Annotated in this window: 50 protein-coding genes (2 of these 50 only partly in view); 36 read left to right on the top strand and 14 right to left on the bottom strand. The window is 50.8% G+C overall.

Annotated features, from left to right (window positions below):
• The 6 genes from rbsK to HQN87_RS19755 form a co-directional block, all read left to right on the top strand.
• A protein-coding gene (rbsK, locus tag HQN87_RS19780) for a ribokinase (protein WP_173136877.1) crosses the window boundary here: on the top strand, positions 1-93 show its 3' portion. It extends 846 nt beyond the left edge of the window; 93 of the gene's 939 nt are visible here — the last part of the coding sequence; the start codon falls outside the window, past its left edge; it ends in the stop codon at positions 91-93.
• 495 nt (positions 94-588) lie between these two features.
• Positions 589-1,353, top strand: a complete 765-nt coding sequence (gene aroD / locus HQN87_RS19775; RefSeq protein WP_173136874.1) for a type I 3-dehydroquinate dehydratase — start codon at positions 589-591, stop codon at positions 1,351-1,353.
• A 114-nt stretch (positions 1,354-1,467) separates the two neighbouring features.
• Positions 1,468-2,160 (top strand): response regulator transcription factor, encoded by a 693-nt coding sequence (locus HQN87_RS19770; RefSeq protein WP_173136872.1) that lies wholly within the window; start codon positions 1,468-1,470, stop codon positions 2,158-2,160.
• A complete protein-coding gene (locus tag HQN87_RS19765; protein ID WP_173136870.1) occupies positions 2,157-3,521 on the top strand; it encodes a sensor histidine kinase in 1,365 nt (454 codons plus the stop codon). Before HQN87_RS19770 ends, HQN87_RS19765 begins: the two co-directional genes overlap by 4 nt.
• Positions 3,521-4,165, top strand: a complete 645-nt coding sequence (locus tag HQN87_RS19760; RefSeq protein ID WP_246553283.1) for a PepSY domain-containing protein — start codon at positions 3,521-3,523, stop codon at positions 4,163-4,165. The genes HQN87_RS19765 and HQN87_RS19760 overlap by 1 nt, the downstream gene beginning before the upstream one ends.
• A 175-nt stretch (positions 4,166-4,340) precedes the next feature.
• On the top strand, positions 4,341-4,907 hold the full coding sequence (locus HQN87_RS19755) for a PepSY domain-containing protein (protein WP_173136868.1): 567 nt from the start codon (positions 4,341-4,343) through the stop codon (positions 4,905-4,907).
• A gap of 150 nt (positions 4,908-5,057) precedes the next feature.
• On the opposite strand, the gene HQN87_RS19750 is transcribed toward HQN87_RS19755, so the two are convergent.
• From HQN87_RS19750 to HQN87_RS19740, 3 genes are all read right to left on the bottom strand, one after another.
• Positions 5,058-5,822, bottom strand: coding sequence for a MerR family transcriptional regulator (locus HQN87_RS19750; protein WP_173136866.1), 765 nt, complete (start codon positions 5,820-5,822; stop codon positions 5,058-5,060).
• A gap of 288 nt (positions 5,823-6,110) precedes the next feature.
• Positions 6,111-6,704, bottom strand: coding sequence for a chloramphenicol phosphotransferase CPT family protein (locus tag HQN87_RS19745; RefSeq protein WP_173136864.1), 594 nt, complete (start codon positions 6,702-6,704; stop codon positions 6,111-6,113).
• Positions 6,705-6,765: 61 nt separating this feature from the next.
• Complete coding sequence (locus tag HQN87_RS19740) at positions 6,766-7,518, bottom strand: 3'-5' exonuclease (protein WP_173136862.1); 753 nt, start codon at positions 7,516-7,518, stop codon at positions 6,766-6,768.
• Between the two features lie 259 nt (positions 7,519-7,777).
• On the opposite strand from HQN87_RS19740, the gene HQN87_RS19735 reads away from it, so the two are divergent.
• The 20 genes from HQN87_RS19735 to HQN87_RS19645 all read left to right on the top strand — a co-directional run bounded on the left by HQN87_RS19735 (position 7,778) and on the right by HQN87_RS19645 (position 27,654).
• Positions 7,778-8,197 (top strand): hypothetical protein, encoded by a 420-nt coding sequence (locus tag HQN87_RS19735; protein WP_173136860.1) that lies wholly within the window; start codon positions 7,778-7,780, stop codon positions 8,195-8,197.
• Between the two features lie 28 nt (positions 8,198-8,225).
• Positions 8,226-13,223, top strand: coding sequence for a DUF4132 domain-containing protein (locus HQN87_RS19730; protein WP_173136858.1), 4,998 nt, complete (start codon positions 8,226-8,228; stop codon positions 13,221-13,223).
• A gap of 411 nt (positions 13,224-13,634) precedes the next feature.
• On the top strand, positions 13,635-14,474 hold the full coding sequence (locus HQN87_RS19725) for a helix-turn-helix transcriptional regulator (protein WP_173136856.1): 840 nt from the start codon (positions 13,635-13,637) through the stop codon (positions 14,472-14,474).
• A 207-nt stretch (positions 14,475-14,681) separates the two neighbouring features.
• Positions 14,682-16,898 (top strand): hypothetical protein, encoded by a 2,217-nt coding sequence (locus tag HQN87_RS19720; protein WP_173136854.1) that lies wholly within the window; start codon positions 14,682-14,684, stop codon positions 16,896-16,898.
• Positions 16,885-18,207 carry an aminotransferase family protein gene (locus HQN87_RS19715; RefSeq protein ID WP_173136852.1) on the top strand — a complete coding sequence of 441 codons (1,323 nt, stop codon included), beginning with the start codon at positions 16,885-16,887 and terminating at the stop codon, positions 18,205-18,207. Before HQN87_RS19720 ends, HQN87_RS19715 begins: the two co-directional genes overlap by 14 nt.
• Before the next feature lie 36 nt (positions 18,208-18,243).
• Positions 18,244-18,384, top strand: a complete 141-nt coding sequence (locus HQN87_RS19710) for a daptide-type RiPP (protein ID WP_173136850.1) — start codon at positions 18,244-18,246, stop codon at positions 18,382-18,384.
• 57 nt (positions 18,385-18,441) lie between these two features.
• On the top strand, positions 18,442-18,567 hold the full coding sequence (locus HQN87_RS32780) for a daptide-type RiPP (RefSeq protein ID WP_301953197.1): 126 nt from the start codon (positions 18,442-18,444) through the stop codon (positions 18,565-18,567).
• Between the two features lie 24 nt (positions 18,568-18,591).
• The gene (locus HQN87_RS19705; RefSeq protein WP_173136848.1) at positions 18,592-18,729 is read left to right on the top strand and encodes a hypothetical protein; all 138 of its coding nucleotides are present in this window, start codon (positions 18,592-18,594) and stop codon (positions 18,727-18,729) included.
• A 27-nt stretch (positions 18,730-18,756) separates the two neighbouring features.
• On the top strand, positions 18,757-18,918 hold the full coding sequence (locus tag HQN87_RS19700) for a hypothetical protein (protein WP_173136846.1): 162 nt from the start codon (positions 18,757-18,759) through the stop codon (positions 18,916-18,918).
• Between the two features lie 81 nt (positions 18,919-18,999).
• Entirely contained in the window at positions 19,000-20,163 is a 1,164-nt protein-coding gene (locus HQN87_RS19695; RefSeq protein ID WP_173136844.1) for a metalloprotease, read from the top strand.
• A 38-nt stretch (positions 20,164-20,201) separates the two neighbouring features.
• A complete protein-coding gene (locus HQN87_RS19690) occupies positions 20,202-20,999 on the top strand; it encodes an SDR family NAD(P)-dependent oxidoreductase (protein ID WP_173136842.1) in 798 nt (265 codons plus the stop codon).
• A gap of 24 nt (positions 21,000-21,023) precedes the next feature.
• Positions 21,024-21,839, top strand: a complete 816-nt coding sequence (gene mpaM, locus HQN87_RS19685; protein WP_173136840.1) for a daptide-type RiPP biosynthesis methyltransferase — start codon at positions 21,024-21,026, stop codon at positions 21,837-21,839.
• Positions 21,840-21,863: 24 nt separating this feature from the next.
• The gene (locus HQN87_RS19680) at positions 21,864-22,439 is read left to right on the top strand and encodes a TOMM precursor leader peptide-binding protein (RefSeq protein ID WP_173136838.1); all 576 of its coding nucleotides are present in this window, start codon (positions 21,864-21,866) and stop codon (positions 22,437-22,439) included.
• Between the two features lie 110 nt (positions 22,440-22,549).
• The gene (locus tag HQN87_RS19675; protein WP_173136836.1) at positions 22,550-23,785 is read left to right on the top strand and encodes a YcaO-like family protein; all 1,236 of its coding nucleotides are present in this window, start codon (positions 22,550-22,552) and stop codon (positions 23,783-23,785) included.
• A 31-nt stretch (positions 23,786-23,816) separates the two neighbouring features.
• A complete protein-coding gene (locus HQN87_RS19670; protein ID WP_173136834.1) occupies positions 23,817-24,590 on the top strand; it encodes a nitroreductase family protein in 774 nt (257 codons plus the stop codon).
• A gap of 96 nt (positions 24,591-24,686) precedes the next feature.
• On the top strand, positions 24,687-24,932 hold the full coding sequence (locus HQN87_RS19665; RefSeq protein WP_173136832.1) for a helix-turn-helix transcriptional regulator: 246 nt from the start codon (positions 24,687-24,689) through the stop codon (positions 24,930-24,932).
• Positions 24,925-25,212 carry a hypothetical protein gene (locus tag HQN87_RS19660; RefSeq protein WP_173136831.1) on the top strand — a complete coding sequence of 96 codons (288 nt, stop codon included), beginning with the start codon at positions 24,925-24,927 and terminating at the stop codon, positions 25,210-25,212. Before HQN87_RS19665 ends, HQN87_RS19660 begins: the two co-directional genes overlap by 8 nt.
• A gap of 43 nt (positions 25,213-25,255) precedes the next feature.
• A complete protein-coding gene (locus tag HQN87_RS19655; protein WP_173136829.1) occupies positions 25,256-26,158 on the top strand; it encodes an ABC transporter ATP-binding protein in 903 nt (300 codons plus the stop codon).
• Positions 26,151-27,416: an ABC transporter permease gene (locus HQN87_RS19650; protein ID WP_173136827.1), complete on the top strand. Its 1,266-nt coding sequence runs from the start codon at positions 26,151-26,153 to the stop codon at positions 27,414-27,416. The genes HQN87_RS19655 and HQN87_RS19650 overlap by 8 nt, the downstream gene beginning before the upstream one ends.
• A 40-nt stretch (positions 27,417-27,456) precedes the next feature.
• Positions 27,457-27,654, top strand: a complete 198-nt coding sequence (locus HQN87_RS19645; RefSeq protein ID WP_173136825.1) for a DUF4177 domain-containing protein — start codon at positions 27,457-27,459, stop codon at positions 27,652-27,654.
• 259 nt (positions 27,655-27,913) lie between these two features.
• On the opposite strand, the gene HQN87_RS19640 is transcribed toward HQN87_RS19645, so the two are convergent.
• The 6 genes from HQN87_RS19640 to HQN87_RS19615 form a co-directional block, all read right to left on the bottom strand.
• On the bottom strand, positions 27,914-28,663 hold the full coding sequence (locus HQN87_RS19640; protein WP_254075566.1) for a spermidine synthase: 750 nt from the start codon (positions 28,661-28,663) through the stop codon (positions 27,914-27,916).
• A 14-nt stretch (positions 28,664-28,677) separates the two neighbouring features.
• Positions 28,678-30,174: a response regulator gene (locus HQN87_RS19635; protein WP_173136823.1), complete on the bottom strand. Its 1,497-nt coding sequence runs from the start codon at positions 30,172-30,174 to the stop codon at positions 28,678-28,680.
• 51 nt (positions 30,175-30,225) lie between these two features.
• Positions 30,226-32,037 (bottom strand): cache domain-containing sensor histidine kinase, encoded by a 1,812-nt coding sequence (locus tag HQN87_RS19630; RefSeq protein ID WP_173136821.1) that lies wholly within the window; start codon positions 32,035-32,037, stop codon positions 30,226-30,228.
• Between the two features lie 26 nt (positions 32,038-32,063).
• Positions 32,064-32,897, bottom strand: a complete 834-nt coding sequence (locus tag HQN87_RS19625; protein ID WP_173136820.1) for a carbohydrate ABC transporter permease — start codon at positions 32,895-32,897, stop codon at positions 32,064-32,066.
• Between the two features lie 2 nt (positions 32,898-32,899).
• Positions 32,900-33,793, bottom strand: a complete 894-nt coding sequence (locus HQN87_RS19620; RefSeq protein WP_173136819.1) for a carbohydrate ABC transporter permease — start codon at positions 33,791-33,793, stop codon at positions 32,900-32,902.
• 341 nt (positions 33,794-34,134) lie between these two features.
• Positions 34,135-35,487, bottom strand: a complete 1,353-nt coding sequence (locus HQN87_RS19615) for an ABC transporter substrate-binding protein (RefSeq protein WP_173136818.1) — start codon at positions 35,485-35,487, stop codon at positions 34,135-34,137.
• A 226-nt stretch (positions 35,488-35,713) separates the two neighbouring features.
• Here HQN87_RS19615 and HQN87_RS19610 point away from each other — a divergent pair, with 226 nt between their 5' ends.
• Positions 35,714-38,293, top strand: a complete 2,580-nt coding sequence (locus HQN87_RS19610) for a beta-mannosidase (RefSeq protein ID WP_173136817.1) — start codon at positions 35,714-35,716, stop codon at positions 38,291-38,293.
• 1,198 nt (positions 38,294-39,491) lie between these two features.
• Here HQN87_RS19610 and HQN87_RS19605 read toward each other — a convergent pair.
• Complete coding sequence (locus HQN87_RS19605; RefSeq protein ID WP_173136816.1) at positions 39,492-40,409, bottom strand: DsbA family protein; 918 nt, start codon at positions 40,407-40,409, stop codon at positions 39,492-39,494.
• 171 nt (positions 40,410-40,580) lie between these two features.
• On the opposite strand from HQN87_RS19605, the gene HQN87_RS19600 reads away from it, so the two are divergent.
• The 7 genes from HQN87_RS19600 to HQN87_RS19570 all read left to right on the top strand — a co-directional run bounded on the left by HQN87_RS19600 (position 40,581) and on the right by HQN87_RS19570 (position 48,818).
• Positions 40,581-40,925 carry a winged helix-turn-helix transcriptional regulator gene (locus HQN87_RS19600; RefSeq protein ID WP_173136815.1) on the top strand — a complete coding sequence of 115 codons (345 nt, stop codon included), beginning with the start codon at positions 40,581-40,583 and terminating at the stop codon, positions 40,923-40,925.
• Between the two features lie 110 nt (positions 40,926-41,035).
• A complete protein-coding gene (locus tag HQN87_RS19595; protein ID WP_173136814.1) occupies positions 41,036-41,530 on the top strand; it encodes a CYTH domain-containing protein in 495 nt (164 codons plus the stop codon).
• A 137-nt stretch (positions 41,531-41,667) separates the two neighbouring features.
• Positions 41,668-43,056 (top strand): threonine synthase, encoded by a 1,389-nt coding sequence (gene thrC, locus HQN87_RS19590; protein WP_173136813.1) that lies wholly within the window; start codon positions 41,668-41,670, stop codon positions 43,054-43,056.
• Between the two features lie 299 nt (positions 43,057-43,355).
• Entirely contained in the window at positions 43,356-44,342 is a 987-nt protein-coding gene (locus tag HQN87_RS19585) for a Gfo/Idh/MocA family protein (protein ID WP_173136811.1), read from the top strand.
• Positions 44,343-44,391: 49 nt separating this feature from the next.
• Positions 44,392-45,267 carry a radical SAM/SPASM domain-containing protein gene (locus tag HQN87_RS19580; RefSeq protein WP_173136809.1) on the top strand — a complete coding sequence of 292 codons (876 nt, stop codon included), beginning with the start codon at positions 44,392-44,394 and terminating at the stop codon, positions 45,265-45,267.
• 381 nt (positions 45,268-45,648) lie between these two features.
• The gene (locus HQN87_RS19575) at positions 45,649-46,587 is read left to right on the top strand and encodes an alpha/beta fold hydrolase (RefSeq protein WP_173136807.1); all 939 of its coding nucleotides are present in this window, start codon (positions 45,649-45,651) and stop codon (positions 46,585-46,587) included.
• A 140-nt stretch (positions 46,588-46,727) separates the two neighbouring features.
• Positions 46,728-48,818, top strand: a complete 2,091-nt coding sequence (locus HQN87_RS19570; RefSeq protein ID WP_173136805.1) for a class I SAM-dependent methyltransferase — start codon at positions 46,728-46,730, stop codon at positions 48,816-48,818.
• Positions 48,819-49,701: 883 nt separating this feature from the next.
• Here the strand turns inward: HQN87_RS19570 and HQN87_RS19565 are convergent.
• Both HQN87_RS19565 and HQN87_RS19560 read right to left on the bottom strand, forming a co-directional pair.
• A complete protein-coding gene (locus HQN87_RS19565; protein ID WP_173136803.1) occupies positions 49,702-50,052 on the bottom strand; it encodes a nuclear transport factor 2 family protein in 351 nt (116 codons plus the stop codon).
• 105 nt (positions 50,053-50,157) lie between these two features.
• The gene (locus HQN87_RS19560) at positions 50,158-51,075 is read right to left on the bottom strand and encodes an AraC family transcriptional regulator (RefSeq protein WP_173136801.1); all 918 of its coding nucleotides are present in this window, start codon (positions 51,073-51,075) and stop codon (positions 50,158-50,160) included.
• A gap of 127 nt (positions 51,076-51,202) precedes the next feature.
• Here HQN87_RS19560 and yicI point away from each other — a divergent pair, with 127 nt between their 5' ends.
• Together yicI and HQN87_RS19550 are read left to right on the top strand one after the other, a co-directional pair.
• Positions 51,203-53,524: an alpha-xylosidase gene (gene yicI, locus HQN87_RS19555; RefSeq protein ID WP_173136799.1), complete on the top strand. Its 2,322-nt coding sequence runs from the start codon at positions 51,203-51,205 to the stop codon at positions 53,522-53,524.
• Positions 53,525-53,627: 103 nt separating this feature from the next.
• Entirely contained in the window at positions 53,628-54,854 is a 1,227-nt protein-coding gene (locus HQN87_RS19550; RefSeq protein ID WP_173136797.1) for an SGNH/GDSL hydrolase family protein, read from the top strand.
• A gap of 348 nt (positions 54,855-55,202) precedes the next feature.
• Here the strand turns inward: HQN87_RS19550 and HQN87_RS19545 are convergent, their stop codons facing one another.
• Together HQN87_RS19545 and HQN87_RS19540 are read right to left on the bottom strand one after the other, a co-directional pair.
• Entirely contained in the window at positions 55,203-56,861 is a 1,659-nt protein-coding gene (locus tag HQN87_RS19545; RefSeq protein ID WP_173136795.1) for a response regulator transcription factor, read from the bottom strand.
• Positions 56,858-57,671: the end of a cache domain-containing sensor histidine kinase gene (locus HQN87_RS19540; RefSeq protein WP_173136793.1), read on the bottom strand. The gene runs 1,025 nt beyond the window's last position; 814 of the gene's 1,839 nt are visible here — the last part of the coding sequence; the start codon falls outside the window, past its right edge; its stop codon occupies positions 56,858-56,860. Before HQN87_RS19540 ends, HQN87_RS19545 begins: the two co-directional genes overlap by 4 nt.

The raw sequence follows: 57,671 nt of genomic DNA, 5'->3' as shown, positions 1-57,671 counted from the left end.
GGCAAGGCGGGAGCGATCTCGTCGCTGCCCCGGCTGGATGAGGTGGAGCAATTCCTGCAGCAGGCTGCTGATGCGGAGCGTGGCGAACAGTAGTTGCACAAAATACAGTTATAGTTTATACGGCGCGAATCCAGCATCAGCTATCCAATCCAACCAGCTCTCCTCTTAAGCTATCCCTGGTACCGGACGTAATAGCAAGTCTGCCTGATAGCTTTCCACAGAAAAGCTAGCTTCGGAAGCAGTGTCCGTCTGCGGATTTCCATAAATGTTGCACAATTTGCAGCTTTGATTCTGGATAGCCAAGTATTTAGAAGGATTGTTGTATAAACTACAAGAATATTCCGGCTAGCCTGCTTGAAAAAGGTGAGATCCTGCCTTTTGTACAACAATTTAGGATTTGGGCCGATAGGATGAGAGAAATGTTGTAGTATTAGCAGGATTTGTAGAAGAAGGACAAGTACAATCTATAGAGTTACCCTCAAATGGAACCCGCAGAGCTCTGCGGTAGGTCATTCTCCGCAGCTCTGCGGGTTGAGCGGCTAAATCTCAAATTCTCAGGCATGGCCTGATACATAAGGAGCTGAAACGATGAGCGGTACAGTAACCGTCAAGAATGTAACCCTGGGGGAGGGAATCCCCAAGATCTGCGTTCCGCTGGTCGGAACGACGTTATCCGGGCTTCGGGAAGAGGCGGAGGCGCTTAAGGCTCTGGCACCGGATGTGGTGGAGTGGCGGAGTGATTACTTCAACCAAGTGGAGGATCTTGGAGCGGTAACGGAGGCTCTACGGGAAATTGGGCAGCTACTGCCGGAGGTTCCGCTGATCTTCACGTTCCGCAGCGCCAGGGAAGGCGGGGAGAAGGAGATCTCCACGGAATATTATATCCGGCTCAACGAAGCTGCGATAGCGAGCGGACTGGTGGATATTGTGGATGTGGAGCTGTTCAATGAGGAAGCGGATGTCCGCAGACTGATTGCAGCGGCGCATGAGCAGGCGGTGTTCGTGATTGTCTCGAATCATGACTTCCAGGGGACGCCGCCTCTGGAAGAGATCGTAACCCGGCTGCGCCGGGCACAGGAGCTTGGCGGCGACCTGCCGAAGATTGCCGTGATGCCGCAGAAGGCGGGAGATGTGCTGACCCTACTGGCAGCAACGAACCTGATGCAGGAGCAGTACGCGGATCGTCCGATCATCACGATGTCGATGGCCGGTGAGGGCGTGATCAGCCGCCTGGCCGGAGAGATCTTCGGCTCGGCACTGACCTTCGGGGCGGCCCATAAGCCATCCGCTCCCGGTCAGGTAGCGGTTACCGAGCTGCGCAGGGTGCTGGAGCTGCTGCACCGCAGCTTATAACTTCTGCTGCGGTTGCCTGTGCATACGCAAATACGGATTCGAAGAGTAGGGTGTTCCTGAGCCAATTGAACAATGGCACATCACTTGCACCCAGGCAGAGAGGAAGGGATATTCATGACAGAATCCATTCTGGTTGTTGAGGATGAGGTGAGAATTGCCCGTCTGCTGCAGATTGAGCTGGAATGCGAGGGGTATCGTGTAGCCATTGCAGGCAGCGGCCACCAGGGGCTTGAGCTGTATCAGGAGCAGCAGCCGGATTTGCTGCTGCTGGATGTGATGCTGCCCGGATTCAGCGGAATAGAGCTGCTGCGGCGTATCCGGGCAGTGGATGCAGATACTCCCGTTCTGCTGCTGACTGCCAAAAGCTCGGTGGAGGATAAGGTATCAGGGCTTGATTTGGGGGCGAATGATTATATTACCAAGCCTTTTCAAATAGAGGAGCTGCTGGCCCGGGTCCGCGCTGCGCTGCGGCTGGCCTCAGGCCGGAAGACGGCGGAAGCAGCCTCGCTGCTGCGGGCGGATGATCTTGAACTGAACGAAGCTACGCGTGAGGTAGTCCGGGCGGGCAGACAGATTGAGCTGACGCCGCGGGAGTTCGATCTGCTGGTGTATCTGCTGAAGAATAAGCAGCAGGTGCTGAACCGGGAGCAGATTATGACAGCGGTCTGGGGTTATGATTATTACGGTGATACGAACATCGTGGACGTCTACATCCGCTATGTCCGCAAGAAGCTTACGCTGGATAATCAGGAAGAGCTGATTCATACCGTGCGGGGCATCGGCTATGTGCTGAAGGATTCTCCATGAAGCTGCGGAGCACCATACATCTCTACTCCAGTGTGCTGTTTGCTGTACTGCTTGTGATGATGAACCTGTTCATCTACCTGATGTTCAGCCGGTTGTCGATAGACAGTCAGCTGGAGCAGGCAGCTGCAGAGACGGCAAGGATTGCCGCGGATATGAGAAGGGCGGGAGAAGGGGTGGCAGCGCAGGAGCTGCTCCGGGCCTATGTGCCGATTGAAGGAATGCTCCGGCTGCTGTCTGCAGACGGAAGCGGTCCTGCCCCTGTTACCTCTGCCTCCGAACAGGAGATCAGCCGGCTGAAGCCGGTCTATTATACAGACAAGCAGATTAAGAGGATTCAGACGGGCGGACGCTCTTATGCATTCGTGAGCATTCCGGTCATCTGGACAGACGGGAACGTCAGGAATGTCCAGACAACCAAAAGTCTGGAGAGTACTATGAATACCCTGCGTGTACTGCGGCTTGTGCTTGCCGGGGCCACGGCTCTGGTGCTGCTGCCCTTGCTGTTATCCAGCCGCCTGCTGGCGGGGCTGATTATGCGCCCGATCGTCCACATGACGGCTACCATGCGGGAGATCCGCAATAGCGGGAAATTTCGCAGACTTACGCTGAAGGAGACCTCCAGGGATGAGCTGACGGAGATGGGACACACCTTCAATGAGATGATCGCGCTTCTGGAGAGCAACCATGTGAAGCAGGAGAAATTCGTATCGGATGCGTCACATGAGCTGCGTACCCCGCTGACGGTAATCGAGAGCTATGCCAGTCTGCTGAAGCGCAGAGGGCTGGACCATCCCGAGCTGTTCAATGAATCCGTTGAAGCTATCCATTCCGAAGCGGTTCGGATGAAGGAGCTGACCGAGCAGCTGCTGTTGCTGGCGAAGCATCATGAACACTCGGATCTTGAGTTGACCATGCTTGATCTCGAAGAGCTGGTCCGTGCCTCGGCCAAGGTCTTTCATAATGCCTACGGAAGAGAGATCATTGTTCAGTCCAAGGGCCCGGTTGAAGGATACAGCGATGGAGCGAAGCTGAGGCAGCTGCTGTTCATCTTCCTGGACAATGCCCGCAAATATAGCGATGAGGCAATCACTGTCAGCCTGGAAGCTTCCGGGCAGGAGCGGAGGATAGTCATTACCGACCAGGGCATCGGGATTCCTCCCGAGGAGCTGCCTAAGATCTTCGACCGCTTCTACAGAGTGGATGAGGCGAGGAGCCGCGCGGGCGGAGGTGCAGGCTTGGGGCTGTCGCTCGCTGCCGAGATCGCAGATGCTATTGGAGCGAAGTTATCCATAGATAGCGCTGTAGGCCGGGGAACCTCGGTGATGATCGAGGTTGCGGCTAAAGAGCAGGGGGGAGGTTAATGGATAAGGGACAAGTGAACAAGGAACGAGTGAATAAGCAACGAATGAACAAGAGCAGGGTAATCAAGGCTGCTATCGTCATAGTTATCCTTCTTGTGCTGGTCTGGGCGGCACTGCGAATATTCGGGAAGCAATCCGAACCGCTGTTGTCCAGAGAGCAGGCGGAGCAGGCAGTGCTGAACGAATATCCCGGAAAGGTGGGGAGCCTGGAGCTTCAAGCCGGACAATATATTGCGGAGCTTCAGACCGTGCAGGGGTGGTATAAGCTTAAGCTGGATGGAGCCACGGGTGAGATTATATCTATCGTGCTATTGAAGCATACCGTTGAACCGGTGGTCCAGCCAACGCCTTCAGTGTCCGGGGCCCTTCCGGGCGGAGCTGCTGCCTCGCCATCCCCTTCACCGCCCCCTACGCCGTCCCCGTCTGCGCAGCGCGTGGTCTCGGAGGATGAAGCTGTCCGGCTGGCTTTGCAGGAGGTGCCGGGGAAGCCGGATGATGTGGATACCGGCATCAACGAATCAGGTGCGTACTATCTGGTGGAGATTAAGACCTCAGACGGAAGGGAAGCTGTAGTCCAGGTGAACGCCATATCGGGCGGCATTATGTCAGTAACCTGGGAAGAGCCGGACGGGGGGAACTCCTGAGCTTTTTTGAGGTTTGGGGGCCTCGCAGAGTACCTGAATCAACAGTCGAAGCTACAGCTCCGCTTTGCGGGTTGCTTTTCTCATCAAATTCTAATGTTCCTCCCGCTGTCCTCTCATGTTCGGGCGTTATAGTTACTACATGAGCAGCACAGAATGAACTTAGGAGGCGTTATAGATGAACAAAAAGATATGGAGCAGTATGGCGGCGGCAGCATTGATTCTCGGAGGTGCTTACGGCATCGGTGAGGTTAGAGGCGGTACAGCAGAAGCGGCTGCAGCCGTGCAGAGTCAGAGCAAGACGCTGATTGGGATAAGCAAGGCTGAACAGATCGCTCTGAAGGCGGCACCGGGACAAGTTGAGAATATTGATCTTGAAAAGAAAGCCGGCAGCATGTATTACGACATCGAGATTCAGCAGACCAAGCAGGAAACAGAGGTCCGGGTCGATGCTTATACCGGTAAAGTGATCAGTGTGCGCAAGGATGCTGACGATGACCGTGACGATAATAACACGGCGGCTACGGCGCCAAGCGGTAAGATGATTACCGCAGCCAGAGCGGCTGAGGTGGCAGCAGCTTCAGTAAAGGGAACAGTAGCGGAAATTGACCTGGACCGGGACCATGGCGGCGCTGTGTATGAGGTAGAGATCCGCAACGGGCAGGTCTCGACAGAAGTGGGAGTCGATGCGTATACGGCGAAGATTGTGTACACGGATGTAGACTCTGAGGGCGATGACGACTGAGCAGTAGGCACTATAGAGAATTTAGCATATGTACAAGAGGCAGCCGTTGCAATCCGGCTGCCTCTTTATGGTGAGCAAGGTCCCCGCAATTCACCGGGCAACCGCCGAAGCGAAAGACCTGATTAGCGGGGACACGGGAGGTACCTTAACCTACTGCTTCGCTCCCGTATACACATGTACGGCATCCCGCAGGAACGCTGCCATTCCCGGACGGCGCTTGTCGTAATAAGCGGTGAAGCGCTCGTCATCGACATACATCTGAGCTACGCCTGCATGGGCTTCCTTGGTGTAAGTATCCCAATAGAAGCTGAGCCACTGGCGGTGCAGGTCCGCTGCCTTCTGCGCAAGCTCGCTTGCAGCATCCCCGTCCTCCATCGCCTGTTCGAGCGACGCGAACATGTCCGCTTCGAGCTGCTGAATGGCAGCGTACTGCTCCTCGGTCATGTTCTTCAGCTTGCGGTTCGACTTCTCGACCGCTTCCTCACCGTATTTCTCCCGGATCTCCTGACCGTACTTCTGCTCGTTATCCCCGATCAGCTTCTGCTTGAAGCCTGTGAATTTCTCCTCATTACTCATTGTACTTCTCCCTTCTGCGAATGCAATGGTCTGCTCGACGTTCGCGATCAGCTGGTCCAGCTGCTGTCTCCGCTGCAATAGCTTGTCATGATGCTCGCGCAGGGCGCGCGCTCCATCGAAGGAAGGCGAGTTGACAATGTCCCTGATCCCCTCCAGACTTAAGCCCAGCTCCCGGTAAAAAAGAATCTGCTGCAGCCGGTCCACCTCAGCCTGGCCGTAGATCCGGTATCCCGAGGAATTGATTCTGGCCGGCTTCAGAATGCCGAATTCATCGTAATACCGCAGGGTCCGCGTGCTGATGCCCGCGAGCGCCCCCAGCTTTTGAACAGTGTACTCCATGGTCTGTCTCCTCCCAGCTCTGTCTTGGCGTGTACAGCATGGACGGCTTCTGCGTCCCCGCCGTGTAAGCTTCTGCTTACAGAATTCACTCTACACCTTTACGTAACGGCAAGGTCAAACCTTATTTTTATGACGACAAGTACAGACGACTTCGCTGTCCTCTAAGAAGGACGGCACCGTTTCGGCGAGAAATAGAAGTGTAAGTTATCATGTGAAACCTATAAATTCTGGCGTAATCTTTTAAAGAAAACCGCCTTAGCGAAAAGGCGGTTTATTGAGCGGTCATTTTCAGTTGGCTGAATCACTTCTTGTATTAAGCTTCTTAAAACCCGCGTATTCCTTACCAGACTTCATATAACTTAATATCTTCCCGGCACATTCCACCGGACTGAGCTCTTCCGTATTTACTTCGAAGTCATATTCATCAAAGCAATAGACTTCGCTAAACTGTGAAGCTGCAAGTCCCGCCCTTCGATCTCCTCTTGCCTGCTCTCTTCTGATGAGCTCTTCCTGCGAACATAATACACCTATGAATAGCACAGGCTGATCAGAAAATTGATCATGAAATTCATTAAACCGCTTGCCATTGTCGATTACGGTATCCACAATTACATTAAAACCCAGTTCCAATAACAATTTAATGGTCGAATGGTACACCGAGAATATGGAATCATCAAGGATTTGTGAGACGACTTGATGATCTATTTCTTTTGGGGGATCATCCGGAAATTTATTGTTAATAAAATCGTTGTAATTATTAAAAAAATCATCAACGGATAAATGATAAAAAGGAATCTCTTGCTGATTGGTTAGTTCAGTCGATATGGAGGTCTTCCCGGAGCTTGAAGTTCCATTCAGATAGACTAATAATCCTTGCGTCAATGTAGTCCCATCCCTTCGCAAAATAATCATTGCCGCTGCCTTGGCGGATGATGAAGCCTGTCTACTTCTTGCCGAGCTGGGCGGCGAAATAGGCCTGTAGTTCAGCCAGCTTCCGGGGGTCAGCCAGCGCATCCTCAGCAGGGAAGTAATGCTCGGCTACCAGCTCCCAGGTAGGAACGATTTTTTGGGCGTTCATTGCTTTGATTGCAATCTTGACCGTCTTGCGCTCCCTCGCGTTCGAGAAGGTATCGACATAGTGCTGCGACCGCTCGAAGTCCAGTTCGCTGAAGACCGCACGGAAAATTTCTGCCGTCATCTTGGCATCGTCCAGCGCGCGGTGCGCCGAACCGGAAGGCTCAAGGCCAAACAGGGCCATGGCGCCTTCGACGCTGATATCATTGCTCAGGCTGCGGGCTCGCAGGACCCCTTTGAGCAGATCGAAGTAGGTGGCTTCCATCCAGTAGGAGTCATCCATCTTGTGCATCCGCACATCCTGGATAATCCGCTTCATATCCTCGCCGCCCCAGGTCAGCAGCAGTACGCCGTCCGGGCTCTGCTCCAGCCAGGCTCTGAAGGCGGTAATCACCTTCGGGAACCGGCTGGCGACGTCGATATCCTCTTGGGGGATGCCGGTTTTTTTCTTAATAAAAGAATTCAGGGTGGAGAAGTATATGGGTTTGATCAAGGCTGAGAATTCATCCTTAACCTGCAATGAAGCGTCTAACCGGACCGCTCCGATCTCAATGACCTCCATAGGATGCTCGCTGGCAAATTTGCGGCCGTTGAATTCGATGTCCAGAACAATATAATCCACAGGTAATGCCTCCGTTTCAGTGACTGGCGCTAGAATTGCACGGAAATGCGCCGACAATTCTATTTTAACAAAAAAAGAGCTTGTGTGGGAAATTCGGCGGTGAAATGGCAGATTGATGCAGGATCGGCGGTCCTTCGGGGACTGAACAGCCCGGTACTTGCCTGAAATCGTGCAGAAGTGCGGCAGGAGGGCCGGAATTGGGTATTAGACTTAGATAGTCTGTTTTCCATTAAGGTCTGTAGAAACAGGAGGGATGGATGTGCGGCTGTATGTGACCGTCAAAAGCCTGGGCAAACGCAAGCCGGTGCTGGAGCGGAAGGAATTGTTGCTCGGGAGGACTCCTGCTACGGTGAAGGAGCTGATTGAAGAGGTCGTGCTTCAGCAGGTGCAGGGGCTTGTGGACAGGCAGGGCCGCGGTGAGGTGCTTCCATTCCTTACGGGTGCGGAGATTGGGGAGCAGGGAGAGAACGGCAAGGTCGGCTTCGGTACGGTTTATAACGGTGAGCCGCCGGTTGCTGCTGAAGCGGTTGCTGCGGCACTGCTTGCTTTTGAGGACGGATTATATAAGGTGTTCCTGCAGGAGCGGGAATGTGCCTTGCTTGAGGAGCCGTTGCAGATTGGGGAGGGGGATGAGCTGGTATTCATCCGGTTCACCATGCTGGCCGGAAGGCTATGGTAGGAAGACTACGTAGAAGGGGGAACAGAATATGGCGGTAAGTAAAACGGAGGATCTGGAAGCGCAGTGGTATGCGGAGATGGAGGAGAAGGCGCGGGGGCTGGATGAAGAAACGTCAGGACTTGCGTCTATGGTTATCGGACTCAGCAGGCTGAGTTATTTAGGCGGTCAGGAGGATGAGAGTAAGGCATGCATGGAACGGCTGTGGACACTGGCTGGCGGCTGGACAGAACAAATATACGAACCGCTGCTGGAGGCTGTCAGGAAGCTGTTCAGCCCTTATACCGCCGGGGTTATGAACTACATAGTCGGGCATTGTACGGAGTATCCATATAGCAGGGGATACGCGCGCAGACCTTACCGTACCCGAAGTCTTGCGCTGCACAGTGCACAAATCCTAAGCAAGCTGAGCTCGCTGATCCTCATGGAGCGGCACGGTTTCGTCCTTGGAGAGTATCTGCGCAAAAAGGACAATGATACGGATTACAATGAGAGTTACCGCTTCAAGCTGGTCTTAAGCGATGTCATTGCCTGTGAGCTGGACCGTGAGGACAGCAGCGAGATGCTGGAGATCCTGAAGGAAATGGTCTACGGCGATAACCAGGCAGCAGTGCTCAGCTTCGAGGTGATCAAGGGAGTATTCATGAGTCACCGGCAGGAAGCGGTGGTTATGCTGGGCGAGCTGCTGCTGGCTGCCAGGCTGCAGGAGGGACTGCGCCAATCGCTGGTAGAACGGATGGATGAGGGGACGCTGGATAACAATCTGTATATGCTGAAGCTGATTCTGGATAATGATTTCGTCCGCTACAGCTCTGTCGTGCGCGCGTTGGGCGTGTGGACGGGAATGGGGCTGGAAGCCCAGAATCAGCGGGTGGCCAAGAGCCTGATTGAAGGGGCCTATCTGGTTCTGACGGATGAAGCGGTGAGGACAGCGTGGCTGGAGGATGCCAACGCGCATCATGTCTACCTGAGCCTGTGGGCGACAGCCGTATATGAGGAAGAGGATCTGTATGGACGGATTGAGACGCTGATGGCCAAGGGGCAGCTCTACCAGCGGATTGTGGCCCAGTATGTGCTGGCGAATAGCCAGCATAGTGAGCTGCGGCTGGAGAGTGCCCGGCAATCCCTGGAGGAGCAGGATCTGGAGCTGCAATACTGGGTTCTGACCAATTATTGCTACGGATACAGCAGGCTGTGGAGACCGGATAAGAACGGGCCGAAGCTGGACGTGCAGCGTTCTCCGCAGCTTGAGGAGAAGGAGGCGCGGCAGCGCGATTTCACTGCCCTCAAGGCCATGTTCCTGCGCGAGCCCCAGCGTGAATTAACCATAGAATCCAAAGTGCTGAATTTCGTTCAGGTGCACTATACCCCGGAGCTTCCGGTGCGCAAAATGCTGTATCTGACCGCATATGATATGGATAGCAGCTGGATTGCCGAGCTGATTGCGCTGAAGGATGAGCTGACTCCTGATCTGCGCGGCGAGCTGCTGGCCAGCTTCATCAGTGATCCTCTGGATCCGGTGCAGCGTGAATTCGTGTTCGCCAGTCTCGGCGATAAAAGCATGAAGAACCGTGAACTGGCCCTGGAGCAGGCCAAGGAGTGGACGCTGGATGCTGAGGAACTGGTGCAGGCAGAGGCGCTGCTGAAGCTGAAGACCGGATCGCTGCGCCAGAACGTGACCCGGCTGCTGCTTAACCAGCCCGATGCTGCCCTGGAAGGAAGCATCGGGAGGCTGCTGCAGGTGAAGAATGGCCTGCAGCGTCTGGCCGCACTGGAGATGGTGACGGTGCTCTTCGAGGATGAGCAGCGTAGCGGCGTCTACGAGACGGTGCGTCCCTTGGTGGAGGCGATTGCTGAGCCTGCGGCGAAGGAACGTGAGCTCATTGCGAAGCTGGGCCGCAGGAATGAATATACCGCGGCCAGCGGGTTCGGATTGTTCAACCCGGATGAAACGGAGCCGTGGCTGACCAGAGGACCCCAGCCTGGAGCATTCCGCTGGGATGAAGTGTTCTCCCTGCCCGTGGAAGAGATCAGGACCTTCCTGCAGGGGCTGGATGAGCAGATTCATGAGCAGCGGGATACCGAATATGTCAGCGAATTCTATTCCGGGCAGAAGGAGACTCTGCTGATTGGTGCACTACTGCGTACAATGAAGTGGGTTTCAGCCCGGGATAGAGAAGATTCTGAATCCCTGCTGGAGGAGTATCCGCTTCATGAGCTATGGTCGGCTTACCTGGAGCAGAGCGGCTGGAATCCAAGAATGCTGCTGGAGCTTAACTTCTATATCCTGCTGGAGGATCTGGATGACACGCTGGACCGCTATTTCAGGTACTACAGAGGTTCGATGGATTACCAGGAGATGAGGAAGCATAAGCTGCTGGAAGGCTGGCGGGCGGAATTCACGGAGCAGATCTATCCGCTGCAGACCATAAGGGAGGTAACCGGGCTGCTGGACGGGCTGCGGTACGGGAAGCAGGCGGAGACTCTGATCAGAGCATTCTATACGGACAGTGTCAAGCAAGACAACTTCAGCCTTGCCAACGGGGCGCTGAATGCACTCCTGGCCGCGATGCCGGAGGACAAGCTGGAGAGTGAGCCGACGCTGCTGAATGTGCTTGCCCAGCCATGGCTGAGAATGATGCGGGACCGGGCGCAGGAGCCGGAGGAGCGCAAGGAGCTGTTCAGATCCTTGTATACATTCGACCGGATGAATCCGGAGGATGCCAGTACGGTGCTGGAGCTGTATGATTATTTGAAGGCTTTTGAAGCCGGATGGATCGGCGAAGGGGAGTTATACAAAGAACTGCTTGCCGGCCAGAACAACCGTAACCACATGCGCACTCTTACCGGGCGCCATGTGGACTGGATTAACGAGAGTGAACAGATTGCCGGAATCCGCAAGGTGCTGATTGACCGGCTGCTGGAAATTGAGCTGGTCCGCGGAGAGCTGCCGACTGAAGTGACTCCGCTGGCGATGGGGCTGCAGCGGATCGAGGGCATGGAGTACTTTGTCCGTATTCTGGCAGGCCTGGACAAGGAGACCTTCATCCGTGGGTATGTATATGGCTACGGGAACAGTATCACGAAGAAGGAATCCTTCAGCCATCTGCTTAAGATCAGCCATCCCCGGGAGGGTGAAGATGCTGCACTCCTGCGGACGATGCTGAAGGACTCCGGTATTACGGAGAAGCGGCTGCTGGAAGCTGCGATGTATGCACCGCAGTGGATCGAGATTATCTCGGGTTATCTGGAATGGGAAGGCATCCGTAGTGCAGCCTGGTATTTCCACGCCCACATCAACGAGAGCTTCTCGGCGGAGAAGGAGACGGTGGTGGCGCATTATTCGCCAATCACGCCGCAGGACTTCAACGATGGCGCCTTCGATGTGAACTGGTTCCGGTCCGCTTATGAGACGCTTGGACAGAAGCGCTTCGATCTGCTCTATGACTGCGCGAAGTATATCTCCGCAGGCGCCAACCACCGGCGTTCCCAGCTGTTCGCCGATGCGACGCTGGGCAAGCTGAAGCTGGAAGAGATGAAGGAGTCCGTTCTGCTGAAGCGTAACAAGGACCATCTGCTCAGCTACAGTCTGATTCCGCTCGGCAAGAACCGGGAGCAGGATATCCGGGAGCGCTATGAGCTGATCCAGCGCTTCCTGGCAGAGAGCAAGAAGTTCGGTGCACAGCGGCGGGCGAGTGAGGGGCTGGCTGCACGGATTGCTCTCGGCAATCTGGCCCGCAATGCCGGATATGCCGATGTTACCCGGCTGATGTGGGATATCGAAGCCCGCAAGCTGGATGAGCTGAAGCCATACTTCGAGCCTCACGCGCTGGATACCGATACCCATGCCCAACTGATCATTGATGAGCAGGGACAAAGCGCGCTGGTCATCACCAGCAAAGGCAAAGTGCTGAAGTCGGTACCAGCCCGCTTGAAGAAGGATGCGTATATCGAAGCGCTGAAGGAAACGCGGAGCGAGCTGACCGCCCAGTTCCGCCGGGCGCGGCTGGAGCTGGAGCGCTCGATGGAATCAGGCAGCAGCTTCACGCTGCAAGAGATTAGCGGGCTCAGCAAGAACCCGATCCTGGCACCGCTGCTGCGCGGTCTGGTCCTGAAGAGCGGCAGCGCGCTGGGTTACTTCACGGCTAGTCCGCCTGCGCTGGCGGCTCCTTCCGGGGAGCAGCTTGCTCTTACGGATAAGGATGAGCTATTCATCGCTCATCCGCTCGATCTGTATAACAGCGGGCAATGGAGCCTGTACCAGAAGGATCTGTTCGACCGGCAGCTCAGCCAGCCGTTCAAGCAGATCTTCCGGGAGCTGTATCTGCCGAATGCGGATGAGCTGGCGAATGGCGGTGTATCCCGCCGCTATGCGGGCCATCAGGTACAGCCCCGCAAGACGGTTGCGCTGCTGCGGGAGCGGCAGTGGACGGTCAGCTATGAAGAAGGGCTGCAGAAGGTATTCTACGGCGAGAATCTGATTGCCAGGCTGTACGCGATGGCGGACTGGTTCTCTCCGGGGGATACGGAAGCACCGATGCTGGAGACGGTCCAGTTCTTCGACCGGACTACGTACAAGAACGTTATGCTGGATGAGGTACCGCCCCGGCTGTTCTCGGAGGTGATGCGGGATGTGGATCTGGTCGTCAGCGTGGCCCATGTCGGCGGTGTCGATCCGGAAGCCAGCCTGACAACGGTAGAGATGCGCCGGGTCATCGTTGGGGAGTCGCTGCGTCTGCTGAAGATCGGCAACGTCCGGGTGGACGGCAGTTATGCCCGCATCGACGGCTCGCTGGGCGAGTATGCGGTGCATCTGGGCAGCGGTCAGGTGTACAAGCAGGCGAGCGGGGCATTGTTCATTATTCCGGTGCATTCGCAGCACCGGGGCCGGCTGTTCCTGCCGTTCCTGGACGAGGACCCGCGTACGGCGGAGATTCTCTCCAAGGTCGTGCTGCTGGCTGAGGACACGAAGATTAAGGACCCAGAGATTCTGGCGCAGCTGGGCAAGGATCAACGAATGACACTTTAATTGAGCAATAATTTAAAAATGTTACAGGCACCGGCGCTGGAACTTAAGCACCGGTGTTTTTTATTAATATGCAATAGCTGGTAAGGGAAAGTGGATGAGTTAAGAATGCGACAAATGATTGAGAATGGGGATGATAGCTGTCGGAATATGTGTATAAATTGCGACAAAATATATTATTATATTTCTTTTGTTACAGAATATGACAAAAATGACTCTTCAACAACACTATAATCCATTAATATAGTTTTTTAATGATTTTTCCATAAACATCCTTACAGATGGAAGAACAGATGAATCACTGCAGGGAGGAATGTCTTAAAGTAATATTCATCATTAGGAATATTTTTAATGAATTTTATAATAACAAGTGATTTGAATCTAATCATAGTTTATTGTACTTGGGAGGATTGTATGCTAGATATATTTAAAGAGCATGACTTATCAACTTATGAGCAATGGTTGAGTCTGAACGAAGTGGATGACGTTGAAGTGGAAATTTGGAAGAAGATTTCCATGGAATTCATTGATCCAGATTTGAAATCCATGCCTATTAAATTCGACGTCCCAACAAAGGAAAAGAAAATTAGGGTGGACCTATTAGATATTGTCAGGAAAGAGCTTAAACTGACTTCAGCATGGCTTCCAAAAGCCCATTTATTTTTACTGTCTGACTGTGAAGGCGTTATTTTAGAATGTTTTGGATCGGAAACGGTTACAGAAATGTTGAATGTTCTTAATATTGATGTAGGGACATCATTCGCCCTAAAGGATGCAGGTATTAACGCAATATCTGTGGCCCTTTATACTAAGTCCGCTACTTTATTAATGGGAGAAGAGCATCATTTGAGAATGTTTGCAAATTGGACATGTGCTTGTATGCCCATCACATTTAAAAATATGGTAATTGCCTATCTGGATCTTTCTTTTCAGAATAAGGGAGAACTGCCATTGCTGGTAGCCCTTTTAGAAAACAGAATTAGTATTATTGAAAAAAAACTTTGCGAACATGATCCTGATCTTAAGAAAGAGTCCTTTTATTGCTCTACTGACAACTATAAATTTACGCCTCGTGAAAAAGAAATAGCTTATAGATGGTGGGATAATCAGAGTATTCTGAGAATCTCGCTGGAATTAGGAATTACTGAGGGAACGGTGAGGAATTTTATAAAAAAAATATATACAAAAACTGCATCAAATGAAAAGTTGCAGTTTATCAAGAAAATCAATCAAATTGTTCTAGAAGAAAATTAAATATTGTTATTTCATCTAAGTCATATAAACTTCCCAGTGGAAGAATATATGACTTTTATTATTTTGGAGACCTTTCTAGAGAATCCTTTTACTACTGTATCCAAAGTGGGATATATCTGATGTGAGAAAAAAGTGATATTTTGTAAATACAAGTTATTTAAATAAATTCGAAGTCATATAATGTACTTTTTGTATAGGAGGGCTAAAATGTTTTTTGGTAAAAACACCTCTCAGATTCTTTTTCTCTATTTTAGAATTTCTGACTATAACCTAATATCAGCTGAATATCTCTGGGATCACGCAATGATTAGAGGTTTTTTGCAAAAAAAAGGTATTGAGTCCACTCAATATATTCAATCTCAGTTGCCTTCAATTTATGAATTAACTGAAGAAATTGTGTTTTCCGGAGTGCAGCAATTGATAATAGGCGTGGATCAAAATAATTTGTGGTGCAGTAAATTAGTTACTAGGGAAATAAGGCGAATAGATGCGACGATTGAAATATTGTGGCTGACAGCCTCAGCTGACATTCAGGAGGAAGAAGGTATTCAGATCGTTGCATTGGACTACGCTGATTGCCTGGGGAAGATTCAAGCATGGATTAGCGGAAGTGTTAGAGGTTCTGCAAACAACGAGAAATGTGATATATCCGTAAATCCCTACAGTGACGGGTTAATACCTTCAGATAAGGCAATAACAGTAGGGCTGAGGCTCAGTACAGGCTGTCCGACAGAGTACTCGCTTGAACGTGAATTGGTTTTTTTGAATACCGAGAACCTTAACGGGATTATCCCTGTATTGGATGAGTCCCAATACATGCAGGACAGTTTGGTAGACGAACTATGCAAACTCAAGGTTAACCTTAATTTAAAATACACTTTTAGAGTGCATGTGAGAAGTGAACAGCTTGATGAAGCACAACTACAGCGTCTCGTGGCTGCTGGAATTAAGGATATAGTGATTGAGCAGGATATGGAAACCCTGAACCTAAAGGAAATGCTAAAACGCTATAAGGCCTGGGAGGAGATACACAATATCCGAATCAGGCTAAAGACCTTTTATCCAGTATCAGCGGATATTATGGACGAGTGGATCGAAATTGAACAAGGAGTACAAGTCCATGAGCAGGCTATTGTCAATGGCTACCTGTCTTTTGTAACTGGGCTATATCCGCCGGGGTTTATTAACGGGAGTGTTAAACATATCGGAATTACCGAGTCAGCGCTTTATGATTTGGACTATCACAAACACCTAAAAGAGTTTGTAGGTCTGAACTACTCCTTCATTATTGATAATTCTGATAAATTCTCTAAACAACCGGAGAGAGTCTCTGAAATACATGCCCGAGATTCAATATGGCGAAATAATCTATCCTTGTTTGGTGAAGTGAAAGATCTTCTAGGCCATTCTCAAAATGTACTTCCGCATCTTATTCTTGAAGAGATGTCGGAGGATGAATTTAAGTATGAACTTAACATTGATGACTTCTACCGAAAAGAGAAGCTGCAGATTGTAAAAATACCTTATGCATCAGATTCAGATTTAAATATTGCGAGCTACTCCTGTCAGTACAAAGTGCTTCTAATCGACTCTTCCGAGGATTTAAGTGCATTTCTTCGGGATGTTGAGTGTCTAAATCAATCAGGTGAAATTAATCATTCCTATCAAATACCTTCCCTGCTGGCTGAGAGTTGCCGTTGGAGCGGGGGGAACTGCAAGCTTTGCCAAATGCCGAGATTTCATACGGACGGATCAGGCCAAGTGAAACCTTGCGGAGGGAGCAGCAAAGGGGCAGGGTCGGTCAACGAAGGATATGCGGCGATTCTTCAAAATGTCGGGGCAGCTGCTGAGGAAGAACAACTTATACGGCAATGCAATGGCTGCGAGGTAGAGGCTCAGTGTTCGAAATGTACATTTCTTCCTGACTTTATGAGCCGTGAGCAATACTGTGCTACTCAAAAGAATCATAAGAGCATCAGCCGTTACATTAGTGTGACTAGTGTTCTACAGATGTTATCTAGAAGTTCAAGGCTGTTGTCAGGAGTTGAAGCGAGCCAGATCAAAATTTCCTCCAATCAATCTGTGCATTATTATGATGGCGATGTAGCCTGCTATAACAGCATTCATGTACCAGCACAGCACTTTTTTCTAATTTCAATACAAAAGCAGCCTTATCTCTATGATGCACTTAAGCACAAAATGCTAAAGGTTAATGAACCTCTGGCTGTTATTTTCGAGGCATTTCTAAAAGGAATAAACGAGAAGGAACTTTCAGATTATTTACAAACACATTATGAGATTAATGATGTACAGGCTGAAATGCTGGTTGAAGAGGCCGTTCAAAGTTTCGTCAGATTAGGTTGTATGCCTCAGAGCGTTATCAACAAGAAAATACTTGTAGAAGGTGAACATGTTGCTGGTTGAGAAAGAACTGTACCCATTTGTGCATCCGCTGAAGCCAATCATGGCAGGAAATGAACTTCCCAGTCAAATTGAAGGCAATGGAATTTATTTGAAAGATAACACGGGGAAGATTTGTATTGATGGTATAAGCGGTCTTTGGAATGTCTCGCTGGGATATAGGCATCCCGAAATCATAAAGGCGATTACCAATCAGCTGCATCAATTGCCCTTTGTCAATTTAGTTGATAATACAAATCCTACGACGCTAAAATATGCAAAAAGATTATTGGAGTTGCTCCCAGCTTCGCTTAACAAGGTAGTTTATACATGTACGGGATCGGAATCCGTAGAAGTTGCTATAAAACTAGCCAGAAAGTATTACGCCTTACGGGGCAATAGAGAGAAAAAAGAGATTGTATCATTTGCCTCATCCTACCACGGTACTTACTATGGATCGATGTCTGCTAGTGGAATCGACAGGAGTATCTCCGAAGATTATGGGCCTAAAGTACCCGGGTTTATATTTATTCCAGTGCCATTTTCTAATAATCGAGCAAGTGGTTGTTCCATAGAAGAGCACATCTTGAATCTTGAAGTTCTGTTTGAGGAATCAGGAGATCGCCTGGCAGGGTTTATGATGGAACCTATTCTCGGCTCTGCTGGAGTAATTCCAGTACCGGAGAAATATATGCAAAAGGCTAAAGCACTATGTGAGGAGTATGATGTGCTGCTTATCCTTGATGAGGTTGCAACAGGATTCGGACGAACGGGCATAATGTTTGCTCACGAGCAGTATAAGGTGATTCCAGACATATTATGTCTCTCCAAAGGTATTAATAGCGGATATTTACCTCTGGGTGCAACCGTATTAAGCAATAGAATCTATGAAGCCTTTGCAAGCACAAACAGTCATATAGAACATCTGTCTACTCAGAATGGAAATCCAATAGCTTGCGCTGCGGCTATCGCTACCTTAGATGTAATCAAAAACGAAAGTCTGCTCTCCAAGGTTGAATTGAATGGAAACTTGCTCAAAGCATTAATAAATGAAGCGTTAGGCAAACATAAGAATTTTCATGAGGTGAGAGGGCAGGGAATGATGATCGGGGTGTCCCTTGTCAAAAGCAAATCAACTTATGAATGTCTCAATATGGGCCAAATTATGCAGATTACTCATAAACTTTGGAAGAATGGGCTGCTTGTATATCCTTTTTATACAGAATCGCTAACAGCAGGATTTCATATTATCCCGCCATTTGTTATTACACCAGATGAAATTTCAAAGATAGTACAAATTATACGAAGGGTTCTTGATAGGACAGTATTTTAGCCACGCTGAACATACTCCAATAAAGGAGGTGAGAACATGAAAAAGGAACTTTTTATTCAAAGTGAAGAGCTTGAACAGATGGAAGCACCGGCTGATTGGTGGGTAGTTGTTGCAGCTGTGACGGCCACAGCTGTAACAGCCGCAACTTATGCAGGCTCAATTATTATTTTAACTTAGTAACTATTTTTATTTAGAAAGGAGGTGAAGATATTGAATCATGCACTATCTCTTCAAATGGAAGAACTTGAGGCCATGGAAGCACCAATGGAATGGTACTATGGTGTGCTTGCTACCATTGCTGTAGGGGGGACGGGAGTGGCAGTTGGATATGGAGTAGCTGCGGCAATTGCATTCACCTAAAAACTTTGATTGGAGCTGGCCTATTTGACAAATAACATAATGTTACAACTGGAAGAAATGGAAGAAATGATAACACCTGATGATTCGACTTATTTTTGGGGTGTTATTGGTGGATCGGCTTTTCTTGGAGGAGTATGGTATGGAGCAGTTCTATTCACATAATTTTAAAAAAACTAAGAGGTGATTTTAATGGAAAATATGAAATTGGAATTGGAATTGTTAGAGGAAGTTGTAGCACCAGGTGAAGGAAGGGACTATTTCTTAGGGTTCCTGGGAGGAATGGCGCTCGTTGGAGGTACTGCTACTATCATTAACATTGCCACTAGTGGAGCACTTATTGCGTTTACATAAACGATAGAACTCCGGCGAAAATCCCTCCTGAGTATTTATGGGAGGGATTGATTTAATTTCATCTTACAGTGGAGGTGTAACATGTCGACTGTCTTACAACAAATCGAGATTAATCAAATAGAAAAAGAAAGCTATATCGTCAAAAATAGATCTACAGGAAAATTTGTTAAGATCGGTGAAAGAGAAACTGATTATTTGAAATTCTTAACATCAACTGAGTATAGCAATGATTCTGCAATCTCATATACCGGTGAATTGAACTCTGAACAGCAGCAGTATTTGTTTGACAAGTATACGGAATGGGGATTCCTCTCAAATAATACTGCAGAATCTAGCGGAAATCAGACTAGACGACACAAATTCAAAACAATGTTTAATAGTGACATTACAACAATTAAGTTAGCAACTGTTAACCCTGAGAAATTCCTGAACTCCAATATAAAAATCATTAAATTATTATTTTCTCCATTAGTGATGCTAATCGGATTACTGATTATGTTGACTTCCGGATGGATGGTATTCAATCCAGAGGTCGTTGATGTGATATTGGAATACAAGTTAAATACTTCCGTTGTTATTTTACTTTATATCCTGATTATTTTAACCATTTGTATACATGAGCTTGCCCATGCGGTTACCTGTAAATATTTTGGAGGCAGGGTTGAAAAGCTGGGCGTCATGCTTTTTTATTTCAATCCGGCTATGTACTGTGATATTAGCGATGTTTATTTATTTAAGCATAAATGGAAGAAAATCGCTGTAGCATTCTCAGGAATATTTACTCAATGGATGCTTTCTGCCTTGGCGATCCAGTGCTATAGTTTTCTGAACTTTTTCTTTTCCTATAATCAACCGTTACTCCTTTATTACGCATTGGTTAACTTCGGGGTGGGACTCTTTAATCTTATTCCCTTTGTGAAACTCGATGGATATTGGATTCTAACTTATGTATTGAATATAACTAACCTGCGAGGGAAATCTTTCAACTATCTTTTATCATTCCTCAAATTTAACCCCTTGTACCGAAAGCAATATTCTGGAAAAGAAAAAGCAGCCTTTCTTATATATGGAACACTATCCGTGGTGTATACAATTTTGTTATGGTTCACAGCATTATTCAGCATTTATAAATTAGTGAATAAGTACTCGCCGATTGCAGGCTTGACCGTCAGCTTGGCTCTAGGAAGCATTCTAGGCTTGAACTTTATATTTACTATGCAAAAACAATGGAAATCGATCGAATAATTGAAATAAACTCACTCTGATAGGATGGATAAAACTTAATGAATGATATGGCAGATAATTCAATTTCTGTTCCTGTCAAAAAATTGTCCGGACAAGTTGCAGTTGTAACCGGGGCAAGCCGTGGCATAGGGGCTTCTGTTGCTAAATCACTCGCTGAAGCAGGGGCTTCGCTTGTTTTAACAGAACTACCGGAAAGAATGGACGCACTTCAGGCCTTTTCGGCCGATCTGGAACGGCTTTATAAGATTAAGGCGATGACTGTAGGTTTGGATGTCACAAAGTATATAGAAATAAAACAATTAATTGAACAAATCAAAAATGTTTTTGGTCATATTGATATTTTAGTGAATAACGCCGGAATAAATATGCTGGTACCAGCACTGCAGGTTTCGCCTGAGCAATGGGATCGAATTCTGGATGTAAATTTAAAGGGGAGCTTCTTTGTAACCCAAGAGGCTGCAAAGCTGATGATACCTTCGAAAAAAGGATCAATTATTTTCATCGCCTCCCAGCATGGGGTTGTCGGTAATGAGCATAGGGCTCCTTATTGTGCAAGCAAGGCTGCCTTGATTCATTTATGTAAGGCGCTAGCGATTGAATGGTCAAAATATGGCATCCGGATAAATGCAATATCACCTACGTTCGTTGAAACGTCTGAGAATGAAGCATTTCTACAAGATGCTAACTTTTTGCGTGTCCAGCTTCCCCGGATTCCGTTAAGAAGAATGGCCAAACCTTCAGATATAGCTGAGGCAGTGCTTTTTTTGGCTTCCAACTCTTCCAATATGATAACTGGTCACAACCTCATTATAGACGGTGGTTGGACTGCTCAATAGCAATGAGAGAGAGTGTGAGGATAAATGAACAAATTTCATGGGATATTCAAGCAGCTATTTGAATTACAGTTACCTGGAACAGAAGCGTTGGATTTATATGAGGGTTACTATGCTCAATTATATGAAGCCTTAACCTCACGGGATAATTATGACATCCCCATTGTCATGGAGCAGGCGCGGATTACGGGAGGGCCTGTTCTTGAACTGGCATCAGGAACAGCACGAATAGTGAAGCATATTGCTAACGCAGGTTACAGTGTAACCGGGGTGGACATATCTGATGATATGTTGGCAATTGCCCGGAAAAAGACGGAGATGCTGCCGCAGCGGATAAAAAAGAATATAACTTTGCATAAAGGTAATATGATTGATTTTCAAGTAGATGAACAATTTGCGCTGGTGATATTAACAGCTACAAGCATCAGTCTATTAAAAGATGAGGAAGAAGTAGAGTGTATGTTCAATAATATCTATGAACATGTTAAGGATGGCGGCAGATTCGTATTTGATTTATTGGATGATGAAAGCTTTGAGAACTCATCGCTTCGGATGGGCGGCATTGATGCCATTACGCTTAATCAAAGTCCTATACCGAAACAATTCATTCTGATGGGAGAGCAGCGGGATGCTAATCATTCCAAAAGAGCGCTGATGAATTTCTATTCAGAGGTTATTGCAGAGGATAGGACCTACAGATTCTTCGGAAGTACTGAAAAAACGTATTTCCAGTATGATGCTATCCTTCCTATTATCAAAAAAACCGGATTCAAGATTATTCAAATTGAGAAAAAAGAGCTGGCTAAAAATGAAATGATCTATATGTTTGTGTTAGAAAAATAGTATATAAGGCGGAAGGTGATTAACATGATTGAATCCCATATAGTTGTTATTGGTTTGAGTTCGTTACCTTATGATTCATTATTAAACGATCTAACAAGGTTAGAGTGTAAGGTCTCATTCATGGACAGTCTTGCAGAAATACCAGGTGAATGCAGTCTGGCCATTGTTTTTGGTGGATCCCGGGATCATGAAGAATTTAACAAGCTTTCGATAATATCTCATATCCCTTGGCTCCCTGTACAATATTCATCTACCTTCTCCCGCCTGGGTCCGCTTATAGTTGCAGAAGAAACACCATGTTACGAGTGTGTTGCATTAAGAATTCAATCATTAGGGTGCACTCAGGAGTTTATTCATAACAGACACTTCGAATTGTCTTTTGAGTTGTTGTGCAAGATTATCGTCCTTGAAGTAATTAAGTGGTCTGCAAGAGAGACTACTACCTTTGTCCCGGTGACTTTAAGTCACATGTTGGAATTTGATGCATTTCATTTAGAAGGGGAGCTATTCCCTGTTTACAAGGTTCCGAGTTGCCCGGTTTGCGGGTCCAGACATAAACAGGGAACCCCAAAAATGCCATGGAATATGGTGACGGTTTGATGGCCAAGAGATCGCTTATTAAGTCGATGTCAAGCTCGAGCAGTTGTCTGTCACCTAATTTGTCCAAAGCCATCAGCCCCAGAGGGGGGATGGTAAAGGAATTATTCAGTATGAGTCCAATAATGGGGGATCCTAAAGTATTCTTGAGTATTGCAGTTCCTGCAAACCCGAAATTTCTTAAGAAGGATTCTTTTGGATTAGTAGACAGTCTTGCAAGTGGAATTGGACTGTCTCTTGAACAGGCTAATAATTCTGCAGTCGCGGAAGCCATTGAGCGCTATTGTGCCTCTTACGTTCAAGAGGAGCTAATTACTGTATCCAGCTGGAATAAGCTCGGGTGTAATGCTTTGCATCCGGAGGAATTACCGTTATTCACGAAAGAGCAATACGGACAAGTTGATTTTCCGTATGCCCCTTTTTTAAAGGATACAACAATAGGTTGGGTTAGAGGATACAGTTATACACATCATCAAGAAAAATGGGTGCCGGCAACAATGGTGTGGGATGCCTACCTGCCGCTAAGCGATGAGGAGCAAAATATATGCTTTGGGCTAATGACAGGCTCAGCTGCAGGATCAACATGGGAGCAGGCGGCCATTGGAGCGTTGCTGGAGGTTATTGAACGCGACTCCTTTATGATTGCATGGTATAACAGCTTGAGTCCGACAAAATTAGATATAGAATCTTCTCGCATATATCTTATAGACGCGTTTAAGCCTTTGTTCGACAAGGACCGCTTTGAGTTGCATCTGATGGATGTTACCAGCGATTTAGGAATACCTGCAGTGTTTGGTCTACTGAAAACCCTGGAAGGAAAAATCTGCTTAGGAGGTTCAGCAAAGCTGAGTATGGCGGAGGCTGTAAAGAAAGCAATGTTTGAAATATCTCAGCTTTATATGGGCAATAAAGCATCTATATTTTCTAACAATAGAATTTCTATCCTCCCGGAGGAAGTAACTGAATATGCAATGAGGCTCCCTTATTATGCACAGCCCAATGCTGCAGAGGAAATGGAGTTTATTTATGCTTCAAATAGCTTTAGACCAGTAGATGAATGTAATGTGGCTGATACCATGGATGAACAACAGCAGTTGGAATATTTAGTGAACAAGCTGGCAGAAAAGGGCCTGGAGGTTATAGCTGTAGATTTGACAACAGAGGATGTTAAGGAATTAGGGATCCATGTTGTTAAAATGGTCGTTCCAGGGATGGTAGAGCTGCCGCGCAATGAAAACGAACGGATACTTACCAGCAAACGGATCTACTCCGTACCCGTTGATCTGGGAGTACGTACGTTACCAAGCAGAAGAGACGATCTAAACGCCAGTCCACATCCGTTTCCCTGAATGAATGAGTGCTAAAGGAGGAATGTTGCAATTGCTTAATTTAATCAACTGGCGTACTGATTTTGAGAAGAACCAGGACAATCTAGGCTCCCTTTATCACCATAATTCTTTTACATCAAAACTGTCGCCGCAATTATATAAGGCTCGATTCAAAGCTTTTAAGAATTTTTTTCTGAAACTAGGAGGAAACCTTCAAATCAGTGGACACTGCTACTCTGCTCCGGCAGTGCCGCTATTGTCCAGAGAAGGGGGAATTACAGCCGGAGAGCAGGTGCTGTTAAACTTCTATCATCTGGTGCAATCCGGAAAGAAGGGGGAATACAGCGATTTTACACCCTTTGTTGAGGAGCTTAATGTAAGGCCCGTGCAGCTTGACGATATGGATATTTACTTTATCCCGGTAGGAACAAACGGAGGTTTAGAACAAGTATATTATTTTAATCAGGAACATGCAGTGCTGGAGCAGATTAAGACAATCAGAGATACGGACATTAGCTTAATGTTTCCTCCGCAGATTCTGTCTTGTCTGGAATCGGAAGATTCTAAGCAGTTAAAAGGGATATACGTTTGTGTAGCCAACCTGTATCGTATTCAGATGCTTTTTGGTGAAAGAGGCTACCGGAATGCCTTGTTAAGGGCAGGTGGTATTGCAGAGCAGCTCCACATGGAAGTTTCGAAAATCACAGGGCAGCGGGAAGCTCGGATTACATCTGATTTTTATGACAAAGAAGTCAATAAGCTTCTTGATCTGGATGGATATTCGGAAGTTTCTTTAGTATGCGTAGCCATTCATGAAGTAATATAAATTATTGATTGGATGATATATATAACGATCATTATGATAAAAATACTTTACATTATGATCGAAATATATTACTGTGTACGCAGGGGGGATTCTTTTATGAAGAAGAAGGGAAAGCTCGTTAACAATCTTCATATTCTGCGTGCTGAGAAGCGATGGACACAGGACGAGGTTGCAAAGAAATTGGATGTAAGCAGAATGACCATCTCTTCCATCGAAGGGAACCGTTATAGCCCGTCGCTGATTCTTGCTTTTGAAATTGCCCGATTATTTGACAAGGAGATTACAGAAGTGTTCCGTTATGTAACCCATGAGGAAGATAAAGGAGGAGGGGATCATGTCTGATTGGCTGATTGTATTGTATTTCATTGTAGTTGTATTAGCCTTTGTTTTTCAAATGGTATTTCAGATCACTGAGGGTAAAGACGAGAGAGGCCAACAAATTTTAGGTTTTACAATGGGCCTTACATTTCCCATGATAATTGTGGGAATGGCTGTGCTGGAAATGGCCGATCATTTATCAGGACTCTCAAAAGCACAATACCATTTTTGGGTCATTTTAATCATATCCCTAACTTGTATTATACAGTCAATAGTCATATGGAATCGGCACCTTAAGAATTAACTCCATCTATATGTTCTTAAATCTATCCTAAGGAAGTGACGCTATGTACTCAATTTCTTTGAATCAAATCACTAAGCATTATGGTGCGAAAACGGTTGTTAATCAGGCTGAAATTAATATCAGGCAGGGAGAAATATTCGGTCTGCTCGGTGCAAATGGAGCCGGAAAAACAACCACAATGCGTATGGTTTTAGGACTTATTGCACCTGATCAAGGGAAGATAACCTGGTTTGGGAAAAGCTACACGGATCAATTGAGAAGAGCAATAGGGTATTTGCCGGAAGAGAGAGGTTTATATCCCAAGATTAAGGTAAGTGAGCAAATTCTATATTTTGCTGAATTAAGGGGAAGCACAAGAGCCCAAGCCGACAAGAATTTGAAAGACTGGTTGTCCCGATTCAACATCTCTGAATATTATGATAAAAGGGTAGAGGAATTATCTAAGGGCAACCAGCAAAAAATTCAATTCATTGCAGCAGTAATACATAATCCGCAGCTTCTCATCCTGGATGAAGTGTTCAGCGGTCTTGATCCGGTAAATGTAGAATTGTTGAAAGCTACAATAAAAGATATACAGGCACAAGGTACAACGATTCTTTTTTCGAGCCACCGGATGGAGCATGTGGAAGAGTTGTGCGAGAATATTTGTATGCTGCACAAGGGGAACACTGTTCTTGAAGGAAATCTGCGGGAAATCAAAAACACTTACCCGCGAGAGCGGGTATTACTGGAGACTGATCAGAACGTTAACGGATTCGAATCTCTTACAGGTGTCACAGATGTACAGAAGTCGGGAAGAAAATATGACATCCGCATCAGTGATTCCAGAGTAGCAAAAGAAATTATGGCTTTAGCTTCGAATCAGGCGGAGATTTTCCACTTTCAAATCATGGAGCCCTCTTTAAATGAAATATTCATTAGTAAGGTAGGTGGAGTAAATGAATAGTATACGTACAGTTATAAAATTCACTTTCCTGAACCGCTTCCGATCTAAGGCGTTTTTCATCATTACGGCTATCATTGCGTTGGTCATTACTCTTGGAGTTAATCTTCCTGTCATCATTGAGAAATTCAGCACTGATGAGCCGGTCAGAGTAGGGGTAGTTCAAGAAGGGCTGCCTGATGCGGCGATGCTGTCAGAATACTTCAAGGCGAACCCGGGATCCAATATATCAATCGTGCTATTCAGCGCGGGAACCGATGGCCAGCAGAACGATGGATATCTGCAAAGTGAAATGGACGCAGGTAAAATTGACGGGTATCTGTATTACAAGTCGGAGTATCAGGTTGTCTACAAATCGGAAAATCCACTGGAACTTGGCCTGAAAGAAAGACTGCAGGCGGCCATGCAGAATATTAAATTGCAGTCTGATCTTAAAACGCTTGGGATATCGCAGGATGCTATGACACAGCTTCAGACACCGCTTATACTCGATATTGAACAGGTATCTGACACGAAAAATGCAAAGACGGAATCCGAGATGATGATGGCCTATGTATTTGTTTATGCGCTGTTATTCCTTCTGTATACCGGGGTATTGGGTTATGGAAATATGGTTGCTATGGACATCAGCGGAGAGAAGAGTTCAAGAGTAATGGAGATCATGATTTCTACGGTATCACCACTCAAGCAGATGTTCGGAAAGATTGTAGGGATATGCCTTGTTGGTCTTCTGCAAATGCTTATTTTCATAGCCGTTGCGGGAGCCAACCTAAGTATCCCTCAGAATAAAACAATCATTCAGGATTTAGGATTGAATGTTTCGGATATCTCACCGGCTTTATTAATATATTTTGTTATTTTCTTCATTGGCGGATATTTTCTATATGCTACTTTATTCGCGGCAGTTGGGTCGCTGGTCAGTAAAACGGAAGAGGTAGGCCAGGCTATTATGCCGATAACTTTCTTAATTATAGCCGGGTTCATGACAGCGATGTTTGGATTAACTAATCCCAATGCTACTTTTATAGTGATTATGTCGTACATTCCCTTCTTTACGCCGATGATTATGTTTTTGCGGATTGGGATGGCAACGCCGGCTTTCTGGGAAATAGCTGCTTCTATTATTGTGTTGTTTCTGTCTATCCTCGGAATGGGCTGGTTGGCTGCCAGAGTGTACCGGACTGGTGTACTGCTCTATGGAAAACGATTAAGCATCAAAGAATTGCGGCATGCGATGAAATCTCTTCAGGTAAGCAAATAATAGTTTACTCGTGATTTTACTACGCTTAGGAGGCTAAATTATGTTCGAATACAAATTTGTGCGGATTGAAAAGAAGAATACTGGTTTTCTTCAAGGGCCAACGGAGAACTATCAGGAGATTATACATACTCATGCAGCGGAGGGATGGAGGTTCGTTCAGTTTGTTATCATGCCCAGCGCACAGGCTGTGGGGTTTCCGGAATATTATGAGCTGATTTTTGAGAAATTAGCGGAGTAGGTCTATTGGAGTAACCAGCGTGGAGTGCCTACCTTTTAATTGTATTTCATACAGTTAAAAGTGGCGGAAGACCGGCTTTTGTCGGGTTAACTGTATTCCATACAATTAAAAATAGGGGGAAGTCCTCTTTTGTGGAATATGTGGATTTTTAACTGTAGAAAGTGCAATTAAAGTCCTGGGAGCGGGGAAATCGCTCGTTATAGTTGTACAAAATACAGTTAGAGCTTGGGCTGCACGGTTTCGGGCATATGCCCCCCTGCTAACGGTCCCGGATCACATGCCCGATTCCCGGGGTGATCTCGCTGAAGCCGGCCATGTGGCGGGACTGGCAGGGGACCGGACGGGCGCTGCCAACCATAATAATATTGCGGAGGTCGGCGTTGCCTTCTGCCGGGAGGGCGAAGGATCGGGTGTAGGGATACACTTCGCTGAGTGTGGTGTGGATGGCGCTGATTAGCCGGTCATTGCCGCTGCGGCCCATCAGGTTCATGATCATCGCGCCATGTCCATGCAGTTTATCCCGGGTAAGCCGGAAGAACTCCAGCGAGGTGAACTGCGGCGGTGTTCCGGCTGCGGTGAAGGCATCCAGCAGGATGTAATCGTAACGATGGTCCTCTTCCTCCTCCAGCAGGCTCCGGCCGTCACCGATCAGAACATTGTCCTGATCGTAACCGAAATGGGTTCTGCTGTAGTCTACAACCTGCGGATTAATCTCAGCCACCTTAAAGCGCTTCTCTGCAAAATACCCGGCAATCGTACCAATCCCATGCCCGATCAGAAACACATCCTCGAAGTAAGGATTACCCGCCTCCATCAGATGGATCATCGCCCGGGGATACTCGAAGACCACCCGGCGCGGGTGATCCAGATCCAGTGCGCCTTGAACCGCTTCACCCGAGAATTGCAGCACCCGGAATCGTCCAGTCTCGCCATACAGGCCAGTCGTATCGTAGACCTCAATGTCCTGAGAGTCATTAGTATCAGTAGTAGAGCTCCACAATGGATGCAAGCGGATCAGACTCCTTACACAGATGAGATTCGTTTATATTCGTTCGGTGTAACACCGACAACCTTCTTGAACAATTTATTGAAATAGGCCGGGTCGGGATAGCCGACTTCGGAGCCGATTTCATGGATTTTGAGATCCGGGGCGTTCTTCAGCAGCAGCTTGGCCTTACGGATGCGGATCTCGATCATATAATCCGTCAGCGTGAGACCGGTCTCCTGCTTGAATAGCTTGCTTAAATAGCTTGGCGTAAGATACACCATCCCCGCAAGGGTATTCAGATCTGCGTGCTGATTGTAGTTGGCCGAGATCCAGCGCTTGATTGTCTCTACAGCCGTGCCGGACATCTCCAGCCGGTGGGTACGGATGCTGTTCAGGGCTGAGGCGAAGGAGGAAACGAACTGTTCTTCCATCTCTGCAAAAGCCATACACTTCTCCAGCTGCTCCTCCAGTGACGCGCTAATCCCCTTCCGGTAGGCCCCGCTGAATTCCGGCACTTCATGACGGGCAAGCTCCCCGATCTCCCGGCAAATCCGGAGGATATCTTCTGGACACACGGTCCTGAGCGCGAGCTCCGAGAACAGCTTATGAATCCATGACAGAACACCTTCGACATTCAGAATCTGCAAATCATGGACCAGAGGTTCACGGTAAGCCGCCAAAAGCTCAGACCCTGCCTGATCCGGCTGGATCAGCTCTTCAATAGTAACATAATGCAGCGGCCGGGATTGATAAATCCCCCGGTCACAGCCCTGCCTGGCCTCCTGATAGGCAGCTCCAAGCTTGGCTGCATCGGCATAGGACCGGCTTATGCCGGCATGGAGCCTGTGGCCTGCCCCCGCAGCCTGCATAGACTCCCGGATCTCCAGTAGTTGATCCGGTGTCAGCGGCTGCGCAGAGTACCAGACCCAGGCTTCTAGTCCCTGGCGCAGCTCCAGCACATCGAAGCACTCTCCACATTCTTGCCGCAGCAAATCAGCACAGGCACAGACGGCTGCGGGCGAGTCCCCCTTTAGCACAAATACGGAGAAATAAGCCCCCGGCAAGCTAAGGCTGGAGAGCAGCAATGCCGAAGGCTCTTCGATACGCAGAATGGAGAGCAGTATCCCGGTACGGTGCCGCGCCTCCTTCTCGCGCAGCAGCGTACGTTCCTTATCCAGATTATGGAGTATTTCGAAGAGCTGCTCTTTGTTAATCGGCTTCAGCAGATAATCCACTGCCGAGCTGCGGATGGCTTCCCGGGCATAATCGAATTCAACGAATCCGCTCATCAGCAGGGAACGGATATGGGGGTGACTGGATTTGAGCAGCCGGATCAGCTCCAGCCCGCCAATCTGCGGCATGCGGATATCTGTAATCAGGACATCGAACTGGAGAGAGGGAAGCTCGTCCAGCAGCTGTTTACCGTCAGGATAGGTGCGGATGACGGCGAATTCGCTGCTCTCCTTGCTGATCATCCGGGCCAGACCCTCGCGGATCAGGACTTCATCATCTACGATTACAATACGCAGCAAGCCGGATATCCCCTTTCAAAAGACATAATGTGCAGGTTGCCATGTTTCCGTTCAATTCTCCATAGGGCGGGAGAGATTCTCGATTCTTAGCATGACACGGGTGCCTGTGCCGGATTCGCTCTCGACCCGCAGCCCATACGGGCTGCCGTAGTCCAGCCGGAGCCGTTCATTCACATTCCTCAGGCCGATGCCGAATTTCTCGCTGTCCGCCCCGCCTGTCAGGGTATGGTTCAGTGTGCGCAGCGTAGCTTCATCCATGCCGACTCCGTCATCTTCAACGCAGAATACGGCACTTCCGCCCTCTATCCAGCCGGTAATGTGGATGGTGCCCGGGCCTTCCTTGGGCTCCAGGCCGTGAAAGACGGCATTCTCAACGATCGGCTGGAAGACCAGCTTAATCACCGGCAGGTCCAGCAGGGCATCCGGGACGTCTATCTTCATGCTGAACTTATCGGGAAACCGGATCTGCAGCATATCCAGATAATTGCGCGTATGATCGAGCTCCTGCCGGATGGTCACGGTCTCTTCGCTGCGGACAATCCCGTAACGCATCTGCATCCCGAGCAGGTAGGTCAGCTTCGCCACCCGCGGATCATCGCTGCCTTCGGCCAGCATACGGATGGATTCAAGGGTATTATAGATGAAATGCGGATTGATCTGGTTCTGCAAAGCCCGCATATCAGCCCGTTGCTTACGTTTCTCTGTCAGCTTCACTTCCTGGAGCAGATCTTTGATGCGGATGATCATCCGGTTGAAGTGGCTGCCCAGGATGCCGATCTCATCATTGTACCTGGGATGCAGCCATACCTCCAGATTGCCGTGCTGTACCTGCTTCATCAGGCGGACCATGGATTTCAGCGGCTTCGTCAGGGCATGGGAGATGAAGGTGGCGACGATCAGGGCAAAGGCGATAATCGCCAGAGTGGTGAGAAGCTGCGCATTGCGGGTGGTCTCCACCGGTGACAGGATACGCTCCAGCGGAATGGAGACCAGTGTGGTCCAGCCTGTCTTGGCAGATACGGTGTAGACGGCAAGAAATTTCTTACCGTCCAGCGTAATCTGGAAATGCCCCCCGGGCCCGCTTACGTGCTGTAGGAACTTATCCGTATGCTTCTCCAGCAGGCCAGAGCCGCCGCTCCGATCATCCGGGCTGGCGTATAGGAGTTCGCCCTTATCATCGACAATCAGCGTATCGCCCTGGGTTACGGCATTGACCGGGTCAACGATGCCCTTGAACAGGCTGATTTGGATATCGAACACAATAATGCCGATCTTCTGGAGCGAGCTGACCGAACTGACGGTACGCAGAATGCTGAAGACCTCCCGGCGGTCCCCTGCGTTCACACGGATCGTATGCCTGCCCTGAACTACGGGGGCTACGCCGGACTCGGTGAGGCTCTGCCACTGCGCCAGCCGCTCCTCCGGGAACAGCTCGCTGATTCCCGAGCTTTTGTCATAATAGACAGAGCCGTATTTATCCACCAGGTACACAGCAACAATCTCTGCTTTTGTATGATTCAGATAGCTTAAGAACATTGACATGCCTGTGTTTTTGTCCCAATCGGTCCCCTGCTGCTCCAGATAATACTGGACATCGGTGTTGTAGAGCGGGAGCGCCGTATACCTCTTCAGGTCCTCGACATAACGGTCAATGGTCCCGGAGGCGCTGTCTGCCATCTGTCCGGCACTGTCCGTTGCATTAACCAGCACGGACTTGAAGGTGGAACGGGAGGAGAGATAGCTGACATAGGTGATCGGCATAGAGATCAGAAAAATAAACACGACAATCAGCTTGCGCTCCATAGGCAGATTGGCCAGGAACAGCCAAAGCGTCCGCGTAAATCTCCGGATATAGGATACCACTGTGTTGTTCCTTTCTGTTCAATCCCCTATTTCACCGCGCCGTTCGTTACGCCTTCGAAGATATAACGCTGCAGGAAAAAGTAGAGGATGACCGTGGGCAGCAGGATCAGCAGGATCGCCGCACAGATCAGATTCCACTCACCGGAGTTGACCCCCTGAAAGCGCATGAGGATCGTCGTCACCACACCCAGGCTCTGCTTGGGCATATAGAGATAGGGGATGTACATGTCATTGTATATGCTGATCGTCTTCAGGATGACGAGCGTAGCTGTCGCCGGTGTCAGCAGCGGGAAGATGATCGAACGGTAGATTTTGAACAGGGAAGCCCCTTCAACCATGGCATTCTCGTCGAGATCAAACGGAATATTGCGGATGAACTGCAGATAGAGAATGATCTGGATCACATCGGCCCCGATGTAGAGCACAATGGGAGCGCCGAGCGTGTTGTAGAGCCCCATATTTTTGATGATGCCGAAGGTGGCGACCTGGGTGGTGATGCTCGGAATGATGGTGGCGATCAGGTACGCACCGAACACAACCGGCTTCAGCTTAAAAGAAAAGCGGCCCAGTACATATGCCACCATTGTGCCAAACAGAATGTTCAGGGTCAATGTAATTATAATGATGATCAGGACATTGCCGAAGCCGCTGAGCAGCCCGCCGCGCTGAAAGACCGCAATGAAATTGTCGAAGTTCAGGAAGCTGTGCGGCAGAGCCATAGAGCTGCTGCTGTTGAACTCATCCGTGGATTTGAACGCATTGACGATTACGACATACGGCGGGAACAGCACTACGAAGACGCCGATCAGCAGCGTGAAATATTTGAACAGGTCTTTGAAGCGCAATTTGGAATGTTCCATGGCTATTTCTCTCCTCCCCGGCTAAGAACCAGCTGTTGTACCAGAAGTACGATGACCACAAAAAAGAGCAGGATAATGCTCATCGCCGAGGCCAGGCCGTAGTTATTGAAGGCGAACGCTGTGTCCACCACGCGCTGGACATAAGTCTGGCTGGCGCCCGCAGGGCCGCCTTTGGTGAGTACGAAGGGCAGGTCGAATACTTCAAGCGCTCCGGTAACGGTCAGGAACAGGTTAAGCTGAATGACGGCCTTCATATTCGGCAGGGTAATTCTCCAGAGGGTCTGCATGGAGCCGGCGCCGTCAATTTTGGCCGCTTCATAGATGTCGCGCGGAATGGCCTGGAGGGAAGCAATGTAAATCACCATATTGTAGCCCATGAACCGCCAGAAGCCGGTGGAGGCGAGCGAGTAGTTCACAAGTCCTTCGGTGCCGAGCCAGCTGGTCTGTCCAAGGCCGGTCAGGCCGATGCTGTTCAGGAACAGATTGAGTGAGCCATTGGTCGTGTCGAAGACATAACCGAACATGAAGGCAACGGCAACACCATTCATAATGTAGGGCAGGAAGAGCATGATACGAAAAGCGTTCCTTCCCCGCAGCCTGCTGTTCAGCACAACGGCGAAGTAGATGGCTACTATATTCTGAAGGATGCCCATGACGAAGTAGGCGAAGTTATGGGTGAAAACTTTGAAAATATCGGGATTGCTGAATACCTCACGATAGTTGTCCAGACCTACCCAAGGCTTCTCGGGACTATATCCATCCCAGTTCGTGAAGCTGTAATAGACCAGCTTCAGCGCCGGATAGTACGTGAAGGTGGCGAGAAGGATCAGCGGGACCAGCAGAAAGGAAACGATGATGATAGTCTTCTGCTTGTTATAGGACAGTGTTCCGAACAATGGCGTACCCTTCTTTCCTGTGAGCTGTAAGTAAGGCTGACGACAAAATGGATTATCCGGGAAGAGCGATAATCCACCTTGCGCCGGATGTCTAGTGCATCAGGCTGCTTAAGTAGCAGCAGGGCAAATAAGATTTCGGGGTCCCCGGAAAGTACCTGAGTAATCTTCGATGCTAAAGCTCCACTTTGTGGGGGGATTTTATATGTTTCGGGGTCCCCGGAAAGTACCTGAGTAATCATCGAAGCTAAGGCCCCACTTTTTGGGGTTGTTTATATGGTTCGGGGTCCCCGCAAAGTACCTGGGTAATCTTCGATGCTAGAACTACACTTTGTGGGGCTGTTCTAGTAGCCGAGGTCTTTTTTGGCTTTGGACCAGGCCTTGTTCCATTTGTCGAAGACCGTCTGCGGATCTTTGGCCAGCACGAATTCCTGAGCCATTGCCGGGAGGTCGAGCTGTGCCTTGTTAGTAATTTCAGTCACCTTGGCATCATCAACTGTACCCTCTTGCAGAACTACGCCGGTGGACTGGAATTCCTTCAGCTGGGTCAGCTTGGATTCTCTGCCCTTGAGCGGTGAGATGAATCCGGCAAAATCCTCATAGCCTGATTCTTCAATCATCCATTTCACGAACGCCTTGGCCGCATCGGTATTTTTGCTGTTCTTCGCTACGGCATAGAAGAAGTCAGGGCTGAGCGGAGCGGTCAATGTACCCGAATTGTCATAAGGGAGAGGGAAGAACCCTACGTTGTCGGAAGTGGTTCCGGCACCGATCACCTGATTGATCACCCAGTTGCCCAGGAAGTACATGGCGAACTTACCCGAGGCGATATCTTTCTTGGATTGCTCCCAGTTGGTGGAGTTGATGTCTTGTTCCAGGTAGCCTTTTTCGTTCAGCTCTCTAAGCAGGCCGAGCGATTTGCCGTATCCGTTGTCCATAGTAAACGGAGCATCTTGGGTCAGCTTCTCGTTAGGAAAATCAGGGTTACCGGCAATCACGCGGGGAACAGCATATACCCAGTCATTAAGCGGCCATTTGTCCTTGAAGTTGGAGGCGAGCGGAACGACACCTTTGGCCTTGAGCTTCTCGCAGGCTGCGAGGAATTCATTCCAGGTCTTCGGAACTTCGGTAATTCCGGCATCGGCGAACGCCTTCTTATTGTAGACAATCCCCGAGGTGGAGTTACCGGAAGTAATGCCGTACAGCTGGCCCTCATGGGATTTGAAATCTTTGAATGTCAGCTGGTCGTTCAGTCCCAGATCATCGAGCGGGGCAAAATATTTGGGCAGGTCAGAGTTGGGGATGTTGGGCACGAACATCACGTCAGGCAGCTCGCCGCTGGCCATTCTGACCTTGGCCTGCTGGTTATAGTCCGTCTGGGAAGCCTCGAATTCTACCTTGATGTTCGGATATTTCTCATTAAAGCGCTTCACATATTCGTCATACTCTTTGCCGATCATGTCGGTTCTGTTGGTCAGGAAGATGATAGTGCCGCTGATGTCCCCGCCGCTTGGTGCGGCCGGTTCAGTGGTTGCCGCTGCCGGATCTCCGCCTGTGTTCCCGGGAGCGCTGGTTGCTGCTGCAGGCTCCTCTGTAGTTGCTGCTGTGCTGTTATTGTTGTTAGCACCGCAGCCGGTCAGGGATAAAGTGAAAATCATGATAATAACAAAGGATAACGAAAATAACTTGTTTCTCATTGTTCAGTCCCCTTTTCGTTTATTGTTAGCGTTTACATGATTAGTATAGCTTGATTTCACGCTAGGATAAATGCGTTCATTTATTATTTATTGTCTTTATTTGTTCTGTTTATCAGATTATAATAAAGGTACTGCTAACAATAAAATAACAAAATATAATGATGGTAGTTACAGCGTAGGAGTGTCAGAACTTCATGGTATGCTATCCAAACTTTTAGGAGGATTTATGAAACGACTGCAAATCGGCCTGACGAACTGGGAATTTAGAGCCTGCGGGGATGAAGCGTGGCTTCCAGCGATAGTACCGGGAACGGTACATACGGATCTGCTCCGGAACGGAGTAATTGAACAACCCTTTTATGGAACCAATGAGCATGACCTGCAATGGATCGACAAGAAGAACTGGGAATACAGAACGGTATTGACCTTAGAAGAGGCATGGCAGACGCTGGCGGTCACGGAGCTTGCATTCTCCGGGCTGGATACGTATGCCGATGTATATGTGAATCACGTTCATGCGCTGTCGGCGGACAACATGTTCCGCTCCTGGACTGTGAATGTGAAAGGTCTGCTACAGGCCGGAGAGAATGAGATCCGCATTGTATTCCGCTCGGTGGTGACTGAGGATCTGCCGAAGCTGGCACAGCTGGGTTACGATCTGCCGGCACCGAATGACCAGTCTGAGCTGGGCGGGCTTCAGGAGCAGCGGATCAGTGTGTTCGCCCGCAAAGCGCCGTATCACTACGGCTGGGACTGGGGACCGAGATTCCTGACCAGCGGCATCTGGCGTGAAGCGGTGCTTACAGGCCGGGACCTTGCGGATATTCAGAATCTGTACATTCGTCAGAATGCGGTGAGCGTGAAGGAAGCGCGGCTGACGGCATTGGTCGAAGTAGATGCCCCGGAAGCCTGGAGCGGGCTGCTGCGCGTGAGCGCCGAAGGGCAGGAATGGATGAAGGCGGTTACGCTTGTTCCGGGCAAGCAGCAGTTGGAGCTGGAGCTGGTTGTTGACAGTCCGCGCCTGTGGTGGTGTAACGGGCTGGGTCTACCTGAACTGTACCAATTCCGTGCAGAGCTGCTGCAGGGGGAGGAAGCTGTGGCCGTGTCGGAAGTTACGACAGGGCTGCGGGACATCAAGCTGGTCCGGAAGCCGGATGAGCATGGGGCTTCGTTCCATTTTGAGCTGAACGGGGTGCCGGTCTTCGCCAAGGGGGCTAATCATATTCCGAATGATAGTTTCATCACTGAGGTTACGGAAGAACGCTACCGCCATGAGATTGCTACGGCAGTGGAATCCAATATGAATATGCTGCGTGTGTGGGGCGGCGGATTCTATGAAGAGGAAGTGTTCTACCGGCTGTGTGATGAGTACGGGCTGCTGGTCTGGCAGGACTTCATGTTCGCGTGCAGCATGTATCCGGGGGATGAGCCGTTCCTGAATAATATCCGCGAGGAAGCGGTATATAACGTCCGCCGATTGCGCAATCACCCTTCTATTGCTGTATGGTGCGGGAACAATGAGATTGACTCGGCCTGGTCGCAGTATGAGGAGCATATGGGCTGGGGCTGGAAAGAGAAGCTGAGTGCTGATATCCGCCAGACCTTGTGGGCCGCGTATGAAGAAATCTTCCACAAGATTCTGCCCGAGGCCGTTGCCGCGAATCATCCGGGTATGGATTACTGGCCGTCCTCCCCGCTGCGCGAGTTAACCCGTGGTCAGGATCAGCACGCTACGCGGATTATGGGTGAAGGAGATATCCACTACTGGGGCGTATGGCACGGGATAGAGCCGTTCGAGAACTATAACCTTAAGGTGGGCCGCTTCATGAGTGAGTATGGCTTCCAGTCCTTCCCCGAGCTGAAGTCGGTACTGAGTTATGCGGAAGAAGAGGAGCTGGCGCTGGAGTCCAAGGTCATGCTGGCCCATCAGAAGAACGGACGCGGCAATCAGCTGATCAAGGAATATATGGATATGTATCTGCCGCAGCCGAAGGACTTCCGGGGCTTCCTCTACATGAGCCAGGTGCTTCAGGCAGAGGCCATCCGTATGGCGATTGAGAGCCACCGCCGGAACAAGCCATATTGCATGGGCACGCTGTACTGGCAGATGAATGACTGCTGGCCGGTAGCTTCCTGGGCGGGCATGGACTACTACGGGCGCTGGAAGGCGTTGCAATACACGGTGCGCCGGAGCTTCAAGGAAGTGCTGCTGTCCATTGACGGCACAGACGCGGAGTCACTCAAGGTTCACGCCATCTCCGACCGGCGTCAGGCGCTGGACGGCGAGCTGGTGGTCCGGCTCCATGACTTCAGCGGCGCGCTGCTGCGGGAATGGTCGCAGCCGGTAACATTGGCTGCGGATTCGGCAGCGGTAGTATTGACGCTGCCGGTTGCTGAACTGCTGGAGGGCCGGGACCCGGCTCAAGTGCTGCTGGTAGCTACCCTGCTGGAGGGCGGGCAGGTGCTGGAGCGAGGAGAAGTGCTGGAGGGCAGGCAGGTGCTAGAGCGTAAGGAGCATTACTTCGTGGCAGCTAAGGATATTCCGCTGAGCAAGCCGGTGATCACGGTGACGGAGGTGCCGGGCAGCGCCGGGAAGAACTTCACGCTGAGCAGCGATGTGCTGGCGCGGGGCGTGCATTTGACTGTAGAAGAAGAGGGGATATTCTCCGACAACTTCTTCGACCTGCTGCCGGGCGAGCCGAAGACCGTGGAATTCCTGCTGAGAGGCGGTGGCACCGGCGGAGCGAACTTCACGCCCGCGGCACCGGCCGGACTTGTGGTCCGCTCGATGGCGGATTATATCTAGCCTTCGGGTGATGCAGGAAGCTAGGAGCAGGTATAGCAGGTGCGCAAGTCTGTCCTGCTACCGGCTCAACGCTGATAACTGAACAGCAATAGAGGGAGCCGGGGATACTTGGGCTTCCTCTGTTGCTGTTCTTTTTGCTGCGTGGAAACATTGGGGTGCCGAAAGCGGGCGTCAGGCGGAAGGAGGGGCAGAAGTGCACCTTAATTTGTTGGAAGTGGGCGTCAGGCGGGAGTGAGGAGCAGAAGTGCACCTTAATTTGTTGGAAGTGAGCGTCAGGTGGGAAGGAGGGGCAGAAGTGCACCTTAATTTGTTGGAGGCGGGCGTCAGGCTGGAGTGAGGAGCAGAAGTGCACCTAAATTTGCCAGAAGTGAGCAATACGCCGCAAGGAGAGGGATAAGTCCCTCTGAATCTGCGGGAAGTGGGCAAATACGCCGCAAGGAGAGGGATAAATCCCTCTGAATTTGCTGGAAGTGGGCGATACGCCGGAAGGAGAGGGATAAATCCCTCTGAATCCACCGGCAGCGGTCGATACGCCGCAAGGAGAGGGGAAAATCCCTCTGAATCTGCCGGAAGTGGGCGTCAGGCTGGAGTGAGGAGCAGAAGTGTACCTGAATTTGCTGGAAGAGGGCGTCAGGCGGGAAGGAGGAGTAAAAGTGAACCTTAACTTTCCAGAAGTGGGCAATACGCCGGAAGGAGAGGGATAAATCCCTCTGAATCTGCCGGAAGTGGGCGATACGCCGGGAGGAGAGGGATAAATCCCTCTGAATCTGCCGGAAGTGGGAGATACGCCGGAAGGAGAGGGATAAATCCCTCTGAATCTGCCGGAAGTGGGAGATACGCCGGAAGGAGAGGGATAAATCCCTCTGAATTTGCCGGAAGTGTGCAATACGCCGGAAGGAGAGGGAAAAATCCCTCTGAATTTGTCGGAAGTGGGCATACGCCGGTGTCGCTGGCAGATGAGGAGCGGCTAGAAGCCTGCCCGCTATATCCTCTGCGTTTAACGCAAAGCAGCGCTCCCCAGATAACTGGAGGAGCGCTGCTTTTTCTGGAAATAGGGTTCGCATGTGAACACACGACTGTTCCCAGGCTGTCCCCTGACTGTTCCCAGGTTGTTCCTGGCGGTTCCGCCGAATGGGCTTGTGAGTCCGGCTCTATGCTTGTGAGTCTGGCTCCATGCTTGTGCTACGGCTCTACTCCTTCAGGCAGGTTCGATGTACAGTTCATTCAAGATATGCTTAGTGTGATAAGTTTGCGCAGGAAGCGCTGCGGCGGTGAAGTCCTCGACTTCCTGCTGCTCTATATCGTACATGACCTCGATTTCCCGGGCGAAGAGAAGGTGCCCCTCGGCCATCAACTCCGGCAGCGCCGGGACAGCGGCTGGAATAAGGGGTGTTGTGGTTAACTGCTGCAGTGCATCCACGTAGTTTTGCAGGGTCCGGGAGCCCACGAGCTTCACGCCTTTGTTCTCTTCATTGACCATGACGAGAGTCGGGAAGCCGCGTACGCCGAGCTGGGCCACTCTCTGGAAGTCTTCCTCCAGCAGATCCTGCGCCGCCTCAAGCGCGGAGGCCTGAACGATGTCATCACCGGGTAATCCAAGCCCGTTCACAATATCAATGAGCACCTGCTCTTCTCCAATATTCCGGTTGAACACGAAGACGGCTTCTCTTGCACGCCGCAGGAAGGCATGTTCGTTCCCCGGATGGCTGCTCTGAATGACTTTGAACACTCTGGAGGGAGGATAGGAGGACTGGACCGGATTGCTCAGCCACAAGGTACCGTCAATGGGCATCCGGTAATGTTCCCCGACTTCCTTCCAATGTCCTGCCACATCAGCAGGCTGCTGTATGCCGTTCGCACGGTCCGCGAAGCCGTTCCAGCCAGCCAATAATCCGCCCATAAGGAGCTGTACTTTGAAGTATTGACCATATTGCCGGATGAACCGGTTCAGGGTAGGCTCAATCGCCCAGCAGTGTGAACAAATCGGATCTGTAGCATAATAAAGAGTAATAGCAGGCTGCTGCGGGTTGAAATCTATCATTTGGGTATGTTCGTCCTCTTCGCCGACACCACATACACCCGTCTTAAGATCACAGATCATTGGGTTAGTATTCATAAGTTGCTGCTACCTCGCTTTCTTTTAAAGTGTAGCTGAAACGTATGCCGTCCTTCCAAAGGATATCGTAGCCGTTTCTACTTGAGTATGATTATAATAGCTGTAACAATATTAACAAGTACTATTGTTTTTAATACCTAGTATACTAAATATACCTAAGGAGGGGTCTGGATGAAATATGAATTTAATCTGGCGGAGCTGTGTCCTGCCACTTTTGCTTTTCATGTCATCAGCGGGAAATGGAATCTGCCTATTCTGGCTTTTCTAAGCGAAGGCGAGCCGATCCGGTATAACGAATTAAAAAGAAGGCTGCCCGGCATCACAGGGACCACATTAACAAATTGCCTCAAAGACCTCATAGACAACGGAATTATCCATCGTGAGCAGTATAATGAGGTGCCTCCGCGCGTGGAGTATTCTCTCACTCCATCCGGTAAGGAATTAGTTCCGCTCATTGAAGACATTGTGGCCTGGGGAGCCAATAATATACATGTACTAAGCGAACGAAAGGGTTAGTAAGTTCTCAGCCGTGAATCCATCAGTTCCGGTTGACTTGCGCAGAACCCGCCCCTATGATGATAAATAATATGTAACATTAGCGCTCGCACACAGAGGAGAGAAACAGCATGGCTATGGAGATCGAACGCAAATTCCTGCTGCCGGAATACCCGGAGCGGCTGATTCAAGAAGGACAGTTGAAGGTGCAGACCCGTCACAGCATTGACCAGACTTATCTCGCGATTGAAGACGGACAGGAGCTGCGGGTGCGCAAGATAACCGATCTGGATACAGGTGAGGTTACTTACACACATACATTCAAGGATGGCAAGGGCATTAGCCGCCAGGAGATCGAATATGCCATCTCTGCCGGTATTTATAACCAGATGATTGAGGCAATGAAGGCAGTTCCGCTGGTCAAAACCCGTATTACAGGCGTATGGAACAACACCACTGTGGAGATAGATCTGTACACGCAGCTCGAGCTCACGGTGCTGGAGGTTGAATTCGATTCACTGGAGGAAGCGGAGAGCTTCACCGCCCCGGAATGGTTCGGCCAGGATGTCAGTACGGAGAAGAAGTACAGCAACAAGACCGTCTGGAAAGAGCTTCAGAACAAATAACATGAAGCGCGTCCCATGAAAAGATAGACAAGCGCCAACAGCTAACCATCATTTTGAATAGAATATGCGGACTTTAGCGCGTAAACGTGGTACTATGTAGAGTAAATTAAAGAGGGGTTCAGGAGGATGAGGCAGGCATGGAGTATATAAGCACAAGAGGCAAGGTGGCAGCCAGAGGCTTTATTGATACGGTTCTGATGGGGCTGGCGGATGACGGCGGGTTGATGGTTCCTGCTCAGATTCCGGTAATTTCCCCTGAGAAGCTGGAGGAATGGAGAAGCCTGAGCTTTCAGGAGCTGTTCCTTGAGATTTTCTCCTACTATACCAATGATGAAATTCCCTACGATGACTTGAAAAAAATGGTCTACACCAGCTACGGCAATTTCCGCGCCCCGGAGGTTACGCCGCTGCACCGGGTGAATGATTCCCTGTATGTACTGGAGCTGTTCCACGGGCCGACGTTTGCCTTCAAGGATGTGGCACTGCAGTTCATGGGTGAGCTGTACTCCTACATTGCCAAGGTGCGGGGCGAGATTATCCACATTCTCGGCGCAACCTCCGGCGATACCGGAGCGGCTGCCATCCAGGGTGTCCGCGGCAAGGAAGGCATCAAGATCTGTATCCTTCATCCGCACGGTAAGGTCAGCAAGGTGCAGGAGCTGCAAATGACCACCGTGGATGACAGCAACGTGCTGAATCTGTCCGTGGAGGGCAATTTCGACGACTGTCAGAAGATTATCAAGGAGCTGTTCGCCGATCTCGACTTCAAAGGGCGGTATCACCTGCGGGCGATCAACTCGATCAACTTCGTGCGTATTCTGGCGCAGTCGGTCTATTATTTCTATGCGTATCTCCAGCTTGAAGGCAGTGACCGCAAAAAAGTGAATATCAGCGTGCCTTCGGGCAACTTCGGCAATATTTTCTCAGGCTTCCTGGCGCAGCGAATGGGACTGCCGATCCACAAGCTGATCATCGCCACCAATGAGAACAACATTCTCGAACGGTTCGTCGTCACCGGCGAATACAAACCGGGCAGCTTCACAGGCACCTACAGCCCGTCGATGGATATCCAGGTAGCGAGCAATTTCGAACGCTATCTGTATTATCTGCTGGACGGGGATGCGGAGAAGCTGTCCGCGTATATGGCAGCCTTGCAGAGCGAGGGCGCCATTACTGTGGACGGCGAGCTGTTCGCCCGCGTGCAGGAAGATTTCTCCGCGCTGGGCGTGAAGAACGCACAGTGCCTGGAGACCATCGGCAGATACGAGCAGGAATACGGCTACCTGCTGGACCCGCATACCGCCTGCGGCGTAGCAGCGTATGAGAAGTTCAGCACCCCGGAGGAGACGAGCATTGCCTTCGCTACGGCACATCCGGCCAAGTTCGACGAGGCGATTGCCCTGACCGGCATCAAGCAGGAATTCCCGGCGCAGATTGCTGCCCTGTTCGAGCAGCCGCAGCATCAGGTCGTGGTCGATCATGACAAGGCGGAGATTGTATGCCAGCTTCAGGCTTTTTACGGTTAGAATAGCTGCGGGTCTGGAGTGACTCGCCGTCTGAATAGTAACAAACAGCCCGGCTCCGAGTAGAGCTGGGCTGTTTGTTTATGCTTAGGATAAAAGACTCATGAAAGACAAAGCGCCTCTATTTATGCAGGTGCTTTTTTTCACAAGCGAAATCTAGCGGAATTTGTCGGAAATTACGGCGGAAAAGTGGACATACCTACCACGGAGTGAGAAAATAGCTGTTATAGCGCAGTATTAGTATACGTTGATCATGGGAAACATATAAAATCTTATATTTACAAAAAAGGACGGGATCATTCATGACTATTCGTTTTGGGGTTGTAGGGACTAACTGGATTACAGACCGTTTTATTCAAGCGGGACTTGAGAATGAGGAGTTTCTGCTCACGGCTGTGTACTCCCGCTCAGAGGAGAAGGGCCGGGCTTTTGCCGCTAAGTATGCGGGGGCTTCGATCTATACCGATCTGGAGCAGATGGTATCGGGAGCAGAGGTGGACGCGGTCTATATTGCCAGCCCCAATTCCATGCATGCGGAGCAGTCATTGATCTGTCTGAACCATGGCAAGCATGTGATCTGCGAGAAGCCGGCGGCCTCCAACAGCAGAGAGCTGAAGGCGATGATCGAGGCTGCGCGCAGCAATGATGTTCTGCTGATGGAAGCGATGAAATCAACCTTTATGCCGAATTTCGGCGTTATCCGGGATAATCTATATAAGCTGGGCCAGGTACGGCGGTATTTCGCCGGTTATTGTCAATACTCCTCCAGATATGATGCTTATCGTCAGGGGACCATCCTGAATGCCTTCAATCCTGAATATTCCAACGGTTCGCTGATGGACCTGGGCATCTATTGCTTGTACCCTATGGTCGCCTTGTTCGGCAAGCCGGATTCGGTGAAGGCCGTAGGTCTGATGCTTTCCTCGGGAGTAGATGGTGAAGGCAGTATGGTTATGCGCTATAAGGACATGGACGCTGTAGTTATGCATTCCAAGATTGCGGATTCCTATCTGCCGGCCGAGATTCAGGGAGAGAACGGGACGATGGTGATCGACAAGATCAACCAGCCGTATCAGGTCAAGATCCACTACCGTGACGGGACTGTCGAAGAGCTTACACTGCCGCAGGTATACGAGCCGATGTATTATGAGGTTCAGGAGTTCATTCATCTGCTGAAAAGCGGACACCGGGAGAGCGTGACCAACAGCCATGCCAATTCCCTGGCGGTTGCGGAGCTGATGGAAGAAGCAAGAGCCCAGATCGGCCTCCGCTATGCTTCGGATCTGTAGCTGCACAGGTGGAATAGCCTGTATTTATCATTGAAATGGGGAGCGGAACTTGAAGACGTTCAAAAAAGTGTATATCGAGATCACAAGCGTCTGCAACCTGGCCTGCAGCTTCTGTCCGCCCACGGAGCGGCAGAAGAATTTCATGAAGCTGGAGACGTTTGATAAGATCCTCGATGAGATCAAACCGCATAGCAATCATATCTATCTTCATGTCAAAGGAGAGCCGCTGCTGCATCCGAAGCTTGGTGACCTCCTGGATGCAGCACATGCGAAGGGCTTCAAGGTCAACATCACGACCAACGGCACGTTGATTCATAAGGCGGGTCCGAAGCTGCTCGGCAAGCCGGCGCTGCGGCAGATGAACTTCTCGCTGCACAGCTTCGACGGCCATGCAGGCTCGGAGAACCGCCAGGGCTATCTGTCGGAGATTATCCGGTTCGTCCGGGAGATCTCGGCCCAAGGCGTCATTGTCTCCTTCCGGCTGTGGAACCTGACGGAGGACAACCGGACGAATCTGGAGAAAAGCCGCAACCGCGAGACACTGGCCCTGCTGGAAGAGGCCTTCTCGCTCGACTACAGGATTGAAGAGAAGGTGGTCCCCGGCAGCGGAGTGAAGATCGCCCCGCGTGTGTATCTGAACCAGGACCATGAGTTCAAATGGCCGGCGCTGCATGAGCCGGAGGATGACGGCAAGGGCTTCTGCCACGCGCTTCGCAGTCAGGCGGCTGTTCTGGTGGACGGCACAGTTGTGCCGTGCTGTCTGGATGGCGAAGGGGTAATCAACCTCGGCAATATCCACGAGCAGCCGTTCTCCGAGATTGTCGAGGGGGAGCGGGCGAACAATCTGTTCTACGGCTTCTCGCGCCGGGAAGCGGTCGAGGAGCTGTGCCGCAAATGCGGATACCGGCAGCGGTTTGGAACGTAAAGTTATTCTATACAAGAATAGATGCCTGTCTTGATGCAGACGATGATGCGAATATCCGCTAAGTCGTCTGCTTCTTTTTGCGCTATGACGGATTTGACACAGCCGCAGGATCAAGTGCCGCTTGAAGTTTTCCGGAAATGAAGGAGTAATTCATGTCAATATCAGGCAGAATAATAACATGTTACCGTCACTTTACCGGTCAATATACCAGCTGACTATATAAATTGAACTTGAAAATAAACAGACAGGGAGAATATAGTTCATTCATACAGTTCATCCTCCGTTCATATTGCCTTCACGAGGAGTACATTTCCATGGGGTAAGCTCTCCTTAGCAGTTCAATTAAGTTAGATTTCAGCGATAAGGACAGGTGAATGGATCATGAAAAAATGGCTGAGGGTCACGCTTAAGTCAATAGCCGCAGTAATGATTGTCATCGTGCTATTTTTTGCCGTAGTGTTTGTAGTCAATATCATCAGCAACAAATCGGAGCAGGGCAAGATTGAAGCCTATGGCCAGTTAGTGCCTGTGGACGGCAAAAAAATGAATGTATTGATCCAGGGGTCGGGTAAAGAGACCGTTGTATTGATCCCGGGTTACGGAACAGGGGCGCCGGCACTTGATTTCAAACCGCTGGTAGATGAGCTGTCTCCTTCCTACAGAGTAGTGGTTGTCGAGCCGTTCGGCTATGGATTAAGTGACCGGACGGATAAGGAACGGACGAACGACAATATCGCCAGCGAGATTCATGAAGCGTTACAACAGCTTGGGATTAAGCGTTACACTTTAATGGGGCACTCCATAGCCGGGATTTACGGGCTGAATTATGTGAACAAGTACACTGATGAAGTGACCGCTTTTGTAGGAATCGACAGCAGTGTGCCGACCCAAGGGGGAATGGACGATGAAATGCCGGTGGGGATGTTCAAATTCCTCGACCAGTCAGGGATCATGAGATTGCTCAAAAAGGTGGGCGGTGACGCTTATGCCGGACTTCCTTTTGATGACCACACCAAGCAGCAGATGAGAATGATCTCGAACAAGAACTCCAGCAACGATACTACACTGAATGAAATGAAGCATTTCAATGAGAATTTCACTGCCGCCCAGGCGCTCAGCTTCCCGAAGGAGCTGCCGCTGCTTCTCTTCATACAGGCTAATAATACGGATGTTGAGGGCTGGCAGACGCTGCATGAAGAGCAAGTGAAGAATTCCGCGTATGGTAAGCTGGTGCCGCTTGTAGGTGAACATTATCTGCATCATACCCTGTCCAAAGAAATTGCTAAGGATTACAAGGATTTCATGGCAGGCATCAAATAACTTGAACTTAAACCTAGATTACTAAAGCAGCGGCAGCACGGGATCGTAATATTTCCTGGATTGCCGCTGTTTTTAATGTTTCAAACTACAGGCAGCAGGGCTATTGTATAGAGATTGTTAATACATAGGGAGGCATGGAAATGCTGAAATCATTGCAGGCTATAGAAGCGTACCGTGAAGGGGGGCAGCCCTCCGGTGAAGGCTGGCGGTGGCTCGAATACATCGTTCAGGCCGAACAGACGATTGTCAATCTGGAACGGGTGGAATCGCTCCGGGAATTGGAACAGCAGAACCCGGTGCTGGATTATGTAGAGCGGAGTCTGCGTATACTGGACAGTCTTCCTCTGTCCTATTGGATCAGGGAATTGGTTGAAGAGACCCTGGTCTGGTCGGAGACGGCCAAGGGTGGTACTCTACGGCAGCGCCGGAGCTGGCAGGAGGAAGGCATTAATATTTTCGTTCATAATATCGGCTCTGCACAGCTATACCAGCGGTATGTGGACGGTACCGGGCAGGAGCAGGCAGGGTCGGTTGAGAAAAGACTGGTCGTACACACCCTGATCGAAACGCACGGGCTGATCGGGCAGCAAATCCGCGGCGAGGTTCCGCCTTCCGTCAATCTTCCGTTGTCCCGGCTGGTGGAGCAGGGTGTGCTAAGCGCCGATGAATTGGAGCGTCTGCTGTTCGCGCTGAATCACTGCATCATCGCTGCCGTCTCCCCGGAGCTGTGGCAGGAGGTCCGTCCGCAGGTGATGGAGCTGATCGCTGTCATCTCCTCGGGGAATCTGCAGCCTGAGCTGCCGATGAAGGAACGCCTGCGGAGAATGCGCGCAGAGTCGATTGCGCAGGGCGAAGATTATGAGACGGAATGGGAGCTCCTTATGCGGGAAGGGTTCCTTCCTGACGCACTGGAGCCGCTGCAGCCTGCTACCTTCTGGTATGTGGAGTCAGCGCTGCAGACCTTCACGCTGGAGCAATTCCTGAAGGTCATCAGCCTGGCCGCTGCCAGCAGCCCGCTTCATATTCATCACCTCAGCTTCGAGGCGGTGATGAACAGTATCCACTATGATTATAAGGGCAGCAAGAAGATCAACGTGTACAAGAAACGGATTATCGAGAAATACCTCTCCGGGCTGAGCTGGGAGGAGATCTACAGCGGAGCGGAGCCTTCCGGCGCCAATCCGCATCTGGTACACCGGCTGCTGCGCAAGGAGCATCTGCCGGGTACGCTGTTCTTCCATTTCGAGTTCTCTCCGGCAGCGGAGAAGCTGATCGAATTCTGTATAGAGGCCGAGAAGTCGGCGCTCTATGAACGGGCGGTGCTGCTGCTGTTCGACTTGTTTGATCTGCGGCGGGACGCCTTTGACCGGTTCCACAATGAGGATACGTACTTAAGCCAGATGAATGATACAGCAGATTACAAGGCGGTGATTCTGGATTATGTCACCGGCCGTAAAGTACTGGACATCGGGCCGGGCGGCGGGGTGCTGCTGGACCTGATCGAGGAGCGGATGCCGGAGGTGGTTCCGGTCGGCATTGATATCTCCAGCAATGTGATTGAAGCGCTGCGGCAGCGCAAGCAGCGGGAAGACCGCCGCTGGGAGGTGCTGCAGGGCGATGCGCTGAACCTGAAGGACTATGTGGAGCCGGGGACGGTGGATACGGTGATTTTCTCATCTATTCTGCATGAGCTGTATTCTTATGTCCCGCTGGACGGGAAGAAGTTCAATCATGGAACGGTGTCGGCAGCGTTGGCCAGCGCCTTCGGGGTACTGGCGGACGGCGGAGCCATCATTATCCGTGACGGGATTATGACCGAGCCGGAGGATCAGATGCGAAGAGTGCGGTTCCTGGAGGATGACGGAATGGCGTGGCTGGAGCGGTATGCGAAGGATTTTGACGGCCGGAGTATCCGGTATGAGCAGCTTAGCGGGCAGGAGGTGCTGATGCCGGTGAATGATGCGATGGAGTTTCTGTACACGTATACGTGGGGGGAAGAAGCCTACATCCATGAGGTGCAGGAGCAGTTCGGATACTTCACTCCGTCGCAGTATGCTGCGTTCATTGAGCAGACGCTTGGACCGCAGGCGAAGATTGAGGTGTTCCGCCACTACTTGCAGGAGGGCTATACGGAGGCGCTGCAGGATAGGGTTGTGGTGATGGATGAGAGCGGGCAGGCAATCGCCCTGCCGGACAGCACCTGCTTCATCGTGATCCGCAAGGCGGGGTGAGGGCGGGGGCTGGGGCTGGGGCTTCTGCTTGAGCGGTCGATTTTTGGCCCGCGCCCAGTGAAATGAGGTGCACTATTGATCCTGATTAGCTCATTGGGCCTGCGCCTAGTGAAATGAGGTGCACTATTGCTCTCTGTCGGCTCATTTGGCCCGCGTCCAGTAAAGTGAGGTGTACTATTGCTCCTTAGTGGCTCATTGGGCCCGCGTCCAGTGAAGTGAGGTGTACTATTGCTCTCTGTCAGCTCATTTGGTTAGCGCCCAGTAAATTCAGGTGCACTATTGCGCCTTATTGGCTCATTTGGCCCGCGCCCAGTAAATTCAGGTGCACTATTGCACCTTATTGGCCCATTTGGCCCGCGCCCAGTAAATTGAGGTGCACTATTGCTCTCTGTCGGCTCATTTGGCCCGCGCCCAGTAAATTCAGGTGCACTAATGCGCCTTATTGGCTCATTGGGCCCGCGTCTAGTGAAATAAGGTGCACTATTGCTCTTCATTTCCACATTTAGCCCACTTCTGTTGCGCTTTGTGCAATAGATTTCTCTAACAAGCACGAGGAAATGGCTTCTATTGCACTCTATACACTAGAATTTCCTGGAAATGGCCTTTTGGAGCCTATATTCAGAAATCTGATGTATGAAATACAACAGAATGAATTTTAAGGCAAAATAAAGCGGAATCTATTGCAGAAAGTGCAATCAGTGAAGAAATCCGGGGAGCCCAGCGGCGGTTGGAACAACGGCCCGTTCGCGGAGCGTCCACTCATAGGCACACGTTGATCCTGCTCGAAAATAAAAAGCTGTCCCACACAGTCATTTCATGACTTAGGGGACAGCTTTTTTGAAATAGAAGAAGGTATAGGTGTCACATGAAAAGCAGCCTCTGCTTACTTAAGTGTGCTGATCAGGGTGCTGATTTTACCGCCTTGTACCTCGAACTCATGCCGGAACAGCTGCGGGGCGGGAACGCGGTTCTTATTGAATTCCCCCTCCATCTCGGCTGTTACGGCGATGTGATCGCCGGCTTCTTCGATCTCCATAATAGTGAAGCGGACCTTGGCAGAGAACAGCTCGGATTCACCCCAAGCCGCTATGGCTTCTTTACCTTCGGCCGTTTTGCCGTTATCCTTCACGCTTGCGCCGGGAGAGAACAATTCAATGAAGACCTCGGGCTGATATTGGTTGATCGCATTGTAAAAGTCCTGTACTTCACTGGGCAAGGTAACATGTTGATTCATGGATATCTGCCTCCTGTAAGTAGATTGGTGAGATGCCATCCTTACACTAACTTAAACGTATCCGGGCATCCGTAAGCAGACATTCTCGTTTGGACGGGGGCTGAGCTATGGGTATAGCTGGTTCTGCCCGGAGAGTTGACCGGCGTCCTTGCGGAATTCGGAAGGCGAGCAGTTCATCATTTTGCGGAATACTTTGATGAAGTAGCTGACATTGTCGAAGCCGACATCCATGGCGATGTCGGAGATTTTGCGGTCCCCCTGCTTAAGCAGGGCTGCGGCCTGGCGGACCCGGTAGGAGTTGATGTAATCCACGGGCGTTTTGCGCGTCATGCTTTTGAAGAACCGGCAGAATTGCCCTTCGCTCATCGGAATCAGCCCGGACAGGTCGCGGGTGCGAATCGGCTCCTGATAGTTGTCCTGGATATAGAGAATCACCTTCTTCAGCCGGTCCACCTTCGCCGTATCCGCTTCCCCGGACTGGCTGTGGTTGACCGAACGTCCGGGCGCGGCAATCTGGGAGAGCATGATCAGCAGGGTTCCTTTCATAAAGGCTTCAAATCCGGGCATCGTATGATCATACGCCTCCATCATCCGCTCCAGATGCCGAAGCAGCTCTCCTTGCCAGGGAATGGAGGGAGTGAGGTGACGCGGAAAGCTCTGGCGCTTCTCCTGAAGCGGCAGAATGACGGTCTGCTGGATGGTATCATATTGGGCGCTGGCCAGGAGATCGGGGTGAAAGACCAGTGCGCAGAACCGGCAGGGAGTGTCCTTGACCGCATAAGCGGCATGAATATCACCGGATTCAATAAACACGGCTTCGCCGGGGCGGAGGGTGAAATAGTCGGTATCCACCTGAAAGAGAATCTCGCCTTCAAGCAGCAGGAAGAATTCCGCTTCCTCATGCCAGTGAGTGTCAAGGACAGGCGCTCCGGCCGGAAGCTCGATCCAGTAGGCAGCTAAGGGAAACATGGCATCCCCGTGTTCACGGTCTTCCTTCAGCAAACGCTGTGATGTGCGGTCCATTGTAGCCCTCCTTGGATGAATGATATCAAAATAGTGTTATAAATGAGCTATATATTATTAGTTTTGTGATTTTGTTATCGGTATAATGCAACTATAAACACCAAATTGAAGGGTGGCAAGTGCACATATGAAATTTACAGACGGCCTTTGGCTGGTACGTGACGGAATTACCATCAATGGTGCAGTTCAGAACTATGTGGTAGAGAAAACTACAGAAGGTCTGACAGCCATTACGCAGACAACTCCAATTACAGGTCGTTCGGCCACACTTAACTCTACACTGCTTACCGTAAAATTCCATTCTCCGCTGCCGGGTGTGGTTGGTATTAAGATTATTCATAATGATGGCGTAATTAACCGGGGGCCTTCGTTTGAACTGACCCAGGGAACGGGCGATCATGTTCAGATTGAAGAGACGGAAGCACAGACGGTGCTGATCAGCGGCGGACTCCGTGTGGTCATCAACAAGGGCACTCACTGGTCTGTGGACTTTTACCGCGGCGACGAGCGCATTACCGGCAGCGGTTACAAGTCGATGGCCTATATCACGGATCAGGCCGGCAACACGTTCATGCGTGAAGAGCTGGATATTGGCGTTGGCGAATTCGTGTATGGTCTGGGCGAGCGCTTCACTGCTTTTGTGAAAAACGGCCAGGTGGTTGACCTGTGGAACAAGGATGGCGGTACAAGCTCCGAGCAGGCCTACAAGAACGTTCCGTTCTATGTGACCAGCAAAGGCTATGGCGTGTTCGTCAACCAGCCGGAACTGGTGTCTTACGAAATCGCTTCGGAGAAGGTGAAAAAAGCCCAATTCAGCGTAGCCGGAGAGAGCCTGGAATACTTCGTGATTGAAGGGCCGACGATTAAAGAGGTTATTACTAAATACACTTCCCTGACCGGCAAGCCTGCGCTTCCTCCGGCATGGACCTTCGGCCTGTGGCTGACCACTTCGTTCACTACGGACTACGATGAAGCTACGGTGAATTCCTTCGTGGAAGGGATGGCGGAGCGCGATCTGCCGCTGCATGTATTCCACTTCGACTGCTTCTGGATGCGCGAGTACCAATGGACCGATTTCCAGTGGGATTCCCGTGTATTCCCGGACCCGGTGGGGATGCTGAAGCGTCTGCATGACAAAGGGCTGAAGATTTGCGTCTGGATCAACTCGTATATCGGACAGCGTTCCCCGTTGTTTGAAGAAGGCCGGAAGAACGGTTATCTGCTCAAAAGACCGAATGGCGACGTCTATCAGACGGACCTCTGGCAAGCGGGCATGGGTCTGGTGGACTTCACTAACCCTGCAGCTTGTGAATGGTATGCCGGTTACCTGCGTGACCTGGTGGATATGGGCGTAGACAGCTTCAAGACGGACTTCGGCGAGCGGATTCCTACCGATGTGGTGTACTTCGACGGCTCTGATCCGTACAAAATGCATAATTATTATACCCAGTTGTATAACAAGGTTGTCTTTGAAGTCCTGGAAGAGAAGCTCGGCAAAAATGAAGCTGCCGTGTTCGCACGTTCCGCTACAGCCGGCGGGCAGCAGTTCCCGGTTCACTGGGGCGGCGACTGTTACGCTGACTATGAATCCATGGCAGAGAGCCTGCGCGGCGGCCTGTCGCTCGGCCTGTCCGGCTTCGGCTTCTGGAGCCATGATATCGGCGGCTTCGAGAATACGGCTCCGGCGCATGTCTTCAAGCGCTGGCTGGCCTTCGGCCTGCTCTCCAGCCACAGCCGTCTGCACGGCAGCACCTCGTACCGTGTGCCTTGGGCTTACGATGACGAAGCTGTGGATGTTACCCGCTTCTTCACCAAGCTCAAATGCAGCCTGATGCCGTACCTGTATGATGTTGCCGGACAGGCACATGAGCAGGGCTGGGCTTCGATGCGGGCCATGGTGATGGAATTCCCGGAAGATCCGACCTGCGAGGTACTGGACCGCCAGTACATGCTGGGGGATTCCCTGCTGGTGGCCCCGATCTTCCAGGAGAACGGCGAAGTGAAATACTACCTGCCGGCCGGCCGCTGGACACACCTGCTAAGCGGTGAGACTGTAGAAGGCGGATCCTGGCGCAAAGAGAAGTATGACTTCTTCAGCCTGCCGCTGTTCGTACGCCAGAATTCCCTGCTTGCCGTAGGCAGCGAGGATAGCCGTCCGGATTATGATTTTGCCGAAGGCGTGAAGCTTAGCCTGTACTCCCTGGAGGACGGCAAGACGGCAACGGCAACGGTACGCGATATCAATGGCGCTCCCGAGCTGAAGGTGGAAGCTGCGCGCAGCGGCAGCACGGTAACTGTAACTGCCGAAGGCAGCGGCAAAGCGTTCACCTTTGCAGTGAAGGATCTCGGCGCTATCGCTTCCGTAGAAGGTGCGGCTCAGGCAGATGAGACTACAGTGACAGTGGGCGCCGGAGCGAAGTCCGTATCGTTCACGCTGATGCTGAAATAAGAATAGCTGATGCTTAAGCTCTCTGATGACAGGGGACATCCGTCCCTGGTGCATTGGAGAGTTTTTTGCAGGCGGAGTCATCAGAACAGGAGAATGGAGAACTATGAATATTCAAGAGGATAGTGGTAAAGAGATTAGCGATACAGAGAATAGCGGAGTCCTGAGCCAGCCGGAGTTCACTTCAGCCACAGCGCTGTCCACAGCCGCCAATTATATTATGAACTCGTCCGAGCCCTTCACTCGTACGTACCGGACTTACATCCGGCTCCGGGAGAATGGCCGCCTGACGCTGAAGTTCTGGCACAGTAATGCCGTGGATTCGACCTGGGACCTGGGGGCGGAGTCAAGGGCCAGTGAGCCGGGCGGGGCGTGGAGTATTGAAGCGGCGTATATCGCCGATGGGGGCACCGTGCCGGACGGTACGGTTGTATCGGGATCACAGGTCCCGGTAACCTTCGGAGGCGAAGCCTCGCGGCTGGTGGAGCCGGGCGAGCAGTTCTGGAGCGACGAAGCGCTGCTGGAGCTGCCCGAAGGGCATGTTCTGGCGTTCACCTGGACGCTGAAGGCGGCAGCCGGGAAGTCGATTCCGTTCAACGTGGAAGGAATGCTGGTCTCCGGCTACGATGCGCCGGGCCACCTGGCCGCTCAGGAATCGGCCGCTGCATTCAACGAATCGGACAAGCTGCTGGTCCTCCCAAGCTTCTTGGGATACAGGGCAGAGGTAACGAAGAAGCTGGTCTTCCTGGGGGATTCGATTACGCAGGGAGTACGGACAGCGAAGAATGAATACGCCTATTGGGCGGCAAGAATCGCCGAAGGACTGGGAACGGGCTACGGGCTGTGGAATATCGGCTCCGGCTGGGGCCGGGCTTATGATGTCGCCACGGATGGCGCCTGGCTGGACAAAGCGAAGCAGGGCGATGAGCTGCTGATCGTGCTCGGGGTGAATGATCTGGATATCGGTCAACGCTCGGCAGAGGAGCTGCTGGCAGACCTTACGCATATTATTTCTGAGATCAAGGAAGCGCGGCCAGAGACTGCCGTGATTCTGAGTACCGTGCCGCCGTTCAATTTCGAGGGTGCACGCGAAACGGCTTGGCGTACGGTGAATGCGGCGATTCTTAACAGCCCGCCTGCCGGTGTGGACCGCGTGTTCGACATAGCCGCAGTGCTGTCTGCACCGGCTCCGGAAGAGCACAGAATCAGACCGGAGTATATGAGTGACGAGTTCGACCCGCACCCGAACGGCACGGCCGGGAAGGCCGTGGCGGATGCTTTTCTGGCATGGTATGGGGAATCCGGGAAATCTGCGTCTTCAGGCAGACCCTAATACTGCTTAGGCAAGGCAACAGGTAGGAAATGTTGTAAGTAATGCAGCATTGAATCCCGGGTACCGGGGGCACGGGAGGATTGTTGTACATAAGGCAGGAATTGTTCCGCCAAGCCGCTTGGACGGGGTGGAATGCTGCCTTTCGTACAACAAATCCGAAATACGGCCGTACTCCGTGAGGGGAATGTTGCATTCCGGGCAGGATTCTCACGTTAAACGCGTTATGCCGACAGTGATCGTGCAGCAGGACAGTTTATGCGGATTACCCAAGGATAAGGGCCTGCGGGTTTGCAGACGCTTATCTTTTTTTCGAAAGATTTATATGCTTCGCAAAATCGCCTGCACTCATTACTCCGCCCGCCCCCGGTAATCCTTCGGCGAGAGGCCGGTCAGCTTCTTGAAGACCTTGCTGAAGTATTTGACGTCGTGGAAGCCGACCATCTCCGAGATCTGGGCCAGCTTGAGGCCCGGATTGGGCAGCAGCAGCTTGGCCTTCTCGATGCGGACGCTGACGATATAGTCGGAGAAGTTGATGCCGTATTCCTGCTTGAACCGGCGTGAGACGTACTCGCGGCTGACCTGGAATTTGCCGGCGATCTCCTGCAAGGAGAGATCGGATGCGTAATTTTGCTCGATATACTTAATAATCTCCGTCACTATATTCTGCTCATTCATGTGTCTCGCTGAGAGCATCTGCGATAGCTGCTGCATGAATGTGAAGGACCAGTCGCGCCAGGCGAACAGGGAGAAGGAATAACCGCCGGGCTGCGGAGAGGGGTTCTGCCGGTCCTGTTGCTCAAGCTCGGCCAATACGCTGTCCGCCTGGCTGCCAAGCGCTGCACGGACGAGACGGGAGCGCAGCAGCATAGCGTCCGCCTTCCAGGCGTTCAGCATCTGCGGGGTAACCACACCCCGGCGGCTAAGCTCCTGGGTCCAATAATGCGCAGCAGCGGACAGGGCCTCAGGAGTCCCGCTGATAACAGCCAGCCGCCAGTCCTCCTGGACATCGGCGAAATTCAGCGGCGCTGCTGTGCCGGGCTTGCCGGACCGCTGGCCGTCCGGGACCAGCCCTGCGGCCGGTTCAGCCGGAGAGAAGTGACAGTAATCCTCATGCCTTAACAGATTCCGCCGGAGCAGTGCTTCGGCGGCTTCTGCGCGTCCTGCGGGGAGTTGTCCCGGGAACTCTCCCGCTGTGCTGATTCCGAAGTGCATCCGGAACTGCAGGGTCAGGTAGAGCCCCTGATTCATCCGGCTGATCAGCCCGGTTACGGATTCCTCCAGATCCCAGAGAATGATGGCAATCTCCGGCGGACCGCCCCAATACCGGAAGGCAATGCCTTTGCGCTGCGATTGCAGGAATTCATTGCAGATGTTAACGATGGCGTAATACATCAGCTCGCTGTCGCCGCCGAACCGCCTCAGCAGCGGGTTGTTGCCGCTGTCGGTCTGCAGGAGGATCAGGCGCGAGGTCCGGATGTCCTGCGGAATAATGCCGTCATGAATCAGGCGGCGCAGCGAGGCCTCGGCATTGACCTTATCATCTATTAATGCGGAGAGCAGCTTCTCCCCGTAGATCGGCTTGATCTCATTCAGCCGGAGGCTCTGGCGCTGGCGGTGGTTGCGCTCCTCCTCTTCGGCACGCCAGGCGGATACCGCCTTGGATACCGCATTGTTAATCATCTCTGCTTCAATCGGCTTCAGAATATAGTCAATGCCGCCGTGACGGACGGTCTGGCGGACGAAGTCGAAATCATCATGTCCGCTGACCACAACGAATTTGGTATTGCCGGCGAATTCATCCACCCAGCTCATCAGCTCCAGGCCGCTCCCGGATTCCATCATCATATCCATAATGACCAGTGCAGGCTTCTCCTTGCGGATCAGACCCATGGCTTCATTGCCGCTGCCGGCTTCCAGAATCTCCTCTATCTGATGGACCTCCCAGTCCACCAGCAGGCGGACCGCCTTCCGGACTCTTGCTTCATCGTCCACAATAAGCGCCTTCATATCGGTTCACTCTCCACTAATATATCAATTTCCAGCCGGATGATGACCCCGCCTGCCTTCAGATTATCTACGCTCAGCAGGGAATCATCTCCGCATACCAGCCGCAGCCTGGCCAGAACATTCCCCAGGCCGATGCCCGCTCCGGGAGCATCACGCCTGCTGTAGCCGTCCTGGCCCGAGTTCTTCAGCATGTCCATTTCCTCTGGCGGCAGGGGCTGCTGCAGCTCCTTGCGCAATGTCTCCAGCCGGCTTGCCGGAATGGGGAGGCCGTTATTGCTTATGCTGATCTCCATCCGGTCCGGGGATAGCCGAGCGGCGGTAATCTCAATGAATCCGTCACTGCGGGCGCGATTGAACCCGTGCTTGAAATAATTCTCCACAATCGGCTGGAGAATCATCTTGGGCATCAGCGCCTGCTGCAGCGATTCTTCTATATCGTAGCGGAAGCTGAACTTATTCTCGAAACGCTCCTTCTGCAGCTCGATATAGGCTTTGACATGGTCCAGCTCATTCTGTATCGTCACAATCTTCTCATCATTGTACATGCTGTAGCGCATCATCTTGGCCAGCGCAGAGAGCAGGCCGTAGATCTGCGGCACCTTCAGCTCCAGGGCGAGTGTGCCGATAATCTGCAGCGTATTGTTCAGGAAATGCGGATTAATCTGAGACTGTAGCGCCCTTAGCTCATTGGTTCGGTTCGTCAGCTCCAGCCTGTACTCCCGCAGGATCAGATTGTTGATCGTGTCCATCATACTGCGGAAGCGCTCGGTGACGACACCGATCTCATCCTTGCCCGCCGGGCGGATCTCA

This window comes from Paenibacillus tritici (genome assembly GCF_013204885.1).
In the GTDB taxonomy this organism is placed as follows: domain Bacteria; phylum Bacillota; class Bacilli; order Paenibacillales; family Paenibacillaceae; genus Paenibacillus_AQ; species Paenibacillus_AQ tritici.
The sequence above is the reverse complement of the archived record's forward strand: the minus strand, read 5'-3'. Positions and strand labels throughout refer to the sequence as shown.

Coding starts and splice junctions, on each gene's coding strand:
- HQN87_RS19655 (WP_173136829.1), top strand. CDS start 25,256: ATGTACTCAATTTCTTTGAATCAAATCACTAAGCATTATGGTGCGAAA.
- HQN87_RS19720 (WP_173136854.1), top strand. CDS start 14,682: ATGTTTTTTGGTAAAAACACCTCTCAGATTCTTTTTCTCTATTTTAGA.
- yicI (WP_173136799.1), top strand. CDS start 51,203: ATGAAATTTACAGACGGCCTTTGGCTGGTACGTGACGGAATTACCATC.
- mpaM (WP_173136840.1), top strand. CDS start 21,024: ATGAACAAATTTCATGGGATATTCAAGCAGCTATTTGAATTACAGTTA.
- HQN87_RS32780 (WP_301953197.1), top strand. CDS start 18,442: ATGGAAGAACTTGAGGCCATGGAAGCACCAATGGAATGGTACTATGGT.
- HQN87_RS19710 (WP_173136850.1), top strand. CDS start 18,244: ATGAAAAAGGAACTTTTTATTCAAAGTGAAGAGCTTGAACAGATGGAA.
- HQN87_RS19615 (WP_173136818.1), bottom strand. CDS start 35,487: ATGAGAAACAAGTTATTTTCGTTATCCTTTGTTATTATCATGATTTTC.
- HQN87_RS19695 (WP_173136844.1), top strand. CDS start 19,000: ATGTCGACTGTCTTACAACAAATCGAGATTAATCAAATAGAAAAAGAA.
- HQN87_RS19675 (WP_173136836.1), top strand. CDS start 22,550: ATGAGTCCAATAATGGGGGATCCTAAAGTATTCTTGAGTATTGCAGTT.
- HQN87_RS19565 (WP_173136803.1), bottom strand. CDS start 50,052: ATGAATCAACATGTTACCTTGCCCAGTGAAGTACAGGACTTTTACAAT.
- HQN87_RS19600 (WP_173136815.1), top strand. CDS start 40,581: ATGAAATATGAATTTAATCTGGCGGAGCTGTGTCCTGCCACTTTTGCT.
- HQN87_RS19575 (WP_173136807.1), top strand. CDS start 45,649: ATGAAAAAATGGCTGAGGGTCACGCTTAAGTCAATAGCCGCAGTAATG.
- HQN87_RS19665 (WP_173136832.1), top strand. CDS start 24,687: ATGAAGAAGAAGGGAAAGCTCGTTAACAATCTTCATATTCTGCGTGCT.
- HQN87_RS19755 (WP_173136868.1), top strand. CDS start 4,341: ATGAACAAAAAGATATGGAGCAGTATGGCGGCGGCAGCATTGATTCTC.
- HQN87_RS19730 (WP_173136858.1), top strand. CDS start 8,226: ATGGCGGTAAGTAAAACGGAGGATCTGGAAGCGCAGTGGTATGCGGAG.
- HQN87_RS19610 (WP_173136817.1), top strand. CDS start 35,714: ATGAAACGACTGCAAATCGGCCTGACGAACTGGGAATTTAGAGCCTGC.
- HQN87_RS19690 (WP_173136842.1), top strand. CDS start 20,202: ATGAATGATATGGCAGATAATTCAATTTCTGTTCCTGTCAAAAAATTG.
- HQN87_RS19650 (WP_173136827.1), top strand. CDS start 26,151: ATGAATAGTATACGTACAGTTATAAAATTCACTTTCCTGAACCGCTTC.
- HQN87_RS19700 (WP_173136846.1), top strand. CDS start 18,757: ATGGAAAATATGAAATTGGAATTGGAATTGTTAGAGGAAGTTGTAGCA.
- HQN87_RS19760 (WP_246553283.1), top strand. CDS start 3,521: ATGGATAAGGGACAAGTGAACAAGGAACGAGTGAATAAGCAACGAATG.
- HQN87_RS19715 (WP_173136852.1), top strand. CDS start 16,885: ATGTTGCTGGTTGAGAAAGAACTGTACCCATTTGTGCATCCGCTGAAG.
- HQN87_RS19585 (WP_173136811.1), top strand. CDS start 43,356: ATGACTATTCGTTTTGGGGTTGTAGGGACTAACTGGATTACAGACCGT.
- thrC (WP_173136813.1), top strand. CDS start 41,668: ATGGAGTATATAAGCACAAGAGGCAAGGTGGCAGCCAGAGGCTTTATT.
- HQN87_RS19725 (WP_173136856.1), top strand. CDS start 13,635: ATGCTAGATATATTTAAAGAGCATGACTTATCAACTTATGAGCAATGG.
- HQN87_RS19570 (WP_173136805.1), top strand. CDS start 46,728: ATGCTGAAATCATTGCAGGCTATAGAAGCGTACCGTGAAGGGGGGCAG.
- HQN87_RS19550 (WP_173136797.1), top strand. CDS start 53,628: ATGAATATTCAAGAGGATAGTGGTAAAGAGATTAGCGATACAGAGAAT.
- HQN87_RS19645 (WP_173136825.1), top strand. CDS start 27,457: ATGTTCGAATACAAATTTGTGCGGATTGAAAAGAAGAATACTGGTTTT.
- HQN87_RS19770 (WP_173136872.1), top strand. CDS start 1,468: ATGACAGAATCCATTCTGGTTGTTGAGGATGAGGTGAGAATTGCCCGT.
- HQN87_RS19560 (WP_173136801.1), bottom strand. CDS start 51,075: ATGGACCGCACATCACAGCGTTTGCTGAAGGAAGACCGTGAACACGGG.
- aroD (WP_173136874.1), top strand. CDS start 589: ATGAGCGGTACAGTAACCGTCAAGAATGTAACCCTGGGGGAGGGAATC.
- HQN87_RS19625 (WP_173136820.1), bottom strand. CDS start 32,897: ATGGAACATTCCAAATTGCGCTTCAAAGACCTGTTCAAATATTTCACG.
- HQN87_RS19680 (WP_173136838.1), top strand. CDS start 21,864: ATGATTGAATCCCATATAGTTGTTATTGGTTTGAGTTCGTTACCTTAT.
- HQN87_RS19750 (WP_173136866.1), bottom strand. CDS start 5,822: ATGGAGTACACTGTTCAAAAGCTGGGGGCGCTCGCGGGCATCAGCACG.
- HQN87_RS19605 (WP_173136816.1), bottom strand. CDS start 40,409: ATGAATACTAACCCAATGATCTGTGATCTTAAGACGGGTGTATGTGGT.
- HQN87_RS19595 (WP_173136814.1), top strand. CDS start 41,036: ATGGCTATGGAGATCGAACGCAAATTCCTGCTGCCGGAATACCCGGAG.
- HQN87_RS19765 (WP_173136870.1), top strand. CDS start 2,157: ATGAAGCTGCGGAGCACCATACATCTCTACTCCAGTGTGCTGTTTGCT.
- HQN87_RS19545 (WP_173136795.1), bottom strand. CDS start 56,861: ATGAAGGCGCTTATTGTGGACGATGAAGCAAGAGTCCGGAAGGCGGTC.
- HQN87_RS19660 (WP_173136831.1), top strand. CDS start 24,925: ATGTCTGATTGGCTGATTGTATTGTATTTCATTGTAGTTGTATTAGCC.